This is a genomic window from Maribacter sp. C-4077 (genome assembly GCF_055378385.1).
Window position 1 is genome coordinate 519,044 of record NZ_AP038807.1, and the last position, 57,671, is coordinate 576,714.

The window sequence follows — 57,671 nt, forward strand, 5'->3', positions numbered from 1 at the left end:
CCAAGTCTTCGTAACTGACAATGTGGAAGGTATTGTACCGGAATTCTTGACCATGCTGCGTGGTGTCATCGATTCACCGGATATTCCTTTGAATGTCTCAAGGTCCTATCTACAGGCCGATGGTGCGGTTAAGAAAATATCCTCTTACATTACAAGAAAGGTTGCCGATAAGCTGACTTCCCTTTTCAAAAACAACCGTGAGGATTTTGAAAAGAAATGGAATGATATTAAAATCGTCATTGAATACGGTATGTTGTCCGAAGACAAGTTCTTTGAAAAAGCGGACAAATTCGCATTGTATCCAACCGTTGATGGTGCCTATCATACTTTTGAGGAGCTACAGGAGAAAATCAAGGCCAACCAAACGGACAAGGACGATAAATTGGTCATTCTGTATGCTTCCGATAAAGAGGCGCAGCATAGCTATATAGAGACCGCCAAGTCCAAGGGTTATGAGGTATTGTTGTTGGATTCGCCCATTATCGGCCATCTGATGCAGAAACTGGAAACGACCAAAGAGAAAATATCCTTTGCCAGGGTGGATGCGGACCATATCGACAAGCTGATTCAAAAAGAGGATACCCAAATCTCCAAATTATCCGATGAGGAGAAGGAAAAGCTAAAAGCTGACTTGGAGGCTGTTTTTGGTGAAAAAAGCAATTATACCATACAATTGGAGGCCATGGATAGCGATGCTTCCCCATTCGTGATCACGGAGCCGGAATTCCTGCGCCGTATGAAGGAAATGCAACAGACCGGAGGCGGAATGTTCGGGATGGGCCATATGCCGGAGATGTACAACCTCATCGTAAACACCAATCATGAATTGATAGGCGAAATCCTGAATACCAAGACCGCCAAGAAAAAAGAGCGTTTGATCAATCAATCCTTGGATTTGGCCAAACTTTCCAAGGGCCTTTTAAAGGGTGCGGACTTAACGAACTTTATCAAGCGGAGTTATGAAATGGTGAAATAGGAGCCTCTCCCAAAACTGCCATACAGTTTTGACCTCTCTAAAGGAGAGGTAAAGTAGGAAACATAGCTATAAAAAAGGGCCTCAATGATGAGGCCCTTTTTAATTTTTCAATTATAATTACCAATAAATAGGCCCTTTACCCAAATATTTTTCGGCAATGGGCTGGTAGTACTCCCGCACATCCTCTAGATCATATATCTTTTGACTTTTTGTATACAAATCATATTTATTGAAATCCTTGATGATCTCAAGATATTCCTTGTCCTTTTCATTGGTCAATTCCTTGTAACTACCGCCACTATGCCACGGATAAAAAGAATGATATCTGATCATCACCATTGCCTCGTCGGGTAATGAATTCTCCTTGTGGTTGTTTAGTACCTGATACAGGTACTCATCATGTCCCCAAGCAAGTTCCAGATTGTCCAACCCACAGCCTTCTTCATAGATACCGGTAGTTGTATTGTAACGTGCATCGGTCATATCAGGGTTTAAGGCATTGAATTCGGGATATACGCAGGAAGAAGGCAACTTGCATCCCACAACGAATACATCGCCCACCATGCCCCATTGCTCGGCCTGACTTGTCCCATCGGCATCACTGCCCCACATGAACATGATCTTACCTAGATCGTGGATAAGTCCGGTAAGCTGCATCCAATCGGGTCTATTATCCGCCCTAATGGCCTCCGCACTCTGAATCAGGTGCTGTACATTGGGAAGATCGAGATCGGGATCGCTCACATCTATCAAACTGTTCAAGTGTCCCATGGCTTCCCAAAGGTCCATCGGCTTATCAAAAGTGAGGTGTTTTTTATGCATGCGCTTCACATAATCGTAGGTCTGGTTTTGACGCATTTTTCTATAATGTTCTTTTACGGCCACGGAGACATCGGGCGCATCGTAATTCCTGAATGTTTTTTCTTCCATAATATCACTTATAAATTAGATCTCGCATCTCGACTCCACTCGATATAACAGCTCAACCGGTTGTACCGTTTTTTTTCGAGATTATTAAATTTGATACAACAAATTACTCAATTCTAGACATTTCCCAATAAAAAATAAATAAGAACCGTTACTAGGACAAGAAAAATGCTGAAAGGTTTGGCATATTTCCATGGTTTCAAATCCAAGACGTTGGCATCCTGTATTGAAAATCGTTCTTTTGTAGGCCGATACAGAGAAGCCAAATGCATAATGCCGATATTGAGTACAAACTCAATGCCCCAAATATGAACGAAATGTAGGTTCACCTCCAAAATGAAGTACATGAGGACATAGAAAACAAGTCCGAAACAGAGTCCCACCTTGGCCCCAAACGCTGAAACCCGCGGAAAAAGAAAGCCGGCCGTAATGACGCTGGCAATGGGAATAAAGAAAATTCCGTTCAGTTGCTGTAGGAGCTGGTACAGACCGTCAGGTGCATTGGCCACAAATGGAGCAATTCCAATTGCGAAAACGGCCAGCAGCAAGGAGGTCCACTTCCCGATGCCTACCAACTTTTGGTCGCTGGATTCCTTAAAAATGTAACGCTTATAAATTCCCAAACTAAAAACGGTAGCCGCACTGTTCAAGGCACTGTTGAAGGTACTCAAAATAGCGCCCATCATGACCGCCACAAAGAAACCGGTCAGCCAAAGGGGCATCACTTTTTTTACAAGTATGGGATATACGCTATCCGGATTGTCATAGTACGAATCCCCAAAATAATAAAAGGCAATCAGCCCTGGCAATACAATGATCAGCGGTACCAATATTTTTAACAATCCCGTATAAAGCAATCCTTTTTGTGCTTCCTTTAAGCTAACGGCCCCTAACACCCGTTGAATTATCGACTGGTGCATGGTCCAGAAATAGATTTGGTTGACCATCAGTCCCGTAAACAGTACTTCAAAAGGTAGAATGGCAGACCTTGCCCCTTCCCCCACTCCGGATTCCGTGCTGATTACATTGAACTTCTCCGGGCTATTGTTGAAAACCTCACCCAAACCATGGAATAAATTTCCTTCGCCAATGGCCAAGAGTGCCAAAATGGGAACCAACAGACCAGCGACCAACAAACCAAAGCCGTTGATGGTATCCGTATATGCTACCATCTTGAGTCCCCCAAAAATGGCATAGATGGCCCCAATAGTGCCCACTATTAAAATGGTCACCCAAATACCTTGCGACTTACTTAGGTTCAATAGGTTGGAAATATCAAAAATAGCCTCAATGTTCAGCGCACCTGTGTATAGAACTATGGGCAATAACGTAGCGACAAAAGAAATAATGAGGAGCATGGCCACGATGGTCCGAGTTAGGCCGTCAAACCGTTTTTCCAAAAATTCTGGGATGGTCGTAAGTCCCATTTTCAAATACCGAGGAGCAAAATAGAGCGCCCCAATGACCAATGCGAGTGCTGAGGTTACCTCCCAGGCGATGATTATGGCCCCATTTCTATAAGAGGAACCGTTCATACCCACCAAATGCTCCGTAGAAATGTTGGTCAATAACAAAGAGCCCGCAATTACGATGCCTGTTAAGGACCTACCTCCCAAAAAATAACCGTCCTTGGTATTTAGTTTATCCTTACGAAGTTGGTAGGTCGCATAGAAAGCGACAAAACCGGTGAAGAGTAAAAAGGATAGGAAGGTCATGGATTTAAATGTAGTAATAAATTTTAAATCCCCATATTTAGATTATCACCCTGTGTTTAGAAAAATAATGCTTTAAAAAAAGAATTTGAAACAAGATAAAAATGACGAATCCTAGCACAGCATAACTGGACGAATTCCACTTGATTTCTCTCAATCGGACATCAAAAAAATCTAGATTACCAATTGTATTGTATTTTAAAGAAAAAAGCCAAAAGTTGGTATTTGGCTCCATAATGAATCCAAATCCTAAAAGGCCTATGAGTACAAGCGCAAGTGAGAACCACACTGTTTTGGATATTAAAGGCTTGTATTTTAATTCCTTTGTATTTAATTGTGCTATCCTTTGAAACAGTCTTTCATTAAAATTTTCAGAAACTTCTTCAGGTCTTAGCTCTTTGATTGCGTTTTTTAGGAATAAATCCAATACTTTATCTTCTTGTTCTTTCATAGCTATGAATTGTTTCCGGTTCTAGTGAATTTCTTAAAATTAATGCCAATTTTTTTCTGGCCCTATGTATTTTCACCTTTACGGTGTTGGCTTCAATACCTATTATTTCGGAAATTTCAACAAGGGAAAGCTCCTGATAATAAAATAGGGTTATTAATACACTATCTTCATTATCCAGTTCCTCTATAGCCCTTTTTATTGTCTTTCTTCTTTCTTTTATTTCTATTTTATTCCATATTTCCGGAGATAGGTACAAGGCAGATGTATCTTGCATATCAAAACCTTTCGTTTGGGGCTGCGATTAATGTTTTTTAAGACAATCAAGACCCTTTCTATAGGCTATTTTATATAACCAGGTAGAGAACTTGCTCTCTCCTTTAAATGTAGTCAATGCACTATATACCTTTATAAAGGTATCTTGTGCTACCTCTTCCGCATCCTCCCTATTTCCAACCAACCTTAGCGCCAAAGTAAAGACCATATGCTTATATCTATCCACTAATTTTTCATAAGCGGATATATCCCTTTTTTGGGCACGTTCTATCAATAGTTGGTCGCTAGGCTTGTTCATTTACATTTATTGGACGAACTGCTTTAGGCAAAGGTTACAGTTTTAAAGAAAAACTAAAAAAATTGTAACCTATGGAAATTTATCGTCGTCAAAGAAGTAAACAGTTTATTTATCAATTAAAAAACAAATCAATGGGAGGAGAAGTAATTATTTTCACGTTAATCTTTGGGGTTATTTTTGGAATAGCCTATTTATTCTTTTCAACTAGAAACAAAGAACGCATGGCTCTTATAGAAAAAGGTGCCGATGCCAGTATTTTTGTAAAAACAAAAAAGGAACATGCCGCGCCCTTTTGGAAAATCCTAATTTTAAACCTTTCCCTTCTGCTCATAGGAATTGGTTGTGCAATCTTTTTAGCTTCGATTATGGTCTACAGTTTGGGAGTCGAAGAGAGTGTTGCCTATCCCGGATCCATATTTTTAATGGCCGGAATTGGATTATTGTTAGGTTTCTATCTTACCAAAAAGTTGGAAAAGGAAGTATAGCAACTATCCAGTAAAATTGTAAACCACCAGATTTCTTCTGGTGGTTTTTTTTATCTTCACACAATGAAGATAATCTCCACCAATATCTGCAACGAGCCTAGAACCTTTGTTTGGAACGGCACCGAAGAACAGACGGGCATTTTTAAATTTCCCACATCTGAAAAATTGTTCTTGACCAAAAGCGATGTTCAGAAGGATACGATTATCAATAGGGTAAACCATGGGGGGGAGAACAAGGCCTGTTATCTTTTTTCCGCGGATCAGTACCCTTTTTGGAAGGTAAAATACCCTAACCATGAATGGAATTGGGGGATGTTCGGGGAAAACTTGACGATTACCGGATTGGATGAGTCCCAAATACGTATAGGGAACGTTTATAAAATGGGTAGTGCCCTGGTTCAGGTTTCCCAGCCCAGGGAACCATGTTACAAGTTGGGAATCCGCTTTGGCACCCAACAAATCCTGAAAGAATTCATCGATCAGAATCACCCCGGAACGTATGTGAAAATTCTGGAGGAAGGGGAAGTACGTATGGGCGATGAACTGAAATTGATTCAACAATCGGAGAACACCTTAACGGTCCAGGAATTCTATGAACTGATGTTCCTAAAAGAAAAGCCGAAGGACTTGCTGCAAAGGTTTATGGACAATCCGGCAGTACCCCTGTATAAAAAGGAAAGAATGCAAAAATACCTTTAATGGAACTTCATTTTCCTTGGCACTTGTACTTGATGGCCGCGCTATATGTGTTCGCAGGCCTCATGCATTTTATACGGCCCAAAATATACTTGCGGGTCATGCCCAACTATCTACCCTCTCCAAAATTTTTGGTACTCCTAAGTGGCGTATTTGAAATCCTTTTGGGCATTGGACTATGCTTTCAGGAAACCAAAGATTTAGCTATTTATGGAATTATGGCCATGTTATCGGTTTTTTTGTTGGTCCACTTTTATATGCTCAAGGGCGAAAAGGAATCGGCCGGATTTCCAAAATGGTTATTATTACTGCGCATTCCGTTGCAATTCCTTTTGATGTACTGGGCGTACGCTTACCTAAACGTATAAAAACAAAAAGAGGGCTCTCCAGCCCCCTTTTCTTGAAATTAACTTAAACCAACTTAATTAACAACAAATTCTTCACTGTAAGTTTTGGTATCATCGGATACTACTACCATATAACTTCCCGGATAGGCTCCTTGAAAGTTAAAGGCCTTTTCTACAATAAGTTTATCAGATACGGTTTCGGAGAACACCAATCTATAGTTTTGGTCATAAACTTTTAAGGAAATCTCAGATTTATCCAAGTTCAAAAAGTTCATGAAGACCCTATTTTCTGTTTTTCTAAAAAAAGGTTTGGCATCTACCTCAGAGTCGATGATCTCGATGATACCATCCTTCAAGGAAATGGTGTACATGTTGCTTTTTAGTCCGCTTTCGGCTACCAAATAATAATACCCATCTACCAAATCTTTCAAATTCAGTTTTTTACTGAAACGACCTTTTGAAAGTTTTTCGAAATAGATACTATTAGAATCCGAATCCAAAAGCCTAACAGTGACACTTTGGTCCAGTGCGTCCAAGGTCAATAGGACACTTTTGGAGTTACTTAGGGTAACAACGTCCAATTTGGGCTCTCTTGCCATACCCGCTACTGTAGCGAACATAAAGGCAACTACGGTTGTGATTTTTACAATTGTTTTCATAATAAATTACTTTAAAGGATTAATTAATAATTTACGATACAAACATACACCCGTTATGTCGTTGCCACTACAGCGGATTTTTCCGATTTATGTGCTATTTTACCAACCTTAACACACTTTTAATATAGTAATGTTAATTTTCCACATATTTGGGTTAATTTTGCAAAGTGACCTGCAAAAAAGGTTATCTAACTTTACATTAGTAAACACCAAATAGATGATTACACAAAAACCTACGTTTGAGGCTATTGAACCAGATTTTGGGCATTCGTTTACCTATCAAAGGTTCGATGAGCACCGCGTGAACAAGAACAATGTTTGGCATTACCATCCAGAATTGGAACTGGTCTATGTAAACGGCGGTTCCGGTAAGCGCCAAATTGGAAGCCATGTTTCCTATTATACCGATGGCGATCTGATATTGATAGGCAGTAATCTTCCCCATTGCGGTTTTACCGATGCGCTCACGGGCAATACCAGTGAAACCGTAGTACAGATGAAGCTCGATTTTTTGGGAACCGACTTTTTTACCATTCCCGAAATGAAGAAAATCAAAAAGTTGTTTGAAATAGCGAGTGGAGGAATCGCCTTTTATGGGAAGACCAAAAGAAAAATAGGCGATAAAATGGAGGTGCTGGAATATCAGACCGATTTCCAACGTCTTTTGAGTATTCTGAACATTCTGAACGAATTGGGCGGTTCACAAGAAATGAAACTCCTGAATGCGGATGGTTTTTCCTTGGCAACCGATGTCAAGGACAATGACCGCATCAACATCGTTTTCAATCATGTAAAGAACAACTTCAAGGAAGAAATAACGCTGGAGGAAATATCTTCCATGGTGAGCATGACCATTCCGTCTTTCTGCAGATATTTTAAAAAGCTTACAAATAAAACCTTTGTACAATTTGTAAATGAATACCGCTTGGTGCATGCCTCTAAATTATTGGCGGAAAAACCCATGAGCATCACGGAAGTCTGTTTTGAATGTGGATTCAACAACTTTTCCCACTTTAATAAGTCGTTCAAAGCATTTACGGGACAGAATCCCAGTGAATATAGGAATGAGCTAAAAGCCGTTTTGGTCTGATGCCAGAAAACAAGGAATACTCACAATTGGATTTGCCCGATTGTGATATACGATATTACCCAAATTTTATTCCTAGTAAAATTGCGGATACCTATTTCAAAAAGTTAAGGTCTGAAACACCCTGGCAACAGGATGATATTAAAGTATTCGGAAAGTTTTACGCCCAGCCAAGACTTACCGCATTGTATGGAAATAATGGAAGGCCCTACTCCTATTCCAACATTACCATGAAACCCCATCGTTTCAGTAAAGTTTTATTGGAAATAAAATCGGAAATAGAAAAGTATGTTTCCCCAGAATTTACTACTTGTTTACTAAATCTATATAGGGATGGCAAGGATAGTAATGGTTGGCACGCCGATAATGAAAAGGAACTGGGTAAAAACCCTGTAATTGCATCAGTGAGTCTAGGTGCGGAACGCATGTTCCATCTAAAACACAACATAGACCCTTCTGAAAAGCACAAAATGATATTGGAGCATGGCAGTTTGTTGGTGATGCAGGGTGAGACCCAACATACTTGGAAGCATCAGATTCCAAAAACGGCCAAACCTATTGGGGAACGGATAAACCTGACGTTTAGGATAATCAAATAAAAAAATCGGCCCAGAGGACCTATTTTTTATGCCTTTTTGTAGACCGACCATCTTTAATACCAGGGCATACCAATACTAATCTGCTCGTTGGGGTTTCTACCTAAGCAACATATTTTCAAAGGTCATGCCAAACCCTTTTTGCCTTAGGCTTTGTATATTTGTATTGTTATGTCAAAGGAATTTACAGAAAGGGAATTGGACCGAATCATAGAAATGGCCTGGGAGGACCGTACTCCGTTTGAGGCCATCACCTTCCAGTTTGGTATAAGTGAACAGGAAACCATAGAGATCATGCGCAGGGAAATGAAACCCAGTAGTTTTCGCATGTGGCGTAAAAGGGTTCAGGGAAGGGCCACCAAACACCGAAATTTACGCGAAAATGTGTCCGGACGATTCAAGAGCTCCCGTCAGAAGAACATTAGCGGAAACAAAATTTCAAAAAGATAGTTTAGTTCTATTTGAAAATATCATTCAGGACCGCCGCCAATCGTATGCCCCCTTTTAACAATTGGTTTTCAACAGTGTCCCACCATCGGTAACTATATTGATACCCCAATTTCTCACCCACTGCTACGGAATCATAGACTTCGTTCGTAATTTCCTGGGTCTCCTCGATCCAATCATAGATATCGCCCTGCTGAATTTGCTTCACCTGCTGCTTGGTAAGCTTTGGTAAGGAGTTTGAAAGCTCCGTAAAACTCATTCCATAGTCGTCAATCATATTGGAATCCCATACCCGATGTAGGTTACTGCCCCTTCCAAACCATTGCAACTGGATGTCGTTTCCTCCTTTGTCCTCTAGCCTACCAATATGCATCGGTTGGTGCAAATCCCCAATAAGGTGCACCAGAAATTTCAAGTAAAAAGCCTTGTCCTCCTTGGAACTTTCCTGCGAAGTCAATATTTCAATGCACTTGTTGATTCCTATGACCAAATCCCCATATTCACTGGGTTCAACGTCCCTGTATTCCTTGTCCGCTGGGAAGTTGACATAATGCCAGGCACTGTATTCACTGTATTTTCTATCGGCCTTGATCTCATCGGCAAAATTGGAAACGGCTGCCAAATTTTGGCCATCCAGTAGGGCATCAATGGCCTTTCTTGCCTTTCTACTCAAATAGTCCTGGGCCACATCGCCCACCACCCGATGCCCGGTTTTGGACCAGATTGCGTCATTGGCGAAAGCGGATTGTATAACGACCAGTAAAATGAACGTGAACTTCTTCATGGAATTCGGTTTTGGCAAAAATAGGGCAACAAGTTTTAAGGTATTGTTAAAAGTCAGGTCAGCTTAAATTTAAGTGGGAACTTGCACCCATGCAGGGAATAAAAAAGATACTAAGTAAAATCAAACCGCCGTTTCTCAGGTATTTTTTTGTAGGAATCGCGGGATTCCTGGTATTGACGGTAATTTTTGTGGGTAGCATCTATTTGGGAGCTTGGGGAAGTGTCCCCAATAAAAAGGAACTCTCCAATTTTCAGTACCAAGTGGCTTCAGAGGTATTTACGGCGGATAGCGTCTTGATCGGAAAATATTACCTCAACGACAGACAGCCCATTACTTTTGATGAATTCCCGGAACACCTTTTACAGGCCCTCATTTCCATTGAAGACGAGCGCTTTTATGAACATTCCGGAGTGGATTACCCAAGTCTGTTCAGGGTAGGTATAAAGACCATACTTTTGGGTGACGAATCGTCTGGAGGAGGAAGTACCATCAGTCAGCAATTGGCAAAAAACCTGTATCCTAGGAGGGACAGGAAGCAAACAAATATCGTGGTCGATAAGATCAAGGAAATGATCATTGCCGGCAGATTGGAGGATATCTACGATAAAAATGAAATCCTTACCCATTACCTAAATACCGTTTCCTTTGGCGACAACACCTTTGGCATTGAAAGTGCCGCTTTAAAATTTTTCAATACCCGAACAAAAAACCTATCGGTGGAACAAGCAGCTACGCTGGTAGGCATGCTGAAGGCTACCTACGGTTACAATCCAAGAATATTCCCGGAAAAAAGCAGGGAACGCAGAAATCTGGTCTTATCCACGATGGTCAAGAACGATTTTATTTCGAAAACGGAATATGATGCCCTCAAACAACTGGATATCGGTTTGGATTATAGGGATTACGATTATAGTTCGGGCTTGGCACCTTATTTTCGGGAAGAAGTACGCAAGCAATTACTGGAGTGGACCAAAACACAAAATGAGGAAGGAAAGGAATACAACATTTATACATCGGGCCTAAAAGTGTATACCACCCTAAATTATAAAATGCAACAACTGGCGGAGCAAAGTATGGTGGAGCATATGGGCCGATTGCAAAGCGATTTTGAAAAAAGTTACGGAAAAAATGCCCCATGGTTAACGGATAAAAACCTCATAAAAACGGTAGCCCGAAGAAGTACAGCTTATAAAAACCTAAAAAAAGACGGCTTCACCGATGATGAAATTTTTGACAGCCTGCAACATAGCAAACGAAAAATGACGATAACCTCCTGGGAGGAAGAAACGGAAAAGGAATTAAGTGTCATGGACAGCATACAGCACTACATGAAGTTTTTGAACACAGGCTCCATATCCCTTAATCCCAAAACCGGTGAAGTGCTCACATGGATCGGCGGGGTGGATTTCAAGCAGTTTAAGTACGACCATATTTCCCAGAGCAAACGCCAAGTCGGTTCCACGTTCAAACCGTTCGTTTACACCGCGGCTCTAGAACAGGGGATAGAACCCTGCACTTATTTTTCAGCTCAGGAAGTAGAATATGAAAATTTAAAAGGTTGGTCCCCAAGTAATTCCGGAGACATCGATGAGGCCTACCTCAATTATTCCATGGAGGAGGGACTTAGCAAATCCGTTAACACGATTGCCGTGAAGGTTATGGAAAAAACAGGTGTCGATGAAGTACTTGCCCTTGCGAAAAAAATGGGAATCGAAGAAAGACTACCGAGCGAACCCTCCATCGCCCTTGGTACGGGAGAAATCAAATTGATTGAATTGGCAAAAGCCTATACCAGTTATATGAATGAGGGTAGATCTGTGGAACCTTTATTGATAAAAACCATCACTACCCAACAGGATTCCCTTCTGGCAAGCTTTGAACCGAAAAAAAGTGAAAATGCCGCCTTTTCGGCCGAAAACGGACAAATTATGATGGAAATGATGAAATCGACTATAAATTCCGGAACCGCTTCACGGATTCGGTCTACGTATAAACTATCAAACGATATAGCAGGAAAAACGGGAACCACGCAAAATAATAAGGATGCCTGGTTTGTTGCCCTTTCTCCAAACCTTTTGCATGTAACATGGGTAGGTCTGGACCATCATGAAATTGGATTTAGGAATACATCTATCGGCCAAGGTGCCAATGCGGCATTGCCAATGTACGCCCTATTATTGCAAAAAATGAACAAGGACGAACAATTCAACCACATAACCCGAGCAAGATTTCCCGCACCAAGCGGGCGCGTTCAAGAAATGTTGGATTGTGAACCAATAAAACGGGATGGCTTCTTCAAAAGACTCTTTAAAAACCCGAATAAGAAAAAGACCCGGAAATTTAAAGGGCAAGATTAATTGGAAAAAAAAGGCCGACTTTAATTTTTTTTGATATATTTATGATATCATTTTAATATCATGTACCATGTCAAACGAAAAAAACTATAGCCCTATCAATGGCTATGTAATGATTTTAGTTGTTCTAGGGCTTATCATTGGGGGCATTGCTCTATTGAGAATTTACTTGGGTATTTTTCTAATTGTACTAGCAGTCCTAAGTCTTGGTGGATTTGTTTTGGTGAACCCCAATGGTTCCAGGGTCCTGTTGTTGTTTGGGAAATACGTGGGCACCATCAAGAAGAACGGATTCTTTTGGGTAAACCCCTTTTTCACCAAAAAGAAGATTTCCTTACGCGCCAGCAATTTCGATAGCGAACGATTGAAGGTGAATGACAAATTGGGGAACCCCGTAATGATCAGTACCATTTTGGTCTGGAGGGTAACGAATACCTACAAAGCCGCTTTTGATGTGGACGACTATCAGAATTTTGTGAGGGTACAGACCGATGCCGCCGTACGAAAATTGGCAAGTATGTATCCGTATGACAACTTTGCCGACGAAGGTTTGGATGAGGATATCACCTTACGCTCCAGTGTCAACGAAGTGAGCGAAGCTTTGGAAACGGAGGTACAGGAGCGGTTGGCCATGGCCGGTATCGAGGTGTTGGAAGCACGTATAGGTTATTTGGCCTACGCCCAGGAAATAGCCAATGCCATGCTAAAAAGACAACAGGCCACGGCCATTGTGGCGGCAAGGCATAAAATTGTGGAAGGTGCCGTAAGTATGGTAGAAATGGCGCTGCATGAACTGAGTAAAAAGGAATTGGTAGATTTGGACGAGGAACGCAAAGCCGCTATGGTCAGCAATTTGATGGTAGTCCTATGTTCCGACAAGGATGCATCACCCATCGTAAATGCTGGTACGTTAAATCACTGACATGTGTTTTTTCTGAATATTATTGTGTATTCCCGATAGCTAATGAATATTAATTTTATAGTTATAATTGGATGTAACCAACTAATCATATACTCACTATAATGTCTGGTCGAGCGCAGTTGAGACCTCATATTGGAGCAATAGGTTAATTACCTCTTGACTTTTGTTTATCCTGAGCATTGGGTGAAAAGAAAACATGTTTTCTTTGAACGCACCTTGCGCAGCAAAACGAAAGGCTCGAGGCCAAACAAGGTTGTGATTTATAACTAATAGTCAATTTATAATATTAATCAGGGAATTACTAAAATTTAAATTTGTGAAAGAATATAAAGTAATAAGCTGGTCCGTAGGCCTAACCAATAATAACCAACGTTTGGAGGACACCCTGAACGAATATGGCAGACAGGGATGGAGGGTCGTAGATTTGGACCATGACCGGAGCCGTATCGTATTTGAAAGGGACAAAAACCGATGAAACCCTCATCGAGGGATTTGTCATGGTAAGTCAAATACCTCTATAATAGTAAATGTGTAAAGATTAAGCTATTGACTTAATTTTGAACGCATTAAGTTTGAATCAAGAATTTGAATATCCCAAGGGTCATTTTATTTGCTGATGGACAGTAAACAGGAATATGAGTAAGAAAAAAGCATTTGCATTGCGGGTAAACGAGGACATGCTCAACGCCATCGAAAAATGGGCCGCGGACGAGTTCCGTAGTACCAATGGTCAAATTGAGTGGATGTTGATGCAATGCCTAAAAGATGCGAAAAGAGAACCCAAGAAAAAAAAGGAATAGTTTTTTAGGGTTTTTTTAACGGTACAAACCTTTAACTTTGTTAGCCAAAGTTTCCAAACCAAAATGACCAAATTAAAAAGTATAGTAGCACTGTTGCTTACAGGCGCTTCACTTTACGCCCAAACTCCAGAAAAATCCTTCACTGTAAAGTACACGAACGAAAAAATACAATTGGATGGTATTTTGGACGAGCCTGTATGGACCTTTGCGCAAAGCGCGGGCGAATTTCAACAGTATTTCCCATCGGATGATGTACCGGCCCAATACCAAACAGATATCCGTATGCTAACGGATGACACGACCCTCTATATAGGTATGACCGTTCACACCCCGGGCTCAAATTACGTAATACCCTCCCTGGAACGTGATTTTAGGGCAGGTGGAAATGACAATATAAGCTTGGTCTTTGATACCTTCAATGATGGAACAAACGCTTTTCTTTTTGGAATAAACCCTTATGGTGTTCGTCGCGAAGTCCTTATTTCGGGAGGTGGGCAGGACCTAAGCGGCTTTACGACCTCCTGGGACGTAAAATGGAAGGCTGAAACAAAAATATACGATAACTATTACACCGCCGAAATGGCCATTCCCTTGACCTCCCTAAAATTTGCCGAGGGTGAGACCAAGTGGCGTTTCCAAAGTTATCGCTTTGATATGCAGTCCAACGAGCGCAGCAATTGGTACGTCATCCCACAGAACCAAAGTGTTATCAACTTGGCCTTTATGGGCGATATGTATTTTGAAAAGCCCTTGGGAAAATCCAGGACCCCATTGGCATTGATTCCCTATGTGAACCTCTTGTCAGATAAGGATTTCAATTCAGATGTCAGTAATACAACGTTGAAAGTTGGCGGCGATGCCAAAATAGCCATAGGGAACGGAATGAACCTGGATGTTACCGTAAATCCGGATTTCTCCAATGTGGAGGTAGATGCCATCATCACCAACCTCACCCGTTTTGAGGTATCCCTGCCAGAACGGCGTCAGTTTTTTATAGATAATAATGATCTTTTTGGGGATTTTGGCAGTAGAAGGCATTCCAACGCATTTTTTTCCCGACGTATCGGTATCGCCACGGACCGCTTGGGAAATTCGGTGCAGAACGACATTTTAGGTGGCGTTCGGCTCAGTGGTAAACTGAACAAGAACTTGCGCCTAGGCCTATTGAACATCCAAACGGCCAGAAACGAGGAACAGGAAGTGGCATCCAATAATAATATGATGCTAGCGCTACAACAGAAAGTGTTCGCGCGATCTAACATAGGCATGTTCTTTCTTAATAGGCAGGCCTTTGGGGATGAACCTTTTTTATCGCCGGATGATGCCTATAACAGGGTCCTTGGAGTGGATTATAACTTGGCCAGTGCGGACAATGTATGGTCTGGAAAATATTACCTCCATAAATCCTTTCAACCTGGGGATAATGAAGGTAACATTTCCGCCGGAGCCCTTCTGAGCTATAATTCAAGATATTGGAACTCGTTTGTAGATCTGGCCTATATCGATGCCGATTTCAGATCCGATTTGGGTTTTATTCCCAGAACGGACATCATAAAGGCCGTTTCAGGTCTTGAACGCCTATATTGGCCCAAAACGGGTACTATCAACAACCATGGATTGGAGCTTTTTGCCATTTCCAACTGGCGCACCTCCCTGGATTACCAACTGGCCGATTATGATCTACAGGCCAATTACAATTTCGTATTGAAGAATTTCACGGAGTTTGGTGCGGGCTATACCTCCAGTTACATATACCTATTTGAACCGTTCGACCCAACAGGGACCGAAGGTGCCATAGAACTTCCAGGCAACCAGGAATATAGGTTTGGAACCTTTACGGTAGGTTACCAATCCAATGAGGCAAATGTTTTTGCCTTTCAGGGAGAATCCTCCTTGGGGAATTTTTTCAACGGGGAACGGTTTTCCATTGGCGGAGAGGCCACCTTACGTATCCAGCCCAAAGTAAGAATTGGCCTGAACGTGAATTATGACAAAATCACCTTGCCCGACCCCTATCCCAGTGCGGACCTATGGTTGGTAAGCCCTAGGTTTGGGTTTACGTTCAGTAAGTCGGTTTTCTGGACTACGCTATTTCAGTACAGCAACCAACGGGACAACTTGGGCATAAATTCAAGGCTACAATGGCGTTTTGCACCGCTTTCAGACTTGTTCATTGTTTATAACGATAACTACTCGGTAAATATCATCGAACCAAAATATAGGTCCATCAACTTAAAACTCACCTATTGGTTGAACATATAACGGGTCGTGCCCGGTATTTTCTCCAAACCGATTAAAAACCGAAGAATGTCCAAAAATTCTACCAAAAAATTTACGCTAAACTTTCTTGTATGTATCATTTCGATGTATGTCTTGGGTCAAGACCATACGAAACAGATCACCGTCAAGTTCATTACCGAGGAAATCACTCCTGATGGCCTATTGGACGAACCCATTTGGGCCATGGCCGATGCGGCGGAAGATTTTTGGGAGTATTTTCCTTTGGATTCCATTCAGGCCAAAAAGCAATCCCAAATAAAGATTCTGTATGACGAAAGGAATTTATACGTAGGAATCAAGGCCTATTCCAGCGGAAAAAATTATGCCACCCAATCATTGCAGCGAGATTTTAGAGGAAGTGGAAGTGATAGCTTTACGCTCGTTTTTGATACCTTCAATGATGGCACCAACGCTTTTTCTTTTGGAATCAACCCTTATGGCGTACGCCGTGAAGGTCTCATTGCAAACGGAGGTGCTTCGCAGGACGATTTTAATCTGTCCTGGGACGTAAAATGGAAAGGCAATGCCAAGATTTATGATGATTACTTCACGGCAGAAATGGTCATTCCCCTCACCTCTCTAAAGTTTGAGGAAGGTGCTACCAAATGGCGCTTCAATTCGTACCGCATTGAAACGCAATCCAACGAACGCAGCACCTGGACAAGGATTCCCCAGAACCAACTTATTTATAATCTTGCTTTTATGGGAGAAATCCTTTTTGAGAAGCCTCTTGGCAAATCCAGGACTCCTTTTGCGATTATACCCTATGTAAACGGAATTAGTGCCAGGGATTTTGACAATGGGGAAAACCTGGACAATTTTAAGGTAGGTGCAGATGCCAAGGTCTCCGTTGGAAACAGCTTAAATCTGGATCTCACTATAAACCCCGACTTTTCCACCGTAGAGGTGGATAATTTTATTACCAACCTCACCCGTTTTGAAATTGCTTTACCGGAGCGTCGTCAATTTTTTATTGACAACAATGATCTCTTTGCAAGTTTTGGAAACGGTTTTGATTTTAGTCCATTTTTTTCAAGACGTATTGGTATCGCTAGGGACACCGTTGGGAATACCATAGAGAACAATATTATTGGTGGGGTACGGCTTAGCGGAAAGCTGACCAACGATCTCAGGGTTGGGCTATTGAACATACAGACGGCAGAGGATTTGGAAAATGAAATTCCATCGAACAATAATACGATGCTGGCATTGCAACAGCGTGTTTTCTCACGGTCTAACATAGGAGTATTTTTTATAAATAAGGAATCGTTCAAAAATTATGATTTTGTAGAACGGGAAGATGAATACAATCGTGTTTTAGGAGTGGATTATAATCTGGCATCCAAGGATAATACTTGGAATGGATCATTCATAACCCATAAATCCTTTCAACCTGATGATAATGTGGGAAACTTTGCTTCTAGTGCTCTAATTCGATATAATACCAGAAAATTAAATGTATTCGCCAAAGGTACTTTTATAGATGAGGACTTTCGTTCAGATTTGGGTTTTGTGCGAAGAACCGATCTTTTTAAGACGCTCTTTAGTTTAGAGCGGGTATTCTGGCCAAGAAAAGGTATTGTCCAGAACCATACGCTACGGTCATTTACAAATATACGTTGGAGCCCCAGTATGGATTTTAAAAATACGGATTATGACCTTCAATATAGCTATCAAGTCCAATTCAATAATCAATCGCAGGCACAGATAGAATACACAAACACGTTCACCTTCCTTTTTGATACTTTTGATCCAACGCGGACCGAAGGTGCCATACCGCTCCCGGCCAATCAAAACTATCATTACAATAGTGTCCAGGCCGGCTATCAATCCGATCAGCGAAAGCTTTTCTCCTACGACTTACAGTCTACCATAGGCCGGTTTTTTAATGGAAACCGATTTTCCATGGAAGGCTCCATGACCATGCGGTTTCAACCAAAGGCATCCATTTCTCTTCAATTCAATTATGACCAAATAAATCTGCCGCTGCCCTATTCAAGTGCCAATATTTGGCTGGTTAGTCCACGGATGGACCTTACCTTTAGTAAATCCATATTCTGGTCAACCTTGGTTCAGTATAGTAATCAGCGGGATAACTTGGGCATCAATTCCCGGTTACAATGGCGATTCGCACCCCTTTCAGACTTGTTTATAGTATACAATGATAACTATGCCGTAAGTCAATTCGAGCCAAAATTCAGGTCTGTAAATTTAAAATTATCTTACTGGTTAAATATTTGATATGAAGTTCAAATTGCTTTGCTCTGATCTGGACGGAACCTTATTGTCCACTAAAAGCGATGTTTCAAAATACACCATTTCCCAATTCAGTAGAATCAAGGAAATAGCCAGAATCATTTTGGTCTCGGCAAGAATGCCCAATGGCATGTACTACATCCAAAAAGACCTGGGCATCTTGGAACAGCCCATTGTCTGTTTCAACGGCGCACTGGTGCTGGATGGGGATGAGGAACTGCTCTCGGTAACCATTCCAATGGATATGGTAGGTAAAATCCATGAAGTTTGTGAAGCGAACAGGACGGAATTGGGCCTATATGCCTTTGACGAATGGCATGTACCCAGAATGTCTGAAAGGGTCGAAAAAGAAATAAAATATACCAAGACCAGCCCGGTATTTCAACCGACCCAAACCACTCTGGAACAATGGACCACCCAAAAAAGTGGGGTACATAAAATCATGTTGATGGGTACAAAACCCACCTCTGATGCATTAATGCCAATACTACAAGAAGATTTTGGGAAAGAAATTAATGTATACCGATCTAACGATACCCTTATCGAAATTTCACCTAAATCCGTATCCAAACTAACGGCCATACAAAAACTGTTGCGTAACGGGGAGCTTTTGGAGGATGTCATTGCATTTGGCGACAATTATAATGATTTGGAAATGTTGAGCAACGTGGGGTGGGGCGTTGCCGTATCCAATGGAAGGGAGGAAGTAAAACAAATCGCAAAGTTTGTTACCGCCAGCAATACCGATGATGGGGTCGCCAAATACATTGAACAACATCTACTAATTTAAGTATATTTGGTGCTGAAGGAATAGTATTATGGAAAACCCCATACCCCAGCCCTTGATCGTGAACGATACCGTAGTTTTTGGTCTTTTGGCCCTTGCGCTTGGATTTATATTTTTTACTTCAGGCATCAAGACCGGATTTTGGCAAAAATTCTATTCCGTCGTCCCGGCCGTGCTTATGTGCTACCTTTTACCGGCACTTATGGCCAGTGCGGGATTGATTTCGGACGATATTTCCAATCTTTATTTCATGGCCAGTAGGTATCTTTTACCCGCTGCCCTGGTATTGATGACCTTAAGTATCGACCTTAAGGCCATCAGTAATTTGGGTTCAAAGGCAATGATCATGTTTTTAACGGGGAGTTTGGGCATTGTAGTAGGCGGTCCATTGGCTATTTTGCTGGTTTCCATATTTTCTCCGGAAACGGTGGGCGGAAACGATTTTGACGCCGTTTGGAGGGGGCTAGCTACTATCGCCGGAAGCTGGATAGGAGGCGGGGCCAATCAGGCCGCTATGCTTGAAATTTTTAAGTACAACCCAGAAAAATATGGGGGAATGGTTCTAATCGATATCGTAATCGCCAATATCTGGATGGCGGTCATTCTTTTAGGTGTGGGCAAAACGAAAAGTATCGACAAGTGGCTTAAGGCCGATACATCGACCATTGAGACCTTAAAGCTAAAGGTAACGGAGTTTACGGAAAAAATTACCCGTGTACCAACACTACAGGATTATATGATTATGTTATGTATAGCATTTACAGCTGTGGGAATTTCCCATTTTTTTGGAGACCATATTAGCGAATTCCTAACATCAAATTTTGAGGCTATAAGCGACAAAAAAAGTTTTCTTTCCTTTTTGGGATCGGGATTCTTTTGGATGGTAGTACTATCTACCTGTGCGGGAATTGCCATGTCATTTACAAAAGCTAAGAACTATGAAGGTGCCGGAGCGAGTAAAATTGGTGGTATGTTTATCTATATTCTAGTGGCAACGATTGGCATGAAAATGGACTTGGGTAAGGTTTTGGAAAACCCCGGCCTTATCGCCATCGGCTTTGTTTGGATAGCTATCCATGCCTTATTGCTAATTTTAGTGGCCAAACTTATAAAGGCCCCTTACTTTTTCTTGGCGGTAGGTAGCCAGGCCAATGTGGGAGGCGCTGCTTCTGCACCGGTTGTTGCAGCGGAATTCCATCCGTCCTTAACGTCGGTGGGTGTTTTATTGGCCGTTTTGGGCTATGTGGTAGGTACGGCAGGCGCACTGTTATGTGCCTATCTTATGGAGGTAGCTTCCAGTTTGTAGTATTTACTTTTTGAATTGTATTTTCTTTGAAAATTTAATGATATTTGCCCCCTGAATCATTTTGAACGGAACATCCATGTCCAAGAATTGGAATCGATAGTTATGGATGTTTCAACTAACCTAAAAAGAATAAAATAACACGTGAAAAAATTAGCCTATATCTTCATTGCTGTATTTTTTGTTTCCTGCGGAAGCGATACGGAAGCCAACCTTGTGGTAAATGGAAAGGTTCGAGGTTTAAAAAAGGGAACGCTTTATTTGCAGCACCTGATAGATACAACGCTTGTAACGGTGGATTCCCTTGAAATTGATGGTGAAGGAACTTTCAGTCTTTCAGCGGAATTGGAAAGTCCGGAAATCTATTATCTGTATCTAAATAAGAAGGATAACAATGTGATCAACGACCGGATAACTTTTTTTGCCGAACCAGGTACCATTACCATTAATACGGACTGGAATACTTTTGACACTACGGCCGAAATAAAGGGATCTCCAACGCACGAAAAACTCGAGGAATATCAAAAGGCACTATCCAACCTTAATTTAAGGAATATGGAGATTATGCTGAAGGCATCGCAATTACAGGCAAATGCAGACCAAAATACCATTGATTCCTTAGAACGCGTAGGTACCAGAAACACTCAGCGCGCGTATGCCTATTCCATAAACTATGCTTTGAACAATACGGATTCCTACATTGCCCCATATATTGCGGCAAAAGAAATTCCCGATGCAAACATAAAATATCTGGATTCCATTTATAGAAGTCTTCCTCCCGAAGTGGCCAATTCCAAATACGGCAAGGACTTGAAGCAATTATTGGATTCGGATCAATAATAAAAAAGCATCCCTTAAGGATGCTTTTTTATTTAAGTTAGAAGGAATCTATTCAGCCATGCTGTTCAATTGGTCGACCAATTTATTTGCCTTAGTTTCCAATTCTGTTCTGATACCATTAAAATGTACCTTTTTGTTCTCAATATCGGCTTGATTTACCTTGGCTATCAATTCATCAAAAGTGCTAATGGCACCATCGATAATGGCAGTTCCCTCTTTTGAAGGTCCACCACCGTTCGTTGCTTCCACTATATAAACCCCTTCAATAATATCCCCAAGGACGTTATTTATATCTTTTTTCAAATTTTTAATACTTGCCATATCTTATAATTTTATACAAAAGTACAATTAAACCGTTGAATAATTGTATTTGCCTAAATTGTAACTTCCAATAGTTTGGTGCCTTTGGTACGTATTTCGATTTGATCCGAATTGGCCGGTAGCAAAGTAGTTTCCCCTTTTTGAATAGTTACTTTACCAAACGCGTTCCCAATCGTGGCCGTACCCGCTACGCACATAAAAATGGTAAAGGTATCCCGATGCTTTATATCAAAAACAATATCCTTGTCCAAATCCAAAAAGTTGGTCTTAAAGTACGGACAGTCAACCATTGCGTTCACTGCATTCCTTTCCTTTGGGTAGGACACCTTAAAGTCGTCCTTCTTTTCATAATCGATGGCATCAAAGGCCAGTTCCGTATGTAATTCCCGTAAGTTGCCTTCTTTGTCCTTTCTATTAAAATCGAAAACACGATAGGTAACATCAGATGTCTGCTGGATCTCGGCCAAAAGAACCCCTGCGCCAATCGCGTGGATTTTACCGGTATTTATGAAAAACGTATCTCCTTCCCGGACTTTTTCATAGTTCAACAAATCCAACAAATTGTCATTTTCCAGACTATTTTCATATTCCTGCTTTGACACGTCCTTATTAAAGCCTACGATCAATTCGGCTCCGGGATCGGCATCCATAATGTACCACATTTCCGTTTTGCCAAAAGAGTTATGCCGTTCCTTTGCCAATGCGTCGTTGGGGTGCAACTGAATGGAAAGGTCCTGTTTGGCATCTATGAATTTGATCAGTATAGGAAAATCCGTTCCAAAACGTTCCACAACACTTTTCCCTAAAAGCTCTGTGGGATATGTATCGATCAATTCCTGTAAGGAAGTACCTGCAAAATCACCGTTTGATACAACCGAAACATCTCCGGAAACAGTGGAAAGCTCCCAACTTTCCCCTGTAATTTCACTTGTACTGGGTTTCCCAAAGAGCTCTTTTAATTTGGTTCCTCCCCAAAGCCTTTCTTTGAGTATGGGATTAAATTTTAAGGGGTATAAATTCATTTTTTGATTAAAAAGTTTCCATTATCGTAACGAAGGGAACAACTAAATTATTTGAAGAAGTAGGAAAAAACTTAATAATTCAATACTGTATTATGGATTACGTTTTGAAGGCAAGCCATTATCCGGTGTATGTGACAAAATTTCTGGGCGTCTCATAGAGCACAACCTCCAATTCCTTGTTGTCTTTTATACTGGGTCGCAACCTGTTCCATATAACAACGGCAATATTTTCTGCGGTAGGATTTAATTCCCTGAACTCAGGCACTTCCACGTTCAGATTCTTGTGGTCGAAAGCATCTTCGATTTTTTCCTTTATAAGGTCTTTCAACTCCTTCATATCCATTACAAAACCAGTTTCTGGGTCGATTTCCCCGGTAACGCTAACAATCAATTCATAGTTGTGCCCGTGAAAGCTGGGATTATTGCATTTTCCAAACACTTCCCAATTTTTGGAATCTTCCCAATCCGGCCTATAAAGCCTATGGGCCGCATTAAAATGTGCTTTTCGGCTTACCTTAACTTTCATTTTCAACTAGATTATCGATTAAATGCTGATAAAATTTCTCGAAAATTATCTTAAACCAAGCCGTGTAGATTTCCGGGTGCTCCACCATATCCAATTTAATCGCTTTGGGCGTCATCCATTTCCAATCCGCGACTTCATCTTTATTGATATTTGGAACATCATTAAAATATCCGATCATGACATGATCAAGTTCGTGCTCCGTCAATCCATTATCAAAAGGTGCTTTATAGATAAAAGAAAAAAGTTCCTTTAAATTGGTTTCAAACCCCATTTCCTCTTGGAGCCTTCGCTTTCCCGCTTGCAAATTAGACTCCCCTACCCTTTGGTGGCTGCAACAGGTATTGGTCCATAACAATGGGGAATGGTATTTATGGGCCGCCCTTTGCTGCAACATAATTTCATTTTTGTCATTGAGAACAAAAACGGAGAAAGCCCGGTGTAACTCGGCTTTTTCATGGGCTTCCATTTTTGGCATGGTTCCCCTTGGATTATCGTCTTTATCAACTAGAATTACTTCTTCTTCCTTCATTCAGTAAAAATAAGCCCTTTGCGCTATACTGTTCGAAGGCTTTAGGAAAAAAATAAGAAATGAGACTTAAAAAGTCTTAATGCACGCCGAGATGGCTATTGACGAAATCGAAGATTCATGAACACCCATGTAAATAAAATAGAATTGATTTGAATAATTACAATCCTGTGTTGACCATAGCCGAAGCATGGCCTATAAAAAAAATAATCAGATGCAAGAAAGCGCGAAAAATTCGGTTTTAGAAGAACCTTGGAGATTTAAGGTTGTTCTTACTTGAAATGAAATCATATCTAAGGATTACTTCGAATGAACCGTCATTGAACGCCGCATTTCCAAGTTCCGTAGTTTCGCGGTCATAGGCTAGACCTATTAAAAAATTGCCATTTATATTAAATCCTACCATACCACTGAAAGCGGCATCCCATCGATAGGCACCTCCTAAAATGAACCGTTCATTCAACATGAAATTGGCCGAAAGGTCTACCTGTAACGGCGCTCCTTGAACGACCTTGGTAAGTAACGTGGGCTTAAATTTCAACATGGGGTTTAAATCCCAGACGTACCCCGTAATAAAGTAAAAGTTCATTTGCTCTTTGGCAGTACTCAAAGATGATTCCTGAAAATGGGATGTTTCCAAAATTCTGGGAACGGAAAGTCCAGCGTAGAATTTTTCCGTGTGATAATAAATACCGGCTCCAACGTTTGGCGAAAGTCGATTGTCTATATCTTGCTGAAGTGTCTGGTCCGTCGTAAACTGGTTGAGTTCCGAAAAACGAATATCCAATAAATTGGCACTTGCCTTCAATCCGAAACTTAATCTACTTTCCTCGGCCAATGTGAGCGTATAACTAAAATCGATATCAAAATTGGTTTCTGAGGTGGGGCCAATTCTATCGTTAACGATGGATAGTCCCAAGCCCAATCCATTGTAACCAATAGGAGAATGAATGTTGAAAGTTTGTGTTGTGGGAGCCCCCTCCAATCCCAACCATTGGGAGCGGTGCAAGGCGGCAATACTTATTTGACCCCTAGACCCGGCGTAACCAGGATTCACACTTACCGTGTTGTACATATATTGGGTATACTGGGCATCCTGTTGTGCGAACAAGGAGTTCCCGCTCCAAATAAATACTAGGATTAAAAGACCTTTTGGTAAAAAGCCACGCTTAGGTTTTAAAAATTTAATGTCCAACATCCTTCTATCTATTAATATATATGTAGCCTGAGAGCTGTTTCATGGTACCGTTAGGCTCTTCGTAATCCAAGATGTAGAAATACGTTCCTACTGGTAACCTGTTACTTTGATCAACAGTAACCCTACCTTGGGAAGTTCCGTCAAAAACATTACCCTCCGTGTTGTAAGCCCTTGTGGTAAAGACGGATACGCCCCATCTGTTATAAATTCTGATGGTATTGTTGGGGAAATTTTCTAGACCATCTATACGAAGCACATCGTGTACACCATCACCATTGGGTGTGATAACGTTGAATACTTCTATCTGTTCCGATAATTCGCCCAAATCACTATCCAAATAGTTTGGCGTACCGTCACCGTCCGAATCATCGTTGCTATAATCACCGTCACCATTCAAATCCTCGTCGATGGTTTCGATGCCATCGTCATCATCATCGGTGTCACGATAGTCGGATTCCAAATCACTATCCGTATTTGGTAATTGTCCATAAGGATCATCCAACTCATCGTTCACGTCTATATCATTGACATTGCTTCCTTCGTAACCATCGTCCAGACCGTCTCCATCCTGATCGGACCCGAACAAGGTTAGATCGGCTATACCGTCATGGTTTTGGTCGTGTGCTTCGATACTATCAGGTACGTTGTCATTATCACTGTTATCGTCCAAGTAATCGGGCAGGCTATCCCCATCGGTATCTATTGGGAACAATCCTAGGTTTCCACCAGTCTCATAGGCATCGTCCACACCATTTCCATTGGCATCGGTACCACTTGGGGAGATGTATCCTGAAGTTGTCTGTGCTTCCACATTGTCCGGGATACCGTCATTGTCACTATCGATGTCCAGATAATCGGGGTAGCCGTCCAAATCGGTATCCGTTGGATTGGTAGCGGGATCATTATCGGCGTCCAAGTTAAGGTCCTCAAAACTATCGAGTATGCCGTCGTTGTCACTATCCAAATCGGTATTGGACGGACTTACGATCATAGTAATCGTTGACGTACTGCAGTTTCCTGCATCGTCGCATAATGTATATTCGAAAGCATCCGATCCTACAAAATCATTGTTGGGGAAATAAGTAATGGTATCGTCCGATGGATCATTGGGCGTACCATTATCATCAATAGTCGCAGATCCGTTTGTAGGCTGTGTAATACTGAAAGTTCCTAGCGTTGGAATATCGTTGTCGTTCAATGCCCACTCATCGATGACCCTAATTTCGTTCACCAAAATGGCGATAGTATCATCAAAAGTATCCACAATAGGGAGCACATCTATAGTCACGGTCGCCATACTACAGTCGCCAAAACTATTGCAGACGGTGTAATCAAAACTGTCCGCACCATTAAAATCTGGGTTCGGCGTATAGGTTAGCACATCGTCCAAAGGATTATTGGGTGTGCCATTGTCATCTATAGTGACCGAACCATTGGATGGCGACGTCGTGGTCAAAGTACCCGGATTGGGTAAATCCGAATCATTGGCATAGATATCCACTATTACCGATGTATCCTCGTCCAAGGAAACGACATCATCTACCAAATTTGCGGCCTGGGGCAGACAAACAACGGTAAAGTTGGGCAAGGCAAAATCATTACCGGCCTTGGTCACCGTAGCCGTATATTTCACCACGGCATCCGTAGCCGTAACGATGGGCCTTGTGGGGTCTCCACTGACCGCAGGCGACCAGCTTACCGTAGCCCCTCCACTTACGTTATTGGTGATATCCAGGGTTACCTGATTATCTGGATTGTTACAATCCGTAACAATGAAATAGCCTGTGGCATTGGAGCCGCAAAGCGTTCCATCATAGGTGGCAAAGTAAATACCCGGTGCGGTTACTTCGTAGAAAAAATCCGTACCCAAAACGGTACCGGTATCCGAGGCCTCGTACCAGCGATAATTGTTCTCATCGGTGGAGTTGGGTGCCTGTAGCAAAAACTGGGCATTGGACACCAACATCCCGAACATTGTAAAAACAATGCCCAGGAATATGGCTGTATGTTGATTGATTATTTTCAAACCGATTCGGGTCTTTAGCTGATTACTTTACTACGAATACCACATTGATCAAGGAGTTGTAATCCGGAGGTGTACCAATTACATCGTATTGCATGTTACCGTTTGCATCAATAAGATCGATGTTGAGGACTGCCGGATCTGCAAAGGTTACATAGTAATATAGTTCTGTTCTTCCGTAGGTAGGAACAGTTCCTGGTGCACCTGCGCTCGCGGTAAAGTTTGCTGCCGAACCACCGTATTGATCTAGATATTCCTGATAAAGGTCTACTGTTGCATTATTCACTAATACAGAGGCATCAATTGCTATAGAGGGGGGATAGAAAATCCGTGCTGCCTTCGATGTAATAGGTGCGATTGCTTGTATTACATCTTCAACTGTATCATCTGTCACACCGTCTCCATCTACATCCACTGGCGCATCAGAATCCACTTCCGAAGCTAATTGGTCATCGGTGCTGGCTGCCGCCAATTCCGATAAGGCTCCTTCTACGTCTGTTGCAGTAAAATTGCCCCCAGCGTCCGAGATAGTCACCTCAGACGCAGTTTGGTCATCGGTATTGTCCAAATAGCCGCTTAAATCAACCGTTGTAGCATCACTGCTTAAACTAAGTGTATTACCACTGATGCTCAAATCCTGTATCTCGTTCGTGACGCTACCATCCACCTCCGTGAAGGTGTTGCTTACCACATAAGGGTCGCCCGATGTTCCGCTTCCAGTTACGTTGATGTTCGTGCCACTGTTCACTATCGTCTCAGAACCATCGGCCGTTGGCAATGTGATTGTATTACCGCCCGTGATGGAAAGGTCGTTGCCCACGATGCTCAGGTTCTGATTGTCAGTGTTGTCCAAATAACCACTTAGGTCTACCGTAGTCGCATCACTGCTCAAGCTAAGGGTATTTCCACTAATACTTAAATCTTGTATCTCATTGGTTACGCTGCCGTCAACTTCCGTTCCAGTAACGACATACGGGTCGCCCGATGTACCGCTTCCCGTTACCACGTTGATACCGCCTCCGTTCACTATCGTCTCCGCTCCCGTCGCCGTTGGCAATGTCACCGTGTTTCCTCCAGCAATCGATAGGTCGTTGCCGGTAATGCTCAAGGTCTGGGAATCTGTATTGTCCAAGTAGCCGCTTAAGTCAGCGGTAGTATCAGCACCCGTCCCGTTGGATAGGGTCAACGTGTTCGTGCTCAAGCTTATCTGCTGGTTGTCCGTGTTCACGAAACCGCTCAGGTCAACGCTATTACCGTCGGCAATGGCCAAAGTATTTCCTGTCAGGCTCAACGTTTGGTCATCCGTATCCGTATCTATGCTACCGATATCTATGGTATTGCCTCCGGATATGGAAAGATCCGTACCGCTAAGGCTCAAAGTCTGCGAATCCGTGTTCACGAAACCGCTCAGGTCGACACTATTGCCGCCCGTCGCAGGATTCGTCAGTGTCAACGTGTTTCCGCTTAGGCTTAAGTCCGTAAGCTCGTTCGTGACGCTACCATCCACCTCCGTGAAGGTGTTGCTTACCACATAAGGGTCGCCCGATGTTCCGCTTCCAGTTACGTTGATGTTCGTGCCACTGTTCACTATCGTCTCAGAACCATCGGCCGTTGGCAATGTGATTGTATTACCGCCCGTGATGGAAAGGTCGTTGCCCACGATGCTCAGGTTCTGATTGTCAGTGTTGTCCAAATAACCACTTAGGTCTACCGTAGTCGCATCACTGCTCAAGCTAAGGGTATTTCCACTAATACTTAAATCTTATATCTCATTGGTTACGCTGCCGTCAACTTCCGTTCCAGTAACGACATACGGGTCGCCCGATGTACCGCTTCCCGTTACCACGTTGATACCGCCTCCGTTCACTATCGTCTCCGCTCCCGTCGCCGTTGGCAATGTCACCGTGTTTCCTCCAGCAATCGATAGGTCGTTGCCGGTAATGCTCAAGGTCTGGGAATCTGTATTGTCCAAGTAGCCGCTTAAGTCAGCGGTAGTATCAGCACCCGTCCCGTTGGATAGGGTCAACGTGTTCGTGCTCAAGCTTATCTGCTGGTTGTCCGTGTTCACGAAACCGCTCAGGTCAACGCTATTACCGTCGGCAATGGCCAAAGTATTTCCTGTCAGGCTCAACGTTTGGTCATCCGTATCCGTATCTATGCTACCGATATCTATGGTATTGCCTCCGGATATGGAAAGATCCGTACCGCTAAGGCTCAAAGTCTGCGAATCCGTGTTCACGAAACCGCTCAGGTCGACACTATTGCCGCCCGTCGCAGGATTCGTCAGTGTCAACGTGTTTCCGCTTAGGCTTAAGTCCGTAAGCTCGTTCGTGACGCTACCATCCACCTCCGTGAAGGTGTTGCTTACCACATAAGGGTCGCCCGATGTTCCGCTTCCAGTTACGTTGATGTTCGTGCCACTGTTCACTATCGTCTCAGAACCATCGGCCGTTGGCAATGTGATTGTATTACCGCCCGTGATGGAAAGGTCGTTGCCCACGATGCTCAGGTTCTGATTGTCAGTGTTGTCCAAATAACCACTTAGGTCTACCGTAGTCGCATCACTGCTCAAGCTAAGGGTATTTCCACTAATACTTAAATCTTGTATCTCATTGGTTACGCTGCCGTCAACTTCCGTTCCAGTAACGACATACGGGTCGCCCGATGTACCGCTTCCCGTTACCACGTTGATACCGCCTCCGTTCACTATCGTCTCCGCTCCCGTCGCCGTTGGCAATGTCACCGTGTTTCCTCCAGCAATCGATAGGTCGTTGCCGGTAATGCTCAAGGTCTGGGAATCTGTATTGTCCAAGTAGCCGCTTAAGTCAGCGGTAGTATCAGCACCCGTCCCGTTGGATAGGGTCAACGTGTTCGTGCTCAAGCTTATCTGCTGGTTGTCCGTGTTCACGAAACCGCTCAGGTCAACGCTATTACCGTCGGCAATGGCCAAAGTATTTCCTGTCAGGCTCAACGTTTGGTCATCCGTATCCGTATCTATGCTACCGATATCTATGGTATTGCCTCCGGATATGGAAAGATCCGTACCGCTAAGGCTCAAAGTCTGCGAATCCGTGTTCACGAAACCGCTCAGGTCGACACTATTGCCGCCCGTCGCAGGATTCGTCAGTGTCAACGTGTTTCCGCTTAGGCTTAAGTCCGTAAGCTCGTTCGTGACGCTACCATCCACCTCCGTGAAGGTGTTGCTTACCACATAAGGGTCGCCCGATGTTCCGCTTCCAGTTACGTTGATGTTCGTGCCACTGTTCACTATCGTCTCAGAACCATCGGCCGTTGGCAATGTGATTGTATTACCGCCCGTGATGGAAAGGTCGTTGCCCACGATGCTCAGGTTCTGATTGTCAGTGTTGTCCAAATAACCACTTAGGTCTACCGTAGTCGCATCACTGCTCAAGCTAAGGGTATTTCCACTAATACTTAAATCTTGTATCTCATTGGTTACGCTGCCGTCAACTTCCGTTCCAGTAACGACATACGGGTCGCCCGATGTACCGCTTCCCGTTACCACGTTGATACCGCCTCCGTTCACTATCGTCTCCGCTCCCGTCGCCGTTGGCAATGTCACCGTGTTTCCTCCAGCAATCGATAGGTCGTTGCCGGTAATGCTCAAGGTCTGGGAATCTGTATTGTCCAAGTAGCCGCTTAAGTCAGCGGTAGTATCAGCACCCGTCCCGTTGGATAGGGTCAACGTGTTCGTGCTCAAGCTTATCTGCTGGTTGTCCGTGTTCACGAAACCGCTCAGGTCAACGCTATTACCGTCGGCAATGGCCAAAGTATTTCCTGTCAGGCTCAACGTTTGGTCATCCGTATCCGTATCTATGCTACCGATATCTATGGTATTGCCTCCGGATATGGAAAGATCCGTACCGCTAAGGCTCAAAGTCTGCGAATCTGTACCCATCAAACTCGATAGGTCTACAGTGGCCGAGGTTCCGCCCTCGATGTCTATCTGTAACTGGTTGCTTCCATCCAGTGTGGCTCCCGTCAAGTTCTGGTCATCGGTACTACCAGCGGCAAGTTCAGACAAAGCGCCCTCAACGTCCGTGGCCGTGAAATTACCTGCCACATCGGCGATGTTCACCTCACCTGCAGTCTGGTCATCGGTTCCGACAAGTCCGGATAAATCCACAGTTTCGGAAGTACCTCCCTCAATGCCGATGGTAAGTTCGTTCGTAGCCCCGTTGAAGCTCGAACCACTGATATTCTGGTCATCGGTTCCGGTACCATCTTGAAGTCCCGAAAGGTCAATCACAGGATCTATCTGGTTTGGAACGTTTAATGTAAGGTCGGTACCTGATAGAGAACCTCCGGTAACGAAGTCGTTCCCATCTGAACCGCCAGCAAGTACAAGCGCATCTATACGAGCATCAATTTCTTCGAGTACTCCCTCTACCTGGTTATTTGCGAAGTTTCCTCCTACATCTGCAACGGTTACTTCAGCTGCAGTCTGGTCATCGGTTCCGACAAGTCCGGATAAATCCACAGTTTCGGAAGTACCTCCCTCAATGCCGATGGTAAGTTCGTTCGTAGCGCCGTTAAAGCTGGAACCGCTTATGTTCTGGTCGTCCGTACCGACCAAACTCGATAGGTCCACAGTGGCCGAAGTTCCGCCCTCGATATCTATCTGTAACTGGTTGCTGCCGTTCAAGGTGGCTCCTGTTAAATTCTGGTCGTCTGTATTGGTTGCCGCAGCTATGTCCGCCAAGGCCAAGGTTACCGTTCCTCCGTCGGAATCGGTCAATATCAAATTGGTACCGTCCTCCGTCAAACTGGCGTTCGTGGTGTTCGTGTCCGCCAATGCCGCGATGTCCGCAACTGGGACGCTTACCGTACCGCCGTCGCTGTCGGTGATGACCAGGTCCGTACCGACCACAGCGAAGGTCGCGTTGGTCGTATTCGTGTCCGTCGCCGCGGCCAAAGCTGCCAGGGAAACGGATAATATGGTGCCGTCGGAATCTTCAAGTTCCAAATTGGAACCATTGATCTCCAATCTATTATTTGTAGTATTTGTATCAATATCAGCCAATGGAATGGTCACCGTGCCGCCGTCGCTGTCGGTGATGACCAGGTCCGTACCGACCACCGCGAAGGTCGCGTTGGTCGTATTGGTGTCAGTGGCGGCTGCCAAAGCTGCCAGGGAAACGGATAATATGGTGCCGTCGGAATCTTCAAGTTCCAAATTGGAACCATTGATCTCCAATCTATTATTTGTAGTATTTGTATCAATATCCGCCAATGGAATGGTCACCGTGCCGCCGTCGCTGTCGGTGATGACCAAATCGGTACCCACCACCGCGAAGGTCGCGTTGGTCGTATTGGTGTCCGTCGCGGCGGCGATGTCCGCCAAAGCTATCGTTACCGTTCCTCCGTCGGAATCGGTCAATATCAAATTGGTACCGTCCTCCGTCAAACTGGCGTTCGTGGTGTTCGTGTCCGCCAATGCCGCGATGTCAGCTACGGGGACGCTTACCGTACCGCCGTCGCTGTCGGTGATGACCAGGTCCGTACCGACCACAGCGAAGGTCGCGTTGGTCGTATTGGTGTCCGTCGCGGCCGCGATGTCCGCCAAGGCCAAGGTTACCGTTCCGCCATCGGAATCCGTCAAAATAAGGTTGGTTCCATCCTCCGTCAAACTGGCGTTCGTGGTGTTCGTGTCCGCCAATGCCGCGATGTCCGCAACTGGGACGCTTACCGTACCGCCGTCGCTGTCGGTGATGACCAGGTCCGTACCGACCACCGCGAAGGTCGCGTTGGTCGTATTGGTGTCCGTCGCAGCGGCGATGTCCACCAAGGCCAAGGTTACCGTTCCTCCGTCGGAATCGGTCAATATCAAATTGGTACCGTCCTCCGTCAAACTGGCGTTCGTGGTGTTCGTGTCCGCCAATGCCGCGATGTCCGCAACTGGGACGCTTACCGTACCGCCGTCGCTGTCGGTGATGACCAGGTCCGTACCGACCACAGCGAAGGTGGCGTTGGTCGTATTGGTGTCCGTCGCAGCGGCGATGTCCGCCAAAGCTATCGTAACCGTTCCGCCATCGGAATCGGTCAATATCAAATTGGTACCGTCTTCCGTTAAACTCGTGTTCGTGGTGTTGGTGTCCGCCAAGGCCGCGATGTCCGCTACCGGTACGCTCACCGTACCGCCATCGCTGTCGGTGATGACCAGGTCCGTGCCGACTACCGCGAAGGTCGCGTTGGTCGTATTCGTATCCGTCGCAGCGGCGATGTCCGCCAAAGCTATCGTTACCGTTCCTCCATCACTGTCAGTCAAAATAAGGTTGGTTCCATCCTCCGTCAAGCTCGTGTTCGTGGTGTTCGTGTCCGCCAATGCCGCGATGTCCGCTACGGGGACGCTCACCGTGCCGCCGTCGCTGTCGGTGATGACCAGGTCCGTACCGACCACGGCGAAGGTGGCGTTGGTCGTATTGGTGTCCGTGGCCGCGGCGATGTCCGCCAAAGCAATCGTCACTGTTCCGCCGTCACTGTCCGTCAAAATAAGGTTTGTTCCATCTTCGGTAAGGCTCGTGTTCGTGGTGTTCGTGTCCGCCAAGGCCGCGATGTCCGCTACCGGTACGCTCACCGTACCGCCATCGCTGTCGGTGATGACCAGGTCCGTGCCGACCACGGCGAAGGTGGCGTTGGTCGTATTCGTATCCGTCGCAGCGGCGATGTCCGCCAAAGCTATCGTTACCGTTCCTCCATCACTGTCAGTCAAAATAAGGTTGGTTCCATCCTCCGTCAAGCTCGTGTTCGTGGTGTTCGTGTCCGCCAATGCCGCGATGTCCGCTACGGGGACGCTCACCGTGCCGCCGTCGCTGTCGGTGATGACCAGGTCCGTGCCGACCACGGCGAAGGTGGCGTTGGTCGTATTCGTATCCGTCGCAGCGGCGATGTCCGCCAAAGCTATCGTTACCGTTCCTCCATCACTGTCAGTCAAAATAAGGTTGGTTCCATCCTCCGTCAAGCTCGTGTTCGTGGTGTTCGTGTCCGCCAATGCCGCGATGTCCGCTACGGGGACGCTCACCGTGCCGCCGTCGCTGTCGGTGATGACCAGGTCCGTACCGACCACAGCGAAGGTCGCGTTGGTCGTATTCGTGTCCGTTGCAGCGGCGATGTCCGCCAAAGCTATCGTTACCGTTCCGCCGTCACTGTCCGTCAAAATAAGGTTCGTTCCATCTTCGGTAAGGCTCGTGTTCGTGGTGTTCGTGTCCGCCAATGCGGCAATATCCGCCACAGAGACGCTCACCGTACCGCCATCGCTGTCGGTGATGACCAGGTCCGTACCGACCACAGCGAAGGTGGCGTTGGTCGTATTGGTGTCCGTCGCAGCGGCGATGTCCGCCAAAGCTATCGTAACCGTTCCGCCATCGGAATCGGTCAATATCAAATTGGTACCGTCTTCCGTTAAACTCGTGTTCGTGGTGTTGGTGTCCGCCAAGGCCGCGATGTCCGCTACCGGTACGCTCACCGTACCGCCATCGCTGTCGGTGATGACCAGGTCCGTGCCGACTACCGCGAAGGTCGCGTTGGTCGTATTCGTATCCGTCGCAGCGGCGATGTCCGCCAAAGCTATCGTTACCGTTCCTCCATCACTGTCAGTCAAAATAAGGTTGGTTCCATCCTCCGTCAAGCTCGTGTTCGTGGTGTTCGTGTCCGCCAATGCCGCGATGTCCGCTACGGGGACGCTCACCGTGCCGCCGTCGCTGTCGGTGATGACCAGGTCCGTACCGACCACGGCGAAGGTGGCGTTGGTCGTATTGGTGTCCGTGGCCGCGGCGATGTCCGCCAAAGCAATCGTCACTGTTCCGCCGTCACTGTCCGTCAAAATAAGGTTTGTTCCATCTTCGGTAAGGCTCGTGTTCGTGGTGTTCGTGTCCGCCAAGGCCGCGATGTCCGCTACCGGTACGCTCACCGTACCGCCATCGCTGTCGGTGATGACCAGGTCCGTGCCGACTACCGCGAAGGTCGCGTTGGTCGTATTCGTATCCGTCGCAGCGGCGATGTCCGCCAAAGCTATCGTTACCGTTCCTCCATCACTGTCAGTCAAAATAAGGTTGGTTCCATCCTCCGTCAAGCTCGTGTTCGTGGTGTTCGTGTCCGCCAATGCCGCGATGTCCGCTACGGGGACGCTCACCGTGCCGCCGTCGCTGTCGGTGATGACCAGGTTCGTGCCGACCACGGCGAAGGTGGCGTTGGTCGTATTCGTATCCGTCGCAGCGGCGATGTCCGCCAAAGCTATCGTTACCGTTCCTCCATCACTGTCAGTCAAAATAAGGTTGGTTCCATCCTCCGTCAAGCTCGTGTTCGTGGTGTTCGTGTCCGCCAATGCCGCGATGTCCGCTACGGGGACGCTCACCGTGCCGCCGTCGCTGTCGGTGATGACCAGGTCCGTACCGACCACAGCGAAGGTCGCGTTGGTCGTATTCGTGTCCGTTGCAGCGGCGATGTCCGCCAAAGCTATCGTTACCGTTCCGCCGTCACTGTCCGTCAAAATAAGGTTCGTTCCATCTTCGGTAAGGCTCGTGTTCGTGGTGTTCGTGTCCGCCAATGCGGCAATATCCGCCACAGAGACGCTCACCGTACCGCCATCGCTGTCGGTGATGACCAGGTTCGTGCCGACTACCGCGAAGGTGGCGTTGGTCGTATTGGTGTCCGTCGCAGCGGCGATGTCCGCCAAAGCTATCGTAACCGTTCCGCCATCGGAATCGGTCAATATCAAATTGGTACCGTCTTCCGTTAAACTCGTGTTCGTGGTGTTGGTGTCCGCCAATGCGGCGATGTCCGCTACCGGGACGCTCACCGTACCGCCGTCGCTGTCGGTAATCACAAGGTTCGTACCGACTACCGCAAAGGTCGCGTTGGTCGTATTCGTATCCGTCGCAGCGGCGATGTCCGCCAAGGCCAAGGTTACCGTACCGCCATCACTGTCCGTCAAAATAAGGTTCGTTCCATCTTCGGTAAGGCCCGTGTTCGTGGTGTTGGTGTCCGTTAAAGAGGCTATTTGTGCCAATGGAATACCTACCATATTTCCTTCTGAATCCACCATGACCAAATCTGTTCCCATAACCAAAAAGGCGTTATTGGTGGTATTGGTGTCTATTGCCGCGGCAATTTCAGCAAGTGCTATCGTTACCGAATTACCGTCAGAATCGGTCAATATCAGGTCCGTTCCGTTCTCTGTAAAACTAGCATTTGTAGTATTAGTATCACTTGAGGTCAATTCCCAGGAATCACCATCCCAAAAATAGATGGTTCCCGTATTGGTATTCACATATAAATCGCCGAGGTCAGCTCCTGTAGGAGTTACAGATCCAGCAGCGGTAACTGCCGTTCCCTGTAATACCTCACAATTGCATTGGTCTTCAAGTGTTACCGTGGTTTGTGCGAACGTGATTCCGGACAGGAATAAAAATATCCACAAAATTCTTTTATCCATCGCCTTATGTTTATTTAAATACTTTGTCATTTTAAGATTGACCCTTTTGTTAGTGTTATTCAAATCCATAGTTGGTCGGTATTCCCTTTCGACCGTAGATACACCACGGCATGTTAATTCTTTACAAAATTAGATTTACACCTAGCCCAGTGAAATAATTGTTGTGTAAATGGATTTTCGCACGGTCTACGTCCTGAAAAATGAGGTTTCACCCTTTAAAATTTCTTAAAAAAACAACGGTACTTCATCGATTAACCCCATATTTACAGTGCTTTTAAAGGGGTGATAAAAGTGAATATCTTTGAATGGAAACGGCTGAAGGATTAGTATGTTTTTTGGAAAGAATTGATCAATTCTTCCTTGTATAAATTAGGAATCCGAAACTAGATTTGAACCACTTCATGTAAATCAAGAAGGTCGTTATTTTAATTGTATCACTAGTATCTTGAAATACCTTAATACCTACCCTAATTGTATTACCAATAAGTGAATCCACGCTTAAACCTGAGGTTATTGATGCTATATCCTATTTGTTTTAATAGCATTTTTGAAACAAGAATTAAAAAAAAGACAGCCAATATGGCTGTCTTTTTAATGCTAAATCTATATTAGATTCTATTCAAAAATAATGAATTCAGACCTTCTATTGACGTCATGATTGGCCGCAGAGCATGGAACTCCATCGGCACATTCGTTCAAAAGCTTAGATTCACCGAATCCTTCGCTCAATAATCGGTCTTTGGAAATACCCTTATTGATCATGTAATTTACCGTTGATTCCGCCCTTTTCTGTGACAGCCATAAATTATAGGCCGCAGGCCCCCTACTGTCCGTATGGGAATTGACCTTGATTTTTAGACTGGGATATTTTTCCATGGCCGCGATTACCTTTTCAATCTCGACTTCGGAGTCTTTTCTAATATTGTACTTATCGAAGTCGAAATAGATGGTACTCAATTGTAGGAGTTTTGCCAAATCATCGCCGTAACCTGCTGTCACCCTATCCCTTTCCAAATAAAAGTCGATGATTTTTGGTTTGCCATCGGATACGCCAATATACTCCTCATGGGGAGTATATCCTTCCATCAAAGCCCGTACAAAGTTGCCTTGGTTACAATCCAATACCAAACTATAAGTACCCTTGGAATCCGTAATCGTGGACAAAAGTTCTTCGTTGTCCTCATTGATCACTTTTACCGTGGCTCCCACCAGAACCTGATTTGAAATTTTGTCCCTAACCGTACCTGTAACCTGTTGTATGCAATCAAAAACCAAGGGTTCGTTTTCAATAAAGGCGTAGATATCGTCATAGCCCATTCCGTCATCCCTATTGGACGCAAAATAGCCTTCTCTGTTCTCCTCATTAAAGATAAACGTAAAATCGTCCTTAACGCTATTTACGGGTTCACCCACGTTCATTATGTTCCCGTTGAAGTCCTTCCTTTTTATTTTTGTTCCGAAAACATCCAAGCCACCTAAGCCCGGGTGGCCATCCGATGAAAAATAGAGAATTTCCTCCTCAGTCACGAACGGAAATGTTTCTCTAGCCTCCGTATTTATGTTACTCCCTAAATTTACGGGGGTACCAAAAGTACCGTCCTTATTGATTTCTACCATGAAAATGTCCGAGGCGCCGAGGGTACCTGGCATGTCCGAAGCAAAATACAATGTTTTTTCATCCGGACTCAGCGCAGGGTGCGCCACAGAATAGGAGTCGCTATTAAAAGGAAGTTCCTCCACCTCGCCCCAAATGCCATCATCCATCATTTGGGCCCTAAAAATTTTTAGCCGAATAATACCCTCCTCATCCTTTTTATATTTTCCCTCCACGATATTGTTTCGGGTAAAATAAAGGGTTTGGCCATCTTTAGTGGTTATGGAAGTGGATTCATGTAGCCGGGTATTCACATAGTCGTCCAATTTTACCACCTTGCTTCGTGTAGCACTATCGGCATTCACTTTATACAAATCCAAAAAATCCTTGCCGTTCCAGGTGTGCCTGTTTCGGGCAAAGTTTCCGGTGTCCCTATCAGAAGAAAAAATTAGACCTTCCTTGTAAAAGGATGGGGCAAAATCCGAATAGGGTGAATTATATTCAAAAGTTTTCAATTCATACCTTCCGGAGTTCTTTTTTATTTCTGCCAGGTAATCTTCCGCACTCTTAAATTGACGGGCCCTGACATCGTTACCCGTTATTTGGGTAAATTTGTTCATTACCTCACCCGCCTTTTCATATTCCTCCAAGGATTTTAAGGTTTGGGCGTATTTGAAATAATCCTCCGCACTCACTTCGCCTTCAAATTCGTTCACCAATCTATTAAAGGTTTCCCCAGCTTCTTTGTAATCCGCATTGTAATAATAGGAATTCCCCAATTTTCTTAGCAAATCTGCGGAAACATAACCTTTGTCCAAGACTTTTTTATAAATATCTATGGCAGGACTAAAGGAATATTCCTCGTACTTTTCATTTCCTTTTTTTAAAAACCGTTCCTGGGCAACCAAAGTTCCCGAAACCAATTGGGCCATTATTAGCAAAAAAAGGATATGTACTTTTTTAAACATGTGCATATTTTAAAAAAATCGGGGTGATACCAAACGTTGAAAAGATCTGACCAATTCAAATCTTAAAAAGACCTCAAAAGAACCGTCATTGAACTGGGTTCCACCAAGTTCCGTCGTTTCCCTATCGTAGGCCAGTCCCAACATGAACTGTTCAGATACTTGAAAACCTACCAAGGCACTAAGCGCGGCATCCCAACGATAGGCCGCACCAAAGGTAAATTTATCATTAAACATGAAATTGGCGGACAGGTCCACTTGTAGAGGGGCTCCACCCACCACCTTGGTCAATAAAGCGGGTTTGAACTTTAAGTTGCCGTTCAGGTCAAAAACGTAACCTGTTATAAAGTAAAAGTTGATTCTTTCCTGTGAAACAAATTGAACGGAACTTGCGTCCCTGTTGGTATTATCAAAATATTCCGTCTGCAACAAGTTGGGGGCGGATAATCCAGCATAAAAACTATTGGTGTGATAGTACATCCCCAATCCGAAATTTGGAGAAAATCTACTGTCAATATTATCGGTACGAACCACCTCGTTGTCAAAATTTCTAAGCTTGGCAAAATCTAGACTTAAAATGTTTCCTCCAGCTTTTAATCCGAATGAAAGTTTTGCGTCCCTTGAAACATCAATGGTATAGGAAACCATGGCATCCAAATAGGTCTCTTGTACGGTTCCATCACCAATTTCGTCATTTACAATGGACACCCCATAACCCAGTTTACTATTTCGTATGGGGGAATGAAGGTTGAGTGTAAACGTACTTGGGGCACCTTCCAATCCCACCCATTGGGAACGGTAAAGACCTGCCATACTTAATTGACCCCGAGATCCCACATACCCCGGATTCACGGTCATCGTATTGTACATGTACTGTGTATATTGTGCATCCTGCTGCGCACTTGCCCCCTCTAGAAAGATAAAAGTAATAGCTAAAAAAGTTAGTATCCTGTATCTGATATTCATATAGTTATGCTTTTATCTGCTGATGTAAATATACTCACTATCCACAACATTCTCTCCGTCCAAAGTGGTGTAATTAAAAATGTAAAAATAGACTCCCGATGGCAAATATTCTTCCACACTTAAGGTTGATCTACCTCTAGAACGGCCATCAAAAACGTTGTTTTGGTTGTTATAGTTTTCCCCTTCATAAACCAAAACTCCCCATCTGTTAAAAATTCTCAAGGTACTTTGTCTGATATTTTCTGTACCACGGATGAATAGAAAATCATTGCGTCCATCCCCATTAGGTGTTAGCATTTGATTAACTTCCACTTTTAGGCTCGTAATTTCCTCCACGGTAATACTGACTGTTGCCGTGTCGCAGTTCCCATCCGTATCGCAAACGGTATACTCGAAACTGTCGGTTCCGCTAAAACCTCCCCGTGGAGTATAGGTTACCGTATCATCTGAAATATCGCCCGGGGTTCCGCCGTCGTTAATTTCCACTGTTCCGTTTGAAGTGGCAGTTACCGTTAATTCTCCATCCATAGGTATTCCTGAATCATTGTTTAGAATATCAATTTCAATGGAAGTATCCTGTGGCGTGGAAACTTCATCGTCCACCGCATCCAACATTTCTGGTACGCCCACCATTATGTTTACCGTAGCTGTGTCGCAGTTCCCTTCCGTGTCGCAAACGGTATACTCGAAACTATCAGTTCCGTTGAACCCGGCATCCGGGGTGTAGATAAGTACATCATCCGTGATATCGTCCGGAGTTCCATTATCGTCAATCGCTACGGTTCCGTTACTAGGTTCGGTGACGGTTAACTCCCCATCCGAGGGAATTCCCGTGTCATTGGCCAACACATCGATATCGATAACCGTATCCTGTGGCGTGGAAACTTCATCGTCCACCGCATCCAACATTTCTGGTGTGCCCACCGTTACGGTTACGGTTGCCGTATCGCAGTTACCGTTGGTGTCGCAAACGGTATACTCGAAACTATCAGTTCCATTGAAACCATCTTCTGGAGTATAGATCAATACATCATCCGTGATATCGTCTGGAGTTCCTCCATCATTTATCGCTACTATTCCATTGGTAGGTTGGGTCACAGTAAGTTCCCCGTCTGATGGTATGTTCATGTCATTCTCCAATACATCAATCTCCGTTACAGTATTCTCAGGGATTGAGACCTCATCGTCTACAACATCAACTATCTCTGTCGTTGGATCTAAATAATCAGGCGTACCATCACCATCTGTGTCGTCGTTGGTTGGGTCGCCATCCCCGTCCGCATCCTCATCGGGCGTGTCGATACCGTCCCCATCATCATCGAGGTCACGGTAGTTCACGTCCTCGGTCCCGTCCGTGTCCGGAAGGTCGTTGGCCGGGTCGTCGATTTCGTCGTTCACATCAAAACCGTCGTTTACATCGCTGCCCTCGTAACCATTATCCAGACCGTCGCCATCGGTATCGACACCGGTAAATGTCTGGTCCGGGATACCGTCGAAATTGAAGTCGTTGCCTTCATTGTTGTCCGGCACGGAATCATTGTCCGAATCGTTATCCAGATAGTCCACCTCGTCAGTACCGTCCGTGTTCACAGGGGTAAGACCATCTGGATAGGCACTGTTTACGCCATCGTTGCTTGCATAGGTAGCCGCGTCGTCGTCGTTCGGTACTATGTAACCGTCCGTGGTCTGCGCCTCCACATTGTCCGGGATGCCGTCGTTGTCGCTATCGATGTCCAAATGATTTGGGTATCCGTCACCATCGGAATCCAAGGGATCTGTCAGCGGGTCGTTGTCACCGTCGAGGTTTGGGTCTTCATCGGTATCCAAAATCCCGTCATTGTCATCGTCCAAATCGGCGCTATCAGGGACCCCATCACCATCTGTGTCCGTACCTGGGGAATCGGGGTCAAGATAATCGGGCGTACCATCACTATCGGTGTCGTCATTGGTTGGGTCGCCATCCCCGTCCTGATCTTCATCGGGCGTGTCGATACCGTCCCCATCATCATCGAGGTCACGGTAGTTCACGTCCTCGGTCCCGTCCGTGTCCGGAAGGTCGTTGGCCGGGTCGTCGATTTCGTCGTTCACATCAAAACCGTCGTTTACATCGCTGCCCTCGTAACCATTATCCAGACCGTCGCCATCGGTATCGACACCGGTAAATGTCTGGTCCGGGATACCGTCGAAATTGAAGTCGTTGCCTTCATTGTTGTCCGGCACGGAATCATTGTCCGAATCGTTATCCAGATAGTCCACCTCGTCAGTACCGTCCGTGTTCACAGGGGTAAGACCATCTGGATAGGCACTGTTTACGCCATCGTTGCTTGCATAGGTAGCCGCGTCGTCGTCGTTCGGTACTATGTAACCGTCCGTGGTCTGCGCCTCCACATTGTCCGGGATGCCGTCGTTGTCGCTATCGATGTCACGAAAATCTGGAAATTCATCCAAATCTGAATTTATCGGAGTAATTCCACTAGAGCCGTAACTATCATCCAAACCATTAAAGTCATTGTCAAAACCACTAGGCAAAACGTATCCTGACGAAGTCTGACTTTCTATATTATCTAAAACTCCGTCATTATCAGAATCCAAATCCCTAAAATCAGGAATACTATCCAAGTCAGAGTCAATTGGGGTCAAACCCACTTCATAAGCATCATCAATATCGTTACCATTAGCATCTCCAATGGGAGCGATATAACCTGAGCTAGTTTGTGCTTCCAGCTTATCTTTAATACCATCACCATCTGAATCGAAATCCCTAAAATCTGGATATTCATCCATATCTGAATTGACTGGATTTATTCCAAAACCATACGAGCCTTCATAAGCATCATCCAAACCATTGGAATTATCATCTAGACCGGAGGGAGGAATAAAATTTAAATAGTCTTGCGCCTCAACATTATCTCGTATACCGTCAATATCAGAGTCCACATCTAAAAAATCGGGTATTAAACCATTTCCTCCAAGCCCAGAATCCGAATTTACCGGAACAATACCAAAGCCAAAGGAGCCTTCATAAGCATCATCCAAACCATTCATATTCGCATCAATTCCAGAAGGAGCAACATAGTTTGCAGTTAGCTGACCTTCAACATTGTCAAGAATTCCATCATTATCCGAATCGATATCCAAATAGTTGGGAATACCATCATTATCTGAATCCGTTGGGTTTGTAGTAAAATCGTTATCCCCGTCAAGGTTCAAATCTTCGATGGAATTGAGAATTCCATCATCATCCAAGTCTAAATCGTCATTTAAGTTTAAAAACTTTGAATTAGAATCTTGGACGGTATATCGGGCAAATACTTCCATATTCCAAACGAGACAAACGAAAATATAAACTGCGAAAAGACTTTTCGAGTATGTTTTAGAAAGTAGTGTTCTTTCCATGCTGGGACAGTTATTGTTAAACAATTGTCATAGCATTTTCTGAAAAGTAAAGTAGGATTTGGGATTTCCTTAGCGAAAATTATGCGCAAGATACTTTATAAATATTCAGTTGTTGGGTAATTCGGTCAAGTTGTTAATAATTCTCCATAAACTGTGAAAAAGTTTATCTTCCTAGTATTTATAGTATTGATTAAGACACCTTTAACCTTTTTAAGGTCACAAAAATTCGCATTATTTTTTACTACAAATGCTATTGGCTCTTAGATATTTAAATTAGCTTATTTTTGCGCCAAATTTTAATGCATGAGCTTTAAGAAAGAGATAGAAAGAAGGAGGACATTTGGCATTATTTCGCATCCGGATGCGGGAAAAACTACCCTTACGGAAAAGTTGCTCCTTTTTGGAGGGGCCATTCAAGAAGCCGGCGCCGTAAAGAACAATAAAATAAAGAAAACTGCCACCAGTGACTTCATGGAAATTGAACGACAACGGGGTATTTCCGTGGCAACTTCTGTCTTGGCATTTATATACAAGGACAAAAAAATCAATATCCTGGATACCCCCGGTCATAAGGACTTTGCAGAGGACACATTTAGGACCCTAACCGCAGTGGACAGTGTAATCGTAGTAATCGATGTTGCCAAAGGTGTTGAGGAACAAACAGTTAAATTGGTAGAGGTTTGCCAAATGCGGAAAATTCCCATGTTGGTATTCATCAATAAGCTCGATAGGGAGGGACAAGATGCCTTTGACCTTTTGGATGAACTTGAGCAAAAACTAGGGCTTACAGTTACCCCTCTTAGTTTTCCCATTGGCATGGGATATGACTTTAAGGGCATTTACAATATTTACGAAAAGAACATCAATCTCTTTAGCGGCGATAGTAAAAAAAATATAGAAGAGACGATTGCCTTTGATGATATTGAAAGTCCTGAACTGGAAAAAATCATTGGAACCAAAGCGGCGGAGAACCTTAGAAGTAACCTAGAATTGGTATGGGGCGTATATCCGGATTTTGACAAAGATCTTTACCTAAAAGGGGAACAGCAACCGGTGTTTTTCGGTTCGGCCTTGAATAACTTTGGGGTGCGTGAATTGCTGGATTGTTTTATAGAAATCGCACCCTCGCCAAAATCAAAAATGGCGGAGGAACGTCTGGTGAATGCCGATGAAAAATCCTTGACAGGATTCGTTTTCAAGATTCATGCGAACATGGATCCCAAACACCGGGACCGATTGGCTTTTGTGAAGGTGGTATCCGGAACTTTTGAACGGAACAAACCCTACTTACACGTTAGACTGGATAAAAATCTGAAGTTTTCTAGTCCGAATGCTTTTTTTGCCGAAAAAAAGGAAATTGTGGATATCTCCTACCCAGGCGATATCGTGGGGCTCCATGACACCGGAAATTTTAAAATCGGGGATACCTTGACCGAAGGTGAAGTTCTCCACTATAAAGGCATCCCAAGCTTTTCTCCAGAACATTTTAGATATATCAATAATGCGGACCCAATGAAATCCAAACAACTAAATAAAGGTATAGACCAGTTGATGGATGAAGGCGTCGCACAGCTTTTCACTTTGGAGATAAACGGCCGTAAAGTTATTGGGACCGTAGGTGCCCTACAGTTTGAGGTCATTCAATATCGACTGGAGCATGAATATGGTGCCAAGTGTAGCTACGAAAATTTTCCGGTCTACAAGGCTTGTTGGATAGGCACGGAGAATAGGAAAAGTGAAGAGTTCAAGGAGTTTATCCGAGTAAAACAGAAGTTTTTGGCTAAGGACAAGCGAGGGCAATTGGTTTTCTTGGCAGATTCACAATTCTCGCTTCAGATGGCGCAGCAAAAATATCCCTCCGTAAAACTGTATTTTACTTCCGAGTTCGAATAAAAAAATCCACCAAAAGGTGGATTTTTTTATGCTTCTCCCGTGGGCCCAAAATTCATTGGTATTGCTGGCTGTTCGTAATCCCTAATGGTTCCGTGGGCCTTCTCAAAGCGCTGTACATTTTCATTGAGCGCCTTTAAGAACTTTTTGGCATGTTGTGGCGTCAAAATAATCCTACTTTTGACCTTGGCCTTTGGAGCACCCGGCATCATACTTATGAAATCTACAATAAATTCAGAAACAGAATGATTTATAATGGCCAAATTGGAATATGTCCCTTCGGCGGTCTTTTCATCCAGCTCTATATTGATTTGCTTTTGTTTTTGATTTTTAGTTTCACTCATACTTGTAAGTAAAAAAATAACAATTAAAAAAGCCCTCACATTAACGAGGGCTCTTAACTTTAAAATCTCAAGGCCTCTTTTCTGGCCATTATCTCATCATATTCTTCCTTAGATCCAACTATGATGTTCTCATAGTCCCTCATACCTGTACCTGCTGGTATTTTATGTCCTACAATTACATTTTCCTTCAATCCTTCTAAGGTGTCCACCTTACCACTCACAGCAGCTTCGTTTAGTACCTTGGTCGTTTCCTGGAAGGAAGCAGCGGATATAAACGATTTAGTCTGTAAGGAAGCACGGGTAATACCCTGCAAAATTGGCGTTGCGGTTGCCGCGATGGCATCCCTAGCCTCTACCAATGCCTTGTCTCCACGTTTTAAAATGGAATTCTCGTCACGTAGTTCGCGAAGCGTAACGATTTGACCTGGTTTAAGGTTTTCTGAATCACCGGCATCCATCACCACTTTCTTACCAAAAATCTCATCGTTCTCAATAATGAAATCATCTTTGTGAATCAATTGGTTTTCCAAGAAAATAGTATCTCCCGGATCTTCGATTCTTACCTTACGCATCATCTGCCGTACGACGACCTCAAAGTGTTTATCGTTGATTTTTACACCTTGCAAACGATATACCTCTTGTACCTCATTTACCAGGTATTGCTGTACTGCGGATGGTCCTTTGATAGCCAAGATATCCTCTGGTGTAATAGATCCATCGGATAATGGCATACCAGCTCTAACGTAGTCATTTTCCTGAACAAGAATCTGGTTAGAAAGTTTCACAAGATATTTTTTTATCTCGCCCAATTTTGATTCGATAATGATTTCTCGGTTACCCCTTTTTATCTTACCGAAAGAAACAACACCATCAATCTCGGAAACAACAGCCGGATTAGAAGGATTACGTGCCTCGAACAATTCGGTTACCCTTGGAAGACCACCGGTAATATCCCCAGCCTTGGCAGATTTACGTGGAATCTTAACCAAGATTTTACCTTCTTTTATCGTATCGCCATTGTCCACCATAATGTGCGAACCAACTGGTAAGTTATAGGAACGTAGCGTCTCTCCTTTAGTATCCTGAATAAGAAGCGTTGGAATCAACTTTTTGTTTCTGGATTCGGAAATTACCTTTTCTTGGAATCCTGTCTGTTCGTCAATCTCAACTTGGTAGGTAACACCTTGCTCTATGTTTTCGTATGCAATTTTTCCAGGGAATTCAGAAACGATAACGCCGTTGTATGGATCCCAAGAACAAATCAAATCGCCCTTTTGAACTTTACCGCCATCCTCAACAAAGAGTTGTGAACCATAAGGTATATTGTTCGTGCTCAAGGTAATTCCCGTTTTAGCATCTACTACCTTGATTTCAGTCGTTCTGGAAATTACGATATCTACAGGTTTACCTTCTGAATTTTCACCTTTTACGGTTCTCAAATCCTCAATCTCGGCGATACCCGCGAATCTAGCTTCCAACTTATTATCCTCAGAAATGTTTCCGGCGATACCACCTACGTGGAAAGTACGAAGCGTTAACTGCGTACCTGGTTCACCAATGGACTGTGCAGCGACAACCCCAACGGCCTCACCTCTTTGAACCATCTTATTCGTAGAAAGGTTCCTTCCATAACATTTGGCACATATACCTTGTTGCGCCTCACAAGTCAGTGCAGAACGAACCTCAATCGTTTCAATAGGTGAAGCTTCAATTTTCTTGACATCGGACTCCATGATTTCCTGACCGGCCTTCAATAACATCTCCTCAGAAATTGGGTCATACACATCGTGCAAGGATACACGACCAAGTATTCTTTCTCCCAAGGACTCCACTATTTCCTCGTTTTTCTTCAATGCCTGAACCTCTACACCTCGTAAGGTTTCACAATCCTCGATATTGATAATAACATCTTGGGAAACATCCACCAAACGACGCGTTAGATAACCGGCATCAGCTGTTTTAAGAGCCGTATCCGCAAGTCCCTTACGTGCACCGTGCGTAGAAATAAAGTATTCAAGAATTGAAAGACCTTCCTTAAAGTTGGAAAGAATCGGGTTTTCAATAATCTCTCCACCACCTGCAGTCGATTTCTTCGGCTTCGCCATCAATCCTCGCATACCTGTCAACTGACGAATCTGTTCCTTGGAACCCCTAGCTCCCGAATCAAGCATCATGTACACAGAGTTAAAGCCTTGCTGATCTTCCCTGATACGCTTCATGGCCAATTCGGTCAACATTGCGTTCGTGGACGTCCACACATCGATTACCTGATTGTAACGTTCGTTATTGGTTATAAGACCCATGTTATAGTTGGCCATAATACCATCAACCTGACCGTTGGCATCATTGATCATATCGTGCTTTTCTTCGGGGATAATGATATCCCCCAAGCTAAAGGACAATCCGCCTTTAAAAGCGAACTCGTATCCCATAGTCTTGATCTTGTCCAAAAAATCCGCAGTAGTTGGCACATCGGTAACGGAAAGAATGTCACCAATGATATCCCTTAGGGATTTCTTGTTCAATACCTTATTGATATAACCGGCAGCTTCGGGCACTTCCATGTTGAACAATACCCTTCCCACGGTAGTTGGAATAATCTGGTATACCAATTCTCCTGCTTCATTAAAATCCTTCGCCCTAACTTTAATACCGGCGTTCAACGCGACTTTTCCTTCGTTGAAAGCGATTTCCACTTCTTCTGCGGAATAGAAAGTCAAACCTTCACCTTTTACTGGAACTTCCGGCGTAGATTTACGCTCTTTGGTCATATAGTACAGACCCAAGACCATATCCTGGGAAGGTACCGTTATTGGCGAACCATTAGCAGGGTTCAAAATATTATGGGAAGCCAACATCAACAATTGTGCTTCCAAAATGGCCTCAGGACCCAACGGAAGGTGAACCGCCATCTGGTCACCATCAAAATCCGCGTTAAAGGCGGTACAAACCAATGGGTGCAGACGAATGGCCTTACCTTCAATCAATTTGGGCTGAAATGCCTGAATACCCAATCTGTGTAATGTAGGGGCACGGTTCAGCAATACCGGATGTCCTTTCAGGACATTTTCCAAAATATCCCAAACAACAGGCTCTTTCTTATCTATTATTTTCTTGGCGGACTTCACCGTTTTTACAATACCCCTTTCAATCAATTTCCTAATTACGAAAGGCTTGTATAGCTCGGCAGCCATATCTTTTGGAAGACCACATTCGAACAATTTCATTTCAGGTCCTACAACGATAACCGAACGTGCGGAGTAATCCACCCGCTTACCAAGAAGGTTTTGACGGAAACGACCTTGTTTACCCTTCAAAGAATCCGAAAGGGATTTTAAAGGTCTATTTGATTCCGTTTTAACCGCCGATGCTTTTCTTGTATTGTCAAAAAGAGAATCCACGGCTTCCTGAAGCATACGTTTCTCGTTTCTTAGAATAACTTCCGGTGCCTTTATCTCAACCAACCTCTTTAAACGATTGTTTCTGATAATAACCCTTCTGTAAAGGTCGTTCAAATCGGAAGTTGCGAAACGACCACCATCCAAAGGAACCAACGGTCTTAATTCTGGCGGAATAACCGGAATAACCTTCATGATCATCCACTCTGGAAGGTTCTCACGATTGTCCTGGGACTCCCTTAAGGCCTCAACAACTTGAAGTCTCTTTAGAGCCTCGGTTTTTCTTTGTTTGGAAGTCTCCGTATTTGCCTTGTGCCTCAATTCAAAAGATAGTTCCTTTAAATTGATTCTGCCCAAAAGATCTATCAAACATTCCGCACCCATCTTGGCGATAAACTTGTTTGGATCGGTATCCTCCAAGTACTGATTCTCTTGTGGAATTGACTCCAAAATGTTCAGATATTCCTCCTCAGTCAAGAAATCCATTTTTTGGATTTCCTCTCCCTCTGGACCTTTGGCGATACCAGGCTGAATTACTACATACCTTTCGTAGTAAATGATCATATCCAATTTCTTGGAAGGCAGCCCTAACAAGTACCCGATTTTATTCGGTAAGGAACGGAAATACCAAATATGTGCGACAGGAACCACTAAATTGATATGACCTACCCTATCCCTACGTACCTTTTTCTCGGTAACTTCAACACCACATCGGTCACAAACAATACCTCGGTAACGGATTCTCTTATACTTTCCACACGCACATTCGTAGTCCTTCACAGGTCCGAATATACGCTCACAGAACAATCCGTCACGTTCCGGTTTGTGGGTTCTATAATTGATTGTTTCAGGCTTTAAAACCTCACCTCTGGACTCTGCCAAAATTGCTTCGGGCGAAGCCAATCCGATTGAAATTTTATCAAACCTTTTTACTTGGTTATTATCTTTTAATCTAGCCATAATAGCGTACTGATAATGATTTTAAATGTGTTTAAAACAGCCTCTTAAAGACCATCGTTATTCTTCCAACCTGATATCCAAGCCTAATCCCTTAAGCTCGTGCATCAATACGTTGAAAGATTCTGGCAAACCAGGTTCCGGCATCGTCTCACCTTTTACGATGGATTCGTAGGTCTTGGCCCTTCCGATAACATCATCCGATTTAACGGTCAATATTTCACGTAAGGTTGCCGATGCACCGTATGCCTCCAAGGCCCAAACTTCCATCTCCCCAAAACGCTGACCACCAAACTGTGCTTTACCACCCAATGGCTGTTGCGTAATCAAAGAGTAAGGTCCTATGGAACGTGCATGCATCTTATCATCTACCATGTGACCTAATTTCAGCATGTAGATAACACCAACTGTTGCCGGCTGGTCAAAACGCTGCCCTGTACCACCATCATAAAGATGTGTATGTCCAAATCTAGGGATACCGGCCTCATCCGTATAGGCGTTGATTTCATCCAAGGATGCACCATCAAAAATTGGGGTAGCGAATTTTCTACCTAATTTCAATCCGGCCCAACCCAACACGGTTTCATATATCTGACCAATGTTCATACGGGAAGGTACACCTAACGGGTTCAATACAATATCAACCGGTGTTCCGTCCTCTAAGAAAGGCATATCCTCCTGACGCACGATTCTGGATACGATACCTTTGTTACCGTGACGGCCCGCCATTTTATCACCTACTTTAAGCTTACGTTTTTTGGCAATATAGACTTTGGCCAATTTCATAATACCCGCTGGTAGTTCATCCCCAACGGAAATCGTAAACTTATCCCTTCTCAAGTTTCCTTGAAGATCGTTCAACTTGATCTTATAGTTGTGAAGCAAATCGGCAACAGAATTGTTGGTATCCGTATCCGTAGTCCAGCTTCCGCTCACCAAGTGCGCGAAATCGTCCACGGAGTTCAACATCTTCATGGTATATTTCTTACCTTTTGGCAATACCTCCTCACCCAAATCATTCAATACACCTTGGGAAGTTTTTCCATTTACCAGGGTAAACAACTTCTCTACCAGAATGTCCTTTAATTCTTGGAATTTTACTTCGTATTCCAATTCCAATTTGGAAAGTTCCTCCTTGTCCTCTGAACGTTTTCTCTTATCCTTCACAGATCTTGAGAAAAGTTTTTTATCGATAACTACACCGCTTAAGGATGGTGAAGCCTTCAAAGAGGCATCTTTAACATCACCCGCCTTATCGCCAAATATGGCACGTAGCAATTTCTCCTCTGGAGTAGGATCGGATTCTCCTTTTGGCGTAATTTTACCGATAAGAATATCTCCTGGCTTTACTTCAGCTCCAATACGGATCATACCGTTTTCATCCAAATCCTTTGTGGCCTCTTCTGAGACGTTTGGAATATCATGGGTAAGTTCCTCTGCACCTAATTTAGTATCACGCACTTCCAAGGAATACTCGTCCACGTGGATGGACGTAAAAATATCCTCGCGTACCACTTTTTCGGAAATCACAATGGCATCCTCAAAGTTATATCCCTTCCAAGGCATGAATGCCACGGTAAGGTTTCTTCCCAAGGCCAATTCACCTTTTTCGGTGGCATATCCTTCGCATAATACTTGGCCTTTTTTGACCCTATCCCCTTTCTTTACGATGGGCTTCAGGTTAATACTAGTACCTTGGTTCGTTTTTCTGAACTTCACCAAGTAGTATGTTTTTTCATCCTCGTCAAAAGAAATCAATCTTTCTTCGTCCGTTCTATCGTACTTTATGGTGATTTTTTCAGCATCCACATATTCAATGGTACCATCACCTTCGGCATTGATCAATACCCTGGAATCTGATGCTACCTGTCTTTCCAGACCGGTACCAACAATGGGTGATTGAGGCTTTAGAAGGGGAACAGCCTGACGCATCATGTTTGAGCCCATCAAGGCACGGTTCGCATCATCATGCTCCAAGAACGGAATCAAGGATGCGGAAATGGATGCGATTTGGTTTGGTGCAACGTCCGTGTAGTGAATCTCTGCCGGATCTACTACTGGGAAGTCACCCTCCTCCCTTGCAATAACCTTATCCGTATCTATCTGTCCATTTTCCTTCAAAGGAATGTTTGCCTGGGCAATTTTCATTCCTTCCTCTTCCTCTGCACTTAAATAGGTGTAATTTTCCAAATCGACTTTGGAATCTTCTACCTTTCTGTAAGGTGTTTCCAAGAAGCCCATAGGGTTTACTTTGGCGAATACCGATAAAGAGGATATCAAACCAATGTTTGGACCTTCCGGGGTTTCGATAGGACATAAACGTCCGTAATGCGTGTAATGAACGTCACGAACCTCGAAGCCTGCCCTTTCCCTGGAAAGACCGCCTGGTCCAAGAGCCGATAACCTTCTTTTGTGCGTAATCTCCGCCAACGGATTCGTCTGGTCCATGAACTGCGATAACTGGTTGGTACCAAAGAAGGAGTTGATTACGGAAGATAAGGTCTTCGCATTGATCAAATCGATCGGTGTAAATACCTCATTGTCCCTTACGTTCATTCGCTCACGGATGGTCCTTGCCATACGGGCAAGACCTACACCAAATTGTTGCGACAATTGCTCACCCACGGTACGTACACGACGGTTTGAAAGGTGGTCGATGTCATCGATCTCCGCTTTGGAGTTGATCAGCTCGATCAAATATTTTATGATGGTAATGATATCCTCTTTGGTCAAGACCTGCTTGTCCATTCCAATATCAAGACCTAACTTCTTGTTCATTCTGTAACGACCCACCTCACCTAGGTTGTAACGTTGATCAGAGAAGAACAATTTGTCAATAATACCCCTTGCCGTTTCCTCATCGGGCGGCTCGGCGTTACGTAATTGTCTGTAAATATGCTCAACAGCCTCCTTTTCAGAGTTTGTTGGGTCCTTTTGTAAGGTATTGTGGATAATGGCATAATCCGACTGTGCATTGTTTTCTTTGTGCAAAAGAATGGTCTTCACATCAGCCTCCAAAATTTCGGCAATATGCTCTTTTTCCAAAACAGTATCACGGTCCAAAATGATTTCGTTCCTTTCAATGGAAACTACTTCACCCGTATCTTCATCCACAAAATCCTCGTGCCAAGTGTTCAAAACCCTTGCAGCGAGTTTACGACCCAATACTTTTTTAAGTCCGGCATTGGAAACCTTTACCTCTTCAGAAAGGTCAAAAATTTCCAAAATATCCTTATCCCTTTCAAAACCAATGGCCCTGAATAAGGTGGTAACCGGTAATTTTTTCTTTCTATCGATATAGGCGTACATAACACCATTGATATCGGTAGCAAATTCAATCCAAGAACCTTTGAAAGGAATTACCCTGGCAGAATACAATTTTGTTCCGTTGGCGTGAAAAGATTGCCCAAAGAATACACCAGGAGAACGGTGCAACTGTGATACAACAACTCTTTCCGCTCCATTTATAACAAAAGTACCACTAGGTGTCATGTAAGGAATGGTCCCCAGATAAACATCCTGTACTATAGTTTCAAAATCTTCGTGTTCAGGATCGGTACAATACAATTTCAACCTTGCCTTTAAGGGAACACTATAAGTAAGTCCACGCTCGATACATTCTTGGATGGAATATCTTGGCGGGTCAATAAAATAATCTAAAAATTCCAGTACGAACTGATTACGGGTATCAGTGATAGGAAAGTTTTCCATGAAGGTATTGTACAATCCCTCATCACCTCTCTGGTCAGATTTGGTTTCAAGTTGAAAAAAATCTTGAAAGGATTTAATCTGAATGTCCAAGAAATCCGGATATTGCGGAGTATTCTTAGCGGATGCAAAATTTATTCTTTCAGTCTGATTTGTGAACATCTACGGACAGTGTTTTGATCGTGAGTACTATTTGGGTGGTATACCCCTTGATATACCTAATTCTATAAAAAGGCTTAGGTCTAACCGCAAAAAGCGAAAAGACCTAAACCAAAAGTAATATGGTTAAAGCTATTATTTAAGCTCAACTTCCGCTCCTGCTTCTTCCAATGATTTTTTGATACCTTCCGCTTCGTCTTTAGCGATACCTTCCTTAACAGCTTTTGGTGCGCTATCAACGATATCCTTAGCGTCTTTCAAGCCAAGTCCGGTCAATTCCTTAACCAATTTAACTACAGCTAGTTTGGAAGCACCTGCTGATTTCAAAATTACATCGAATTCTGATTTTTCCTCAGCGGCCTCACCAGCTTCAGCGGCACCACCACCAGCAGCAACAGCTACTGCAGCAGCAGCGGGCTCAATACCGTATTCTTCTTTTAATATATTGGCTAGTTCGTTTACTTCCTTAACAGTAAGGTTAACCAATTGTTCTGCGAAATCTTTTAAATCTGCCATTTTCTATCGTTTAATAAAATTTTAAAATATACTTAGTTTTTAGTGCGTACTTATTTTTCTGATAATGTCTTAAGGATACCGGCAAGTTTTCCACCGCCAGATTTAAGTCCGGAAATAACGTTTTTCGCTGGAGATTGTAACAATCCAATTACTTCTCCAATCATTTCCTCTTTAGACTTAATGCTTACTAAAGCATCCAAAGTTTCATCACCCACATAAATTGCTTCCTCAACAAAAGCACCTTTCAATAAAGGTTTATTGGATTTTTTCCTGAAATTCTTAATAAGTTTTGCCGGAGCATTACCTACTTCAGAGAACATTAAAGAGGTATTACCCTTTAATACTTCTGGAAGCTCACCAAATTCCTTTTCGGAAGCTTGCATTGCTTTCGCAAGCAATGTATTCTTAACTACTGCCAGTTTGATATTTGCCTTGAAACAAGCTCTCCTCAAATCGGAAGTTGCTCCAGCGTCCATTCCGGAAATATCCGCTAGATATATTATGGAATTTTCACCCAACTGCGTAGTTAAATCCTGTATAACCGTTGCTTTTTCTTCTCTTGTCATAATTGATATTTTTAACCAGCAGTGCTTAAACTGACTTTGGGTCTAATTGAACACTTGGGCTCATGGTGCTGGACAAGAAAATACTTTTCATGTAAACACCTTTAGCAGCGGTTGGTTTCATCTTGTTCAAGGTTTCCAACAACTCCTTTGCATTTCCTGCAATCTTATCTGGAGAGAAAGAAACTTTCCCAATTGCAGCATGTACGATACCAGTTTTGTCAACCTTAAAGTCGATTTTACCCGCTTTAACCTCAGATACGGCTTTGGCAATATCCATAGTCACAGTACCTGTTTTTGGATTGGGCATTAAACCTCTTGGTCCAAGAACACGTCCTAAAGGTCCAAGTTTTCCCATAACGCTTGGCATAGTGATGATAACATCAACATCTGTCCAACCATTTTTTATTCTATCCAAATATTCGTCCAATCCAACATAGTCAGCACCTGCTTCTTTAGCTTCGGCTTCCTTGTCAGGAGTAACCAAAGCCAATACTTTTACATCTTTACCGGTTCCATGGGGAAGTGTAACCACCCCTCGTACCATTTGATTCGCCTTACGTGGATCTACACCCAAGCGCACGGCTATATCAACAGATGCGTCAAACTTAGTGCTTGTTATTTCTTTTACTAAAGCAGAAGCCTCTTCCAAGGAATAAAGTTTATCCTTTTCTATTTTAGAGTGCGCTTCCTTTTGCTTCTTTGTCAACTTTGCCATTTAATTGCTTTTAAAGATTTTAAAAAGGTCTTTTACCTGCAACCTTCATACCCATGGAACGAGCGGTACCAGCAATCATACTCATTGCTGATTCGATCGTAAATGCGTTAAGGTCTGCCATCTTATCCTCGGCGATTGCCTTGATTTGATCCCAGGTTACACTACCCAATTTTACTCTGTTAGGTTCGCCAGATCCCTTTTTAATCTTAGCCGCTTCCAATAGCTGAACTGCCGCTGGTGGTGTTTTAACGACAAAGTCGAAAGACTTGTCCTTATAAACGGTGATAACAACAGGTAATACCTTACCTTGTTTGTCCTGGGTCCGGGCATTGAACTGCTTACAGAACTCCATGATGTTAACACCGGCAGCACCTAAGGCGGGTCCAACCGGTGGCGATGGATTCGCTGCACCTCCCCTAACTTGTAGTTTAACTACTTTACCTACTTCTTTTGCCATTGTTTAAAATTAAATTGAAAGTGTGTTAATGGAAGCAACACTACTTTTAAATATGTAACAATTATCTTAAATCTTTTCTACTTGCATATAGCTCAATTCCAATGGTGTCTTTCTTCCGAAAATCTTCACCATAACTTCAAGCTTACGCTTTTCCTCGTTAATTTTTTCTACGGTACCGTTAAACCCATTAAATGGCCCATCGATAACCTTTACAGTCTCACCAAAAACGAATGGTATGGCCACACTGTCCGTATTCACGGTCAATTCATCAACCTTACCAAGCATCCTATTGACTTCAGACTTTCTAAGAGGAACAGGGTCACCGCCTTTAGTTTCACCTAAAAAACCAATTACATTGGTTATGGAACGGATTATATGGACCATTTCACCTCCTAAATTGGCCTTAACCATTATATAACCAGGAAAATAAACCCTTTCCTTGTTAATTTTCTTTCCATTTCTAATTTGAATCACCTTTTCGGTTGGAACAAGAACCTCCTCCAGATAATCCGAAAAACCATGGCGCTCTACCTCACTCTCGATGTAGCCCTTAATTTTGTTTTCCTGACCACTTACAGCCCTAACTACGTACCATTTCTTTTCCAATACTTCTGACATAGAGCTCAAATTAGTTTAATACATAATCAAAATACAGCTGAACGACTTTACTAAAGACCGTATCCACACCCCAAGTTGCCAAAGCGAACAATATGGAAAAAACAGCAACCACTACCATAAGGTTAGAGGCTTCCGCCCTAGAAGGAAGGGTAACATTATTCCTCAATTCTTCAACGGATTCTTTTATGTATGTAAGCATTTCTACTGTATTAGATTTCAAAAATTAGGATTTGTTTACACGACCAACTTCTTAAAACACGGAAAGGAAAATTGCCCTCAACTTCGCTCAGGCAAAACGTCACTTATCCTGATTTTTCTTTGTTCAGCACGGGAGGAGAGACTCGAACTCCCGACACCTGGTTTTGGAGACCAGTGCTCTACCAACTGAGCTACACCCGTATTTGCGTACCACCAAAACTTTGGATGACACGCCTTTATATTTACATTTAAAGGTATCCGTCAATAGACGGACACCCTTAAAATATATAGTACCTTAAAATATTGGATTAATCCAAAATCTTAGTTACCTGACCAGCACCTACTGTTCTACCTCCTTCACGGATAGCGAAGCGTAGACCTACGCTAAGAGCGATGGGCTGAATCAAATCAACAGTAATTGTAAGGTTATCACCAGGCATTACCATTTCTACTCCCGAAGGAAGGGAAATGTTACCGGTAACGTCAGTAGTTCTTACATAGAACTGTGGACGGTAGTTATTATGGAATGGCGTGTGACGTCCACCTTCTTCTTTTTTCAAAATATAGACTTCAGCCTCGAATTTAGCATGTGGCTTAACAGAACCTGGCTTACAGATAACCATACCTCTTTTGATATCTGACTTCTCAATACCTCTCAACAAGATACCAACGTTATCACCAGCTTCACCTCTATCCAAAATCTTACGGAACATCTCAACCCCAGTAATGGTAGAGGACAATTTCTCAGCTCCCATACCAATGATGTCAACAGCATCACCAGTGTTGGCAACACCTGTTTCAATCCTACCGGTTGCCACAGTACCACGACCAGTGATCGTAAATACGTCTTCAACAGGCATCAAGAAAGGTTTAT

43 protein-coding genes, 1 tRNA gene and 1 pseudogene (2 of these 45 running past the window's edge) are annotated in these 57,671 nt (G+C 43.7%); 17 read left to right on the forward strand and 28 right to left on the reverse strand.

The genetic code is table 11. The annotated features are described in order from the left end of the window. Window positions 1-976 carry the 3' portion of a molecular chaperone HtpG gene (gene htpG / locus ACZ41C_RS02280; RefSeq protein WP_464564044.1) on the forward strand. Its footprint begins 911 nt before the window's first position, so only the last 976 of its 1,887 coding nucleotides appear in the window; its start codon lies beyond the left edge, outside the window; the stop codon is at window positions 974-976. A gap of 117 nt (window positions 977-1,093) precedes the next feature. On the opposite strand, the gene ACZ41C_RS02285 is transcribed toward htpG, so the two are convergent. The 4 genes and pseudogenes from ACZ41C_RS02285 to ACZ41C_RS02300 form a co-directional block, all read right to left on the reverse strand. Further along, window positions 1,094-1,906, reverse strand: a complete 813-nt coding sequence (locus ACZ41C_RS02285) for an inositol oxygenase family protein (RefSeq protein WP_464564046.1) — start codon at window positions 1,904-1,906, stop codon at window positions 1,094-1,096. A 113-nt stretch (window positions 1,907-2,019) separates the two neighbouring features. After that, a complete protein-coding gene (locus ACZ41C_RS02290; RefSeq protein WP_272637723.1) occupies window positions 2,020-3,618 on the reverse strand; it encodes a solute:sodium symporter family transporter in 1,599 nt (532 codons plus the stop codon). A 37-nt stretch (window positions 3,619-3,655) separates the two neighbouring features. Beyond that, a complete protein-coding gene (locus tag ACZ41C_RS02295) occupies window positions 3,656-4,066 on the reverse strand; it encodes a hypothetical protein (RefSeq protein WP_464564048.1) in 411 nt (136 codons plus the stop codon). After that, window positions 4,047-4,637, reverse strand: a pseudogene (locus ACZ41C_RS02300) (RNA polymerase sigma factor). The gene ACZ41C_RS02295 and the pseudogene ACZ41C_RS02300 overlap by 20 nt, the downstream one beginning before the upstream one ends. A gap of 131 nt (window positions 4,638-4,768) precedes the next feature. Between ACZ41C_RS02300 and ACZ41C_RS02305 the strand changes: the two are divergent. The 3 genes from ACZ41C_RS02305 to ACZ41C_RS02315 all read left to right on the forward strand — a co-directional run bounded on the left by ACZ41C_RS02305 (window position 4,769) and on the right by ACZ41C_RS02315 (window position 6,186). Further along, window positions 4,769-5,122 (forward strand): DUF6249 domain-containing protein, encoded by a 354-nt coding sequence (locus ACZ41C_RS02305; RefSeq protein WP_138259257.1) that lies wholly within the window; start codon window positions 4,769-4,771, stop codon window positions 5,120-5,122. A gap of 63 nt (window positions 5,123-5,185) precedes the next feature. Continuing rightward, complete coding sequence (locus ACZ41C_RS02310) at window positions 5,186-5,821, forward strand: MOSC domain-containing protein (protein WP_138259258.1); 636 nt, start codon at window positions 5,186-5,188, stop codon at window positions 5,819-5,821. Then, window positions 5,821-6,186, forward strand: coding sequence for a DoxX family protein (locus ACZ41C_RS02315; RefSeq protein WP_138259259.1), 366 nt, complete (start codon window positions 5,821-5,823; stop codon window positions 6,184-6,186). Before ACZ41C_RS02310 ends, ACZ41C_RS02315 begins: the two co-directional genes overlap by 1 nt. Before the next feature lie 53 nt (window positions 6,187-6,239). Here ACZ41C_RS02315 and ACZ41C_RS02320 read toward each other — a convergent pair whose 3' ends face one another. Further along, window positions 6,240-6,824, reverse strand: a complete 585-nt coding sequence (locus tag ACZ41C_RS02320) for a hypothetical protein (protein ID WP_138259260.1) — start codon at window positions 6,822-6,824, stop codon at window positions 6,240-6,242. 217 nt (window positions 6,825-7,041) lie between these two features. Between ACZ41C_RS02320 and ACZ41C_RS02325 the strand changes: the two genes are divergently transcribed. From ACZ41C_RS02325 to ACZ41C_RS02335, 3 genes are all read left to right on the forward strand, one after another. Next, entirely contained in the window at window positions 7,042-7,914 is an 873-nt protein-coding gene (locus tag ACZ41C_RS02325; RefSeq protein ID WP_125223991.1) for an AraC family transcriptional regulator, read from the forward strand. Then, window positions 7,914-8,510 (forward strand): alpha-ketoglutarate-dependent dioxygenase AlkB family protein, encoded by a 597-nt coding sequence (locus ACZ41C_RS02330; protein WP_464564052.1) that lies wholly within the window; start codon window positions 7,914-7,916, stop codon window positions 8,508-8,510. The genes ACZ41C_RS02325 and ACZ41C_RS02330 overlap by 1 nt, the downstream gene beginning before the upstream one ends. Before the next feature lie 168 nt (window positions 8,511-8,678). Next, entirely contained in the window at window positions 8,679-8,957 is a 279-nt protein-coding gene (locus ACZ41C_RS02335; RefSeq protein WP_138259262.1) for a TIGR03643 family protein, read from the forward strand. 7 nt (window positions 8,958-8,964) lie between these two features. On the opposite strand, the gene ACZ41C_RS02340 is transcribed toward ACZ41C_RS02335, so the two are convergent. After that, window positions 8,965-9,738 (reverse strand): S1/P1 nuclease, encoded by a 774-nt coding sequence (locus ACZ41C_RS02340; RefSeq protein WP_464564055.1) that lies wholly within the window; start codon window positions 9,736-9,738, stop codon window positions 8,965-8,967. A gap of 89 nt (window positions 9,739-9,827) precedes the next feature. On the opposite strand from ACZ41C_RS02340, the gene ACZ41C_RS02345 reads away from it, so the two are divergent. The 9 genes from ACZ41C_RS02345 to ACZ41C_RS02385 all read left to right on the forward strand — a co-directional run bounded on the left by ACZ41C_RS02345 (window position 9,828) and on the right by ACZ41C_RS02385 (window position 21,280). After that, window positions 9,828-12,095 (forward strand): transglycosylase domain-containing protein, encoded by a 2,268-nt coding sequence (locus tag ACZ41C_RS02345; RefSeq protein ID WP_464564057.1) that lies wholly within the window; start codon window positions 9,828-9,830, stop codon window positions 12,093-12,095. Window positions 12,096-12,162: 67 nt separating this feature from the next. Then, on the forward strand, window positions 12,163-13,014 hold the full coding sequence (locus ACZ41C_RS02350) for an SPFH domain-containing protein (protein WP_138259265.1): 852 nt from the start codon (window positions 12,163-12,165) through the stop codon (window positions 13,012-13,014). A 316-nt stretch (window positions 13,015-13,330) separates the two neighbouring features. Beyond that, the gene (locus tag ACZ41C_RS02355) at window positions 13,331-13,489 is read left to right on the forward strand and encodes a DUF4177 domain-containing protein (protein ID WP_154918566.1); all 159 of its coding nucleotides are present in this window, start codon (window positions 13,331-13,333) and stop codon (window positions 13,487-13,489) included. 160 nt (window positions 13,490-13,649) lie between these two features. Next, window positions 13,650-13,814 carry a type II toxin-antitoxin system antitoxin gene (locus tag ACZ41C_RS02360; protein WP_138259267.1) on the forward strand — a complete coding sequence of 55 codons (165 nt, stop codon included), beginning with the start codon at window positions 13,650-13,652 and terminating at the stop codon, window positions 13,812-13,814. 63 nt (window positions 13,815-13,877) lie between these two features. Then, complete coding sequence (locus ACZ41C_RS02365) at window positions 13,878-16,076, forward strand: DUF5916 domain-containing protein (protein WP_464564060.1); 2,199 nt, start codon at window positions 13,878-13,880, stop codon at window positions 16,074-16,076. A gap of 45 nt (window positions 16,077-16,121) precedes the next feature. After that, window positions 16,122-18,335: a DUF5916 domain-containing protein gene (locus tag ACZ41C_RS02370; RefSeq protein WP_154918564.1), complete on the forward strand. Its 2,214-nt coding sequence runs from the start codon at window positions 16,122-16,124 to the stop codon at window positions 18,333-18,335. Between the two features lies 1 nt (window position 18,336). Continuing rightward, entirely contained in the window at window positions 18,337-19,140 is an 804-nt protein-coding gene (locus ACZ41C_RS02375) for a Cof-type HAD-IIB family hydrolase (RefSeq protein WP_464564062.1), read from the forward strand. A gap of 28 nt (window positions 19,141-19,168) precedes the next feature. Then, entirely contained in the window at window positions 19,169-20,443 is a 1,275-nt protein-coding gene (locus tag ACZ41C_RS02380) for a DUF819 family protein (protein WP_464564064.1), read from the forward strand. Window positions 20,444-20,584: 141 nt separating this feature from the next. Continuing rightward, entirely contained in the window at window positions 20,585-21,280 is a 696-nt protein-coding gene (locus ACZ41C_RS02385; RefSeq protein WP_464564066.1) for a DUF4369 domain-containing protein, read from the forward strand. Window positions 21,281-21,328: 48 nt separating this feature from the next. Here the strand turns inward: ACZ41C_RS02385 and ACZ41C_RS02390 are convergent, their stop codons facing one another. The 11 genes from ACZ41C_RS02390 to ACZ41C_RS02440 form a co-directional block, all read right to left on the reverse strand. Next, window positions 21,329-21,601 (reverse strand): hypothetical protein, encoded by a 273-nt coding sequence (locus tag ACZ41C_RS02390; RefSeq protein WP_154918561.1) that lies wholly within the window; start codon window positions 21,599-21,601, stop codon window positions 21,329-21,331. 53 nt (window positions 21,602-21,654) lie between these two features. After that, on the reverse strand, window positions 21,655-22,623 hold the full coding sequence (locus tag ACZ41C_RS02395; protein ID WP_464564068.1) for a type I phosphomannose isomerase catalytic subunit: 969 nt from the start codon (window positions 22,621-22,623) through the stop codon (window positions 21,655-21,657). Window positions 22,624-22,741: 118 nt separating this feature from the next. Beyond that, the gene (locus tag ACZ41C_RS02400) at window positions 22,742-23,149 is read right to left on the reverse strand and encodes a 6-pyruvoyl trahydropterin synthase family protein (protein WP_464564070.1); all 408 of its coding nucleotides are present in this window, start codon (window positions 23,147-23,149) and stop codon (window positions 22,742-22,744) included. Next, complete coding sequence (idi, locus tag ACZ41C_RS02405) at window positions 23,139-23,678, reverse strand: isopentenyl-diphosphate Delta-isomerase (RefSeq protein WP_138259276.1); 540 nt, start codon at window positions 23,676-23,678, stop codon at window positions 23,139-23,141. The genes ACZ41C_RS02400 and idi overlap by 11 nt, the downstream gene beginning before the upstream one ends. A gap of 238 nt (window positions 23,679-23,916) precedes the next feature. Continuing rightward, a complete protein-coding gene (locus ACZ41C_RS02410; protein ID WP_138259277.1) occupies window positions 23,917-24,873 on the reverse strand; it encodes a PorP/SprF family type IX secretion system membrane protein in 957 nt (318 codons plus the stop codon). Between the two features lie 4 nt (window positions 24,874-24,877). After that, window positions 24,878-26,848, reverse strand: coding sequence for a T9SS type B sorting domain-containing protein (locus tag ACZ41C_RS02415; RefSeq protein ID WP_464565691.1), 1,971 nt, complete (start codon window positions 26,846-26,848; stop codon window positions 24,878-24,880). A gap of 73 nt (window positions 26,849-26,921) precedes the next feature. Then, entirely contained in the window at window positions 26,922-28,628 is a 1,707-nt protein-coding gene (locus ACZ41C_RS02420) for a beta strand repeat-containing protein (protein ID WP_464564073.1), read from the reverse strand. A gap of 30 nt (window positions 28,629-28,658) precedes the next feature. Next, window positions 28,659-36,350, reverse strand: coding sequence for a beta strand repeat-containing protein (locus ACZ41C_RS02425; RefSeq protein WP_464564075.1), 7,692 nt, complete (start codon window positions 36,348-36,350; stop codon window positions 28,659-28,661). Window positions 36,351-36,965: 615 nt separating this feature from the next. Further along, window positions 36,966-38,912 carry an OmpA family protein gene (locus tag ACZ41C_RS02430; protein WP_464564077.1) on the reverse strand — a complete coding sequence of 649 codons (1,947 nt, stop codon included), beginning with the start codon at window positions 38,910-38,912 and terminating at the stop codon, window positions 36,966-36,968. Window positions 38,913-38,921: 9 nt separating this feature from the next. After that, window positions 38,922-39,875, reverse strand: a complete 954-nt coding sequence (locus ACZ41C_RS02435; protein ID WP_272637871.1) for a PorP/SprF family type IX secretion system membrane protein — start codon at window positions 39,873-39,875, stop codon at window positions 38,922-38,924. Window positions 39,876-39,887: 12 nt separating this feature from the next. After that, window positions 39,888-43,271, reverse strand: coding sequence for an Ig-like domain-containing protein (locus ACZ41C_RS02440; RefSeq protein ID WP_464564080.1), 3,384 nt, complete (start codon window positions 43,269-43,271; stop codon window positions 39,888-39,890). 303 nt (window positions 43,272-43,574) lie between these two features. Between ACZ41C_RS02440 and ACZ41C_RS02445 the strand changes: the two genes are divergently transcribed. Beyond that, window positions 43,575-45,164, forward strand: coding sequence for a peptide chain release factor 3 (locus tag ACZ41C_RS02445; protein ID WP_464564082.1), 1,590 nt, complete (start codon window positions 43,575-43,577; stop codon window positions 45,162-45,164). A 26-nt stretch (window positions 45,165-45,190) separates the two neighbouring features. Here ACZ41C_RS02445 and ACZ41C_RS02450 read toward each other — a convergent pair whose 3' ends face one another. The 11 genes from ACZ41C_RS02450 to tuf form a co-directional block, all read right to left on the reverse strand. Beyond that, entirely contained in the window at window positions 45,191-45,505 is a 315-nt protein-coding gene (locus ACZ41C_RS02450; RefSeq protein WP_464564084.1) for a DUF3467 domain-containing protein, read from the reverse strand. A gap of 59 nt (window positions 45,506-45,564) precedes the next feature. After that, the gene (gene rpoC / locus ACZ41C_RS02455; protein WP_464564086.1) at window positions 45,565-49,863 is read right to left on the reverse strand and encodes a DNA-directed RNA polymerase subunit beta'; all 4,299 of its coding nucleotides are present in this window, start codon (window positions 49,861-49,863) and stop codon (window positions 45,565-45,567) included. A 57-nt stretch (window positions 49,864-49,920) separates the two neighbouring features. Then, window positions 49,921-53,730 (reverse strand): DNA-directed RNA polymerase subunit beta, encoded by a 3,810-nt coding sequence (rpoB, locus tag ACZ41C_RS02460; RefSeq protein WP_138259565.1) that lies wholly within the window; start codon window positions 53,728-53,730, stop codon window positions 49,921-49,923. Between the two features lie 132 nt (window positions 53,731-53,862). Next, complete coding sequence (rplL, locus tag ACZ41C_RS02465) at window positions 53,863-54,243, reverse strand: 50S ribosomal protein L7/L12 (RefSeq protein WP_138259564.1); 381 nt, start codon at window positions 54,241-54,243, stop codon at window positions 53,863-53,865. 50 nt (window positions 54,244-54,293) lie between these two features. Then, window positions 54,294-54,809 carry a 50S ribosomal protein L10 gene (gene rplJ, locus ACZ41C_RS02470; protein ID WP_138259563.1) on the reverse strand — a complete coding sequence of 172 codons (516 nt, stop codon included), beginning with the start codon at window positions 54,807-54,809 and terminating at the stop codon, window positions 54,294-54,296. 25 nt (window positions 54,810-54,834) lie between these two features. Then, window positions 54,835-55,524, reverse strand: coding sequence for a 50S ribosomal protein L1 (gene rplA, locus ACZ41C_RS02475; protein ID WP_464564089.1), 690 nt, complete (start codon window positions 55,522-55,524; stop codon window positions 54,835-54,837). Between the two features lie 19 nt (window positions 55,525-55,543). Then, window positions 55,544-55,981: a 50S ribosomal protein L11 gene (gene rplK, locus ACZ41C_RS02480; protein ID WP_138259561.1), complete on the reverse strand. Its 438-nt coding sequence runs from the start codon at window positions 55,979-55,981 to the stop codon at window positions 55,544-55,546. Between the two features lie 66 nt (window positions 55,982-56,047). Then, entirely contained in the window at window positions 56,048-56,599 is a 552-nt protein-coding gene (nusG, locus tag ACZ41C_RS02485; protein WP_138259560.1) for a transcription termination/antitermination protein NusG, read from the reverse strand. A 10-nt stretch (window positions 56,600-56,609) separates the two neighbouring features. Then, window positions 56,610-56,798, reverse strand: a complete 189-nt coding sequence (gene secE / locus ACZ41C_RS02490; RefSeq protein WP_138259559.1) for a preprotein translocase subunit SecE — start codon at window positions 56,796-56,798, stop codon at window positions 56,610-56,612. A 127-nt stretch (window positions 56,799-56,925) separates the two neighbouring features. Continuing rightward, window positions 56,926-56,998, reverse strand: a tRNA-Trp gene (locus ACZ41C_RS02495). 107 nt (window positions 56,999-57,105) lie between these two features. Next, window positions 57,106-57,671, reverse strand: the final stretch of a protein-coding gene (tuf, locus tag ACZ41C_RS02500; protein WP_138259558.1) for an elongation factor Tu. 622 nt of this gene lie beyond the right edge of the window; the window shows 566 of its 1,188 coding nt (coding positions 623-1,188); its start codon lies off the right edge, out of view — the gene reads right to left on this strand; the stop codon is at window positions 57,106-57,108.

Excerpts from the sequence above, each read along its gene's own strand:
- nusG (WP_138259560.1), bottom strand. The coding sequence starts at position 56,599 with ATGTCAGAAGTATTGGAAAAGAAATGGTACGTAGTTAGGGCTGTAAGT.
- ACZ41C_RS02445 (WP_464564082.1), top strand. The coding sequence starts at position 43,575 with ATGAGCTTTAAGAAAGAGATAGAAAGAAGGAGGACATTTGGCATTATT.
- rplK (WP_138259561.1), bottom strand. The coding sequence starts at position 55,981 with ATGGCAAAAGAAGTAGGTAAAGTAGTTAAACTACAAGTTAGGGGAGGT.
- ACZ41C_RS02285 (WP_464564046.1), bottom strand. The coding sequence starts at position 1,906 with ATGGAAGAAAAAACATTCAGGAATTACGATGCGCCCGATGTCTCCGTG.
- ACZ41C_RS02375 (WP_464564062.1), top strand. The coding sequence starts at position 18,337 with ATGAAGTTCAAATTGCTTTGCTCTGATCTGGACGGAACCTTATTGTCC.
- ACZ41C_RS02430 (WP_464564077.1), bottom strand. The coding sequence starts at position 38,912 with ATGTTTAAAAAAGTACATATCCTTTTTTTGCTAATAATGGCCCAATTG.
- ACZ41C_RS02360 (WP_138259267.1), top strand. The coding sequence starts at position 13,650 with ATGAGTAAGAAAAAAGCATTTGCATTGCGGGTAAACGAGGACATGCTC.
- ACZ41C_RS02320 (WP_138259260.1), bottom strand. The coding sequence starts at position 6,824 with ATGAAAACAATTGTAAAAATCACAACCGTAGTTGCCTTTATGTTCGCT.
- secE (WP_138259559.1), bottom strand. The coding sequence starts at position 56,798 with ATGCTTACATACATAAAAGAATCCGTTGAAGAATTGAGGAATAATGTT.
- idi (WP_138259276.1), bottom strand. The coding sequence starts at position 23,678 with ATGAAGGAAGAAGAAGTAATTCTAGTTGATAAAGACGATAATCCAAGG.
- rpoB (WP_138259565.1), bottom strand. The coding sequence starts at position 53,730 with ATGTTCACAAATCAGACTGAAAGAATAAATTTTGCATCCGCTAAGAAT.
- ACZ41C_RS02325 (WP_125223991.1), top strand. The coding sequence starts at position 7,042 with ATGATTACACAAAAACCTACGTTTGAGGCTATTGAACCAGATTTTGGG.
- ACZ41C_RS02395 (WP_464564068.1), bottom strand. The coding sequence starts at position 22,623 with ATGAATTTATACCCCTTAAAATTTAATCCCATACTCAAAGAAAGGCTT.
- ACZ41C_RS02365 (WP_464564060.1), top strand. The coding sequence starts at position 13,878 with ATGACCAAATTAAAAAGTATAGTAGCACTGTTGCTTACAGGCGCTTCA.
- ACZ41C_RS02295 (WP_464564048.1), bottom strand. The coding sequence starts at position 4,066 with ATGAAAGAACAAGAAGATAAAGTATTGGATTTATTCCTAAAAAACGCA.
- ACZ41C_RS02335 (WP_138259262.1), top strand. The coding sequence starts at position 8,679 with ATGTCAAAGGAATTTACAGAAAGGGAATTGGACCGAATCATAGAAATG.
- ACZ41C_RS02310 (WP_138259258.1), top strand. The coding sequence starts at position 5,186 with ATGAAGATAATCTCCACCAATATCTGCAACGAGCCTAGAACCTTTGTT.
- rplJ (WP_138259563.1), bottom strand. The coding sequence starts at position 54,809 with ATGACAAGAGAAGAAAAAGCAACGGTTATACAGGATTTAACTACGCAG.
- rplA (WP_464564089.1), bottom strand. The coding sequence starts at position 55,524 with ATGGCAAAGTTGACAAAGAAGCAAAAGGAAGCGCACTCTAAAATAGAA.
- ACZ41C_RS02435 (WP_272637871.1), bottom strand. The coding sequence starts at position 39,875 with ATGAATATCAGATACAGGATACTAACTTTTTTAGCTATTACTTTTATC.
- ACZ41C_RS02440 (WP_464564080.1), bottom strand. The coding sequence starts at position 43,271 with ATGGAAAGAACACTACTTTCTAAAACATACTCGAAAAGTCTTTTCGCA.
- ACZ41C_RS02305 (WP_138259257.1), top strand. The coding sequence starts at position 4,769 with ATGGGAGGAGAAGTAATTATTTTCACGTTAATCTTTGGGGTTATTTTT.
- rpoC (WP_464564086.1), bottom strand. The coding sequence starts at position 49,863 with ATGGCTAGATTAAAAGATAATAACCAAGTAAAAAGGTTTGATAAAATT.
- ACZ41C_RS02340 (WP_464564055.1), bottom strand. The coding sequence starts at position 9,738 with ATGAAGAAGTTCACGTTCATTTTACTGGTCGTTATACAATCCGCTTTC.
- ACZ41C_RS02370 (WP_154918564.1), top strand. The coding sequence starts at position 16,122 with ATGTCCAAAAATTCTACCAAAAAATTTACGCTAAACTTTCTTGTATGT.
- ACZ41C_RS02380 (WP_464564064.1), top strand. The coding sequence starts at position 19,169 with ATGGAAAACCCCATACCCCAGCCCTTGATCGTGAACGATACCGTAGTT.
- ACZ41C_RS02425 (WP_464564075.1), bottom strand. The coding sequence starts at position 36,350 with ATGGATAAAAGAATTTTGTGGATATTTTTATTCCTGTCCGGAATCACG.
- ACZ41C_RS02315 (WP_138259259.1), top strand. The coding sequence starts at position 5,821 with ATGGAACTTCATTTTCCTTGGCACTTGTACTTGATGGCCGCGCTATAT.
- ACZ41C_RS02390 (WP_154918561.1), bottom strand. The coding sequence starts at position 21,601 with ATGGCAAGTATTAAAAATTTGAAAAAAGATATAAATAACGTCCTTGGG.
- ACZ41C_RS02400 (WP_464564070.1), bottom strand. The coding sequence starts at position 23,149 with ATGAAAGTTAAGGTAAGCCGAAAAGCACATTTTAATGCGGCCCATAGG.
- ACZ41C_RS02450 (WP_464564084.1), bottom strand. The coding sequence starts at position 45,505 with ATGAGTGAAACTAAAAATCAAAAACAAAAGCAAATCAATATAGAGCTG.
- ACZ41C_RS02330 (WP_464564052.1), top strand. The coding sequence starts at position 7,914 with ATGCCAGAAAACAAGGAATACTCACAATTGGATTTGCCCGATTGTGAT.
- ACZ41C_RS02345 (WP_464564057.1), top strand. The coding sequence starts at position 9,828 with ATGCAGGGAATAAAAAAGATACTAAGTAAAATCAAACCGCCGTTTCTC.
- ACZ41C_RS02290 (WP_272637723.1), bottom strand. The coding sequence starts at position 3,618 with ATGACCTTCCTATCCTTTTTACTCTTCACCGGTTTTGTCGCTTTCTAT.
- ACZ41C_RS02415 (WP_464565691.1), bottom strand. The coding sequence starts at position 26,848 with ATGTTCGGGATGTTGGTGTCCAATGCCCAGTTTTTGCTACAGGCACCC.
- rplL (WP_138259564.1), bottom strand. The coding sequence starts at position 54,243 with ATGGCAGATTTAAAAGATTTCGCAGAACAATTGGTTAACCTTACTGTT.
- ACZ41C_RS02410 (WP_138259277.1), bottom strand. The coding sequence starts at position 24,873 with ATGTTGGACATTAAATTTTTAAAACCTAAGCGTGGCTTTTTACCAAAA.
- ACZ41C_RS02350 (WP_138259265.1), top strand. The coding sequence starts at position 12,163 with ATGTCAAACGAAAAAAACTATAGCCCTATCAATGGCTATGTAATGATT.